Source organism: Flavobacterium sp. (assembly GCF_041911335.1).
In the GTDB taxonomy this organism is placed as follows: Bacteria; Bacteroidota; Bacteroidia; order Flavobacteriales; family Flavobacteriaceae; genus Flavobacterium.
This window is the reverse complement of the sequence record NZ_JAYRPD010000030.1, coordinates 57,672-115,342: the sequence shown is the minus strand read 5'-3', so window position 1 is coordinate 115,342 and position 57,671 is coordinate 57,672. Positions and strand designations below refer to the sequence as shown.

Sequence of the window (57,671 nt, the reverse complement as noted above, 5' to 3'; positions counted from 1 at the left end):
ATGCGGTTTCATTTATCAAACAATATGATTACAACGGAAAATTAGTTCGCGATATTCAATTGCCAGGCGTGGGAACTGCTGGAGGTTTTGGTGGAAAAGAAAAAGAAACTACTTTATATTTTTCGTTTACGAATTACGTAACCCCTGGAACTACTTATGCTTTTGATCCAAAAACAGGAAAATCAACAATCTATCAAAAACCTAAAGTTGATTTTAATTCGGCAGATTACGAATCAAAACAAGTGTTTTATACTTCAAAAGATGGCACAAAAGTTCCAATGATTATTACGTATAAAAAAGGAACAAAATTAAACGGTCAAAATCCAACAATATTATATGGTTACGGAGGATTTAATGTGAGTTTAACTCCGGCTTTCAGTATTGCTAACGCTGTTTGGTTAGAAAATGGCGGAGTTTATGCCGTTGCGAATTTACGCGGTGGTGGAGAATATGGTAAAAAATGGCACGATGCGGGAACACAAATGAAAAAACAAAACGTTTTTGACGATTTCATTGCCGCAGCTGAATATTTAATTAAAGAAAACTACACTTCATCTGATTATTTAGCAATCAAAGGAGGTTCAAATGGCGGTTTATTAGTAGGTGCTGTAATGACACAGCGTCCAGATTTAGTAAAAGTAGCATTACCAGCTGTTGGTGTTTTAGATATGTTACGTTATCATACATTTACCGCTGGAGCAGGTTGGGCTTACGATTACGGAACTTCTGAACAAAGCAAGGAAATGTTTGAATACATTAAAGGGTATTCACCAGTTCATAATGTAAAAGCAGGTGTGAAATATCCAGCAACTATGGTAACTACAGGCGATCATGACGACCGTGTAGTTCCAGCACACAGTTTCAAATTTGCTGCAGAATTACAAGCCAAACAAGCGGGAGATAATCCAGTTTTAATTCGTATAGATGTAAATGCGGGTCACGGAGCTGGAAAATCGGTTGCGGCTACGATTCAAGAAAATGTAGATATGCAAGTCTTTACACTTTACAATATGGGTGTTAAAGAATTAAAATAGAAAAGTTAAAAAACTGATAAAAGAGTCTTCGGGCTCTTTTTTTATGCAATAAAACTTCAAAAAATGGGTTTTCTAATTATGAGAATTCTAGTTTTTATATCCATCGTTATTGCTTCTGTCGGATTACAAAGTTGTAATTCAACCGTAAAAAGTGTGTATCGTGATGATTTTAGAAGTGCTTCCAAAACCGAAATTAAAAACATTCAAGAAGAAGTTGGGGCAACGAGTTCAAGTAAAAGCATCTTGATACTGACGCAAACTTACAAGGGAGAAAAAATCATCATTTCGCAAAACGGAAAAGTCATTTTTTCTGAATATCCAATTACCAATTTAAAAAGTAGAATTGCGAATTATTTCAGTGTAAAAAATAATTTGGATGTTCTTGTGAAAGATATAAGCACCAAAAAAGAAATCATGATTCCAGCTTCTAAAATTGGCAAACACAAGTATATTTACTTAATGAAAAAAATTAACAAAGGAAAATTTCAATACGTTATCACCTATAGTAATACCCTTCGCCCCTTAAAATAAAATCCCGATTTTCATCGGGATTTCTATTATTAAAATCGGTTATCGCCGTCAAGCATTCGACCTAAACCTCCAAGTAAGCTTCCTTCTTCTCTGCTTCCGCCGTTTTGAGGAGCGCTTGCATAAATTCTACCTGCTAATCTACTAAATGGTAACGACTGAATATAAACCGTCCCAGGTCCGCGAAGTGTTGCAAAGAACACACCTTCTCCACCAAAAATGGTATTTTTAATTCCACCAACGAACTCAATATCGTAATCTACATCTTTTGTAAAACCTACTAAACATCCAGTATCCACGCGAAGTAATTCACCAGGTTGTAATTCTTTTTTAGCTAAAGTTCCTCCTGAATGTACAAATGCCATTCCGTCACCTTCAACTTTTTGCATGATAAAACCTTCACCACCAAATAATCCGGTTCCGATTTTTTTAGTGAATTCGATTCCAACTGAAACGCCTTTTGCTGCGCATAAAAATGAATCTTTTTGACAGATGAATTTTCCACCTAATTGTTGCAAATCAATTGGAACAATTTTTCCTGGATATGGAGAAGCGAATGATACTTTTCTTTTTCCAAAATCTTGGTTTTGATAAGCTGTCATGAATAAACTTTCACCAGTTAAAACACGTTTTCCAGCTGATAAGAGTTTTCCAAAAACACCTTGTTGTTGATCTTGACTTCCATCGCCAAAAATAGTTTCCATTTTGATGCCGTTTTCCATCATCATAAAACTTCCGGCTTCGGCAATAACTACTTCTTGCGGATCTAACTCTATTTCTACATATTGCATTTCTTCACCATAAATATGGTAATCTATTTCGTGTGCTCTCATAATTTTTAATTTTTCTATATTAGTCGAAGTGATAATCGAAATGTTACGAAAAAGAAAAACCGAAAACAAAATCGCTTTCGGTTTGCATTATTTTTTATTTGGTTGCAATTAGTAATCCAATTTCACATAACCAATTTCTCTGCTGATTTTAGCTTTTCTTCTATTAATGTAAGAAGAAGAATTAGACGCTTTGTATTTTCTTGGATTTGGTAAAATTGCGGCAATTCCGGCAGCTTCATAACGGGTTAAACTAGCGGCATCTTTTCTGTACCAATGTTTTGCTGCTGCTTCGGCTCCGTAAACACCATCGCCCATTTCTATACTATTTAAATAGACTTCCATAATACGTTTTTTACCCCAAATTAGTTCAATTAAAACCGTATAATAAGCTTCTAAACCTTTACGAACATAACTTCTACCTTGCCACAGGAAAACATTTTTTGCCGTTTGTTGCGAAATGGTGCTTCCACCTTTTAAACGTTTTCCTTTCTGATTATTCTTGAACGCTTTTTGCATCGCTTCAAAATCAAAGCCCCAATGCTCTAAAAAACGACCATCTTCGCTAGCAATAACCGCTTTTTGAAGGTTTAATGAAATTTCGTCAATTGGAACCCATTCATGACTGCATGTCATTTCTTTCCCTGCTTCATTATGTTCTAAAGCGCGCATACCCATTAAAGGTGTAAAAGGAACTGGAACAAATTTGAAAAGTAAAACAATCGAAAAACTAATGATATTGAACCATAAAAACAGCAACCAAAAGAAACGTAATATCTTTTGTCCTGTAGTTCTTTTTTTTGCTGGTGATTTTGGTGATTTATTTTTTGTAGTTGTAGTTTTTTTTGCCATAGATAAAAGCTTTGCTTTTTTGTTTCAGGTTTCAAGTCTCAAGTTAAAAACTCTAAAAAATTATAATAAATCTGCTAATTCTTGTCCGACTAAACTACCTATGGCAACTCCCATTCCACCCATGCGTACTCCGCAGTAGACATTATTTGAAAGTTGTTCTACTATAGGTTTTTTATGTGTGCCCACACCCATAGTGCCGCTCCATCGGTGTTCAATTTCGAACGTTTGATGTGGCAAAATTACTGTTTTTAATAAGGCTACCAAACGATTTTGAATCAATTCTGTGGTATCATGAGAAGTGGTGGTTTCGCCTTCGAAATCTAAGTTTCTTCCGCCACCAAAAAGAATTCTATCGTTTATATTTCTAAAATAAAAATAACCTTTGTCTAAATGAAAAGTGCCTTTAATATCTAAATTCGGAATTGGTTTTGTAATCAAAACTTGAGCACGAGCCGGCTTAACTTGATTATTAGTTAATTGCGATGCAAAACCGTTTGTGGTGAACAACAATTTATTAGTTTTAAATGTAATTCCATTGGTTTCAACCTTAACACCATCATTTACTTCTTGAAAACTCGTTACCGTTTGACTGTTTAAAATCAAGATATCGTTTTGATGTGCTTTTTTTAGTAACGCTTGCATCATATTTCCGGTATCAATTTGCGCTTCAAACGGATTGAAAATCAAATTTTCAAATATTCCACCAAAATTGAATCGATCGACTTCTTTTGAAAAAACATCGGTCTTGAAAAGCGGTTTGATGATGTCGTTAATGAACGGAATCTTCTGAATGCATTCATTATAAAACAATTCGTCTTCTTTTAGAAATAATTCATAACCACCATAAGGTTTTAAATCAATTACCGAATCGCCGAGGTTTTTTCGAAGTAATTGTAACCCTGCATATCGTTTTTGAATTAGTTGGATTACTTCTTCTTCGGTATGTGTTTTTAAATCGTCTATGATTTCAGAAATGCTTCCAAAGCAAGCAAAACCAGCATTTTTGGTACTGGCACCTTGTGGTAAAATGCCTTTTTCGAGAATTAAAATTTTTGCTGAAGGGAATCTTTCGCGTAACGCTAATCCAGTATGCAAACCTACAATTCCACTACCAACGATAGTGAAATCGACATTTGAAAACCAATTTTTTATTTCCCAATAACTGAGTTGCATTGTTCTTCTTTATTTGCAGAATTTTTCTTTGCTTTAATTGCTTTCATTATCAATGGAAATGAAGTTACGGCGATTAAAATTAAGATAATGGTTTCAATATGTTTCTTCAAATCGATGCCAAATTCTTCATTGAAGAATCCGTATAAATAATGGCCTGCAAAAACTAAGGTAAACGACCAAAGCAGAGAACTTAAAACATTGTAAAACATAAACTTACTTTTCTGCATATGTACAATTCCTGCAATAATTGGCACGAATGTTCTAACAATTGGTAAAAAACGAGCAAAAATGATGGCTTTTCCACCATGTTTTTCGAAGAAAGCTTGAGATTCATATAAGTATTTCTTCTTGAAAAAGAAACTATCTTCTTTGTTGTATAAAAATTGACCGCTTTTGGCACCAAACCAATATCCGAAGATATTTCCTAAAGTTGCTGCTGATGCAATTAACAAAGCCAGAATGGTAACGTTAGACAAATCGCTTGGAATCATGAAAAAAGTTTCTACCAATTCACGACTATAAATTCCTGACAAAAACAAAAGACTGTCGCCAGGAAGAAAAAACCCAGCAAACAAACCTGTTTCAGCAAAAACTATGAATAAAACCATGTAAATTCCTATAGGAATTCCTCCGACTTCCATAGTAATATAGAACTCGGGATTGAAAAGTTTGGTCCAATGGAAATCGTTCATACTAAGCTAGTTTATTTACAGATTTTGCTACAATCATAGAAACGGCTGCATCGCCTGTGACATTAACAGTAGTTCTACACATATCTAAAGGTCGGTCAATGGCGAAAATTAAAGCTAAACCAGCTTCTGGAATTCCAGCTTGCGCTAGCACAATTACCAACATTACCATCCCCGCACCAGGAACAGCTGCACTTCCGATAGAAGCTAAAGTTGCGGTTACAATAATTCCTAATTGAGTAGCCAAAGATAAATCCATCCCAAAAGATTGTGCAATAAAAACCGCTGCAACGGCTTGATATAAACTGGTTCCATCCATATTAATTGTGGCACCAATAGGCAAAACAAAACTTGCTACTTCATCATCAACTCCTAAATTATCTACGGTTCTTTCCATAGTAACGGGTAAAGTTGCCGCACTTGAACTAGTTGAAAAAGCTAATAATTGTGCTGGAGAAATTCCGTTGAAAAAGAATTTCGGACTCTTTTTAGCCAATACTTTTACCAAAACAAGATAAACACAAATCACCAAAAACAATCCGATTAAAACGGTTAAACCATACATACCAAGCGCTTTGAACAAATCTAAACTTGGTGATTCAGCGACGATTGCTGCTAATAATGCAAAAACTCCGAACGGAGAAAACAACATGATTAAATCAATCATTTTTAAAATTACTTCGTTAAAACTATCGAAAAAGTCTTTAACGGGTTTTGATTTTTCTTCAGGTATTAAAATCATGGCGATTCCAAAAATCACTGCGAAGAAAATCACTTGTAACATATTACCATTATCAGATGAAGCTTTGATAATATTGTCTGGAACAATATCGATTAAGGATTGTAATGGCCCAACTTCACTTTGCTTAGCAGCAGCTTCAATTTTAGAGTTAGCATCAGCGGTATAACTTGAGACCAATTCGGTTCTAGTTTTTTCAGAAATATAACTTCCAGGTTTAATGATATTAACAATTACTAAACCAATTGAAACCGCTAAAATTGTAGTCATCACATACAATCCGATGGTTCTACCTCCCATTTTAGACAACTTCGAAATATCTTTTAAATCAGAAATTCCCTTAATCAAAGAGGCTAAAATTAAAGGAACAGCAATTAACTTTAATAAGTTAATGAAAATAGTTCCAAATGGTTTAACCCAATCCACAATTAAGTCTTTTCCCCAAGTAAATTGAATCAATATAAAAGCAAATAATACTCCGAAAACCATTCCAAGTAATATTTGCCAATGTAATGCTAGTTTTTTCATTATCAAGTTCGCTTTTAAGATTGTGAAAATAGGGATATTTTTTGAAAAAATTGCTACATTTAGCTTCGTTTTAAAAATAACAGATATGAAAAATTACATTTTTCTCATTTTCAGCATGATAAGCATGAGTACATTAGCACAGCAAAACCTAACTCCCGAAACCTTATGGCAATTAGGAAGAGTTACTCCTTTAGGAATTTCAAAAGATGGAAAACTATTAGTTTACAAAGTGGGAACACCTTCTGTTGAAGAAAATAAAATCAATTCAAAATATTACACGATTCCAGTTCAAGGAGGAAATGCTACCTTGGTGGAGGATTATAAATCATTTTTAGCCGACAAAAATGTTTCTCCTGATGGAAAATTATTGCTGTTTTCTAAAGAAGTTAAGGTGGAAAAATTATTGGGAAAAGACCTTTATCCAGAATTATCAAAAACCACAGCTCAAGTTTATACTGGCTTGGATTACCGTCATTGGGATACTTGGAACGACGGAACACACAATCATGTTTTCTATTCAGAGAATAAAAAAGATGCGGTTGGAATTGACATTATGCCAAACGAACCTTATGATGCACCTCAAAAACCTTTTGGTGGTGATGAAGATTACATTTGGTCGCCTGACGGAACCAAAATCATCTATGTTTGTAAAAAGAAAGCCGGAACAGCTTATGCAACCAGTACCAACACCGATTTATACGAATACGATTTAGCTACAAAAACAACAAAAAATCTTACTGAAAGCAATTTAGGTTACGATACGCATCCGATATTTTCTCCGAAAGGCGATTTGTCTTGGTTACAAATGAAACGCGATGGTTATGAAGCCGATAAAAACGATATTATCGTTCGTCATAGAGGATTAGACATCAATTTAACTGCTGGTTGGGACGAAACAGTTGATAGTTTTACTTGGAGTACCGATGGAAAAAAAGTATATTTCATTGCTCCAATTAAAGGAACGAAACAACTTTTTGAAGTTAATTTTCCTGGTTTAACAAAAATTGCGGTTCGTGTAACTCAATTAACTGATGGCGATTTTGATGTGAATGCGATTGTAGGTTTTTCAGGAACTTCGGTTTTAGTAACTCGAAATGATATGAATCATGCTCCAGAAGTCTATTCGTATGATTTAGCTAAGAAAACTTGGAAACAAATTACCAAAGTAAATGATGAAGCTTATGCTAAAATTGCTTCTTGTAAAACAGAAAAACGTTGGGTTACGACTACCGATGGCAAAAAGATGTTGGTTTGGGTAATTTTACCTCCAAATTTCGATAAAACTAAAAAATATCCAGCGCTTTTATACTGCCAAGGTGGACCACAAAGTGCGTTGACTCAATCGTATTCTTTCCGTTGGAATTTCCAATTAATGGCTTCGCAAGGTTATGTAATTGTGGCACCAAACCGAAGAGGAATGCCAGGACACGGAACGGCTTGGAACGAACAAATTTCAGGTGATTGGGGCGGACAAGTAATGGATGATTATTTAGCAGCAATTGACGATGTAGCAAAAGAATCGTACGTAGACAAAACGCGTTTAGGTGCTGTTGGGGCGAGTTACGGAGGTTATTCCGTGTTTCAATTAGCTGGAATTCACAAAAATCGTTTCAAAACATTTATTTCGCACTGTGGTATTTTCAATACAGAAAGTATGTATGGAACTACAGAAGAAGTGTTCTTTACGAATTGGGATTCAGGCGGCGCTTATTGGGAAAAAGACAATACTAAAGCACAAAAAACGTATAACGAATTCAATCCAATCAAGTTAATCAACAACTGGAATACACCAATTTTAATTATCCAAGGCGGAAAAGATTACCGTGTACCAATTGGACAAGGACAAGAAGCTTTTCAAGCGGCTCAATTAAAAGGAATTAAAAGTAAATTCTTATTGTTCCCTGATGAAAATCATTGGGTATTAAAACCTCAAAATGCCTTAGTTTGGCAAAGGGAATTTTTTGGCTGGTTAAAAGAAACACTTTAAAATTTCAAGGGCAAGAGCAAGTTCAATTTTCAAATTGTTCTTGTTCTTGAACTTGATTTTTGACCTTGAAAATGATGCCATTCGAAGACATAGAACTTACTATCAAAACCTTTCACAAGCATGATTTAGTGAAAGAAGCAGGTTTGTGGCTTTTAAAGATTTATGAAATGGAGCATCCTAATTTTGGAGGCTTTGAATTTAGAGACGAAATTCAACCCGATAGTATTTTAATGACAGCTGAAGGCATTATTGGCGGACCTCAAATCGTTAGAATTCCAAAAAACACGTTTTCATTTTCTTTGATTTTAGTTTTGAATTTATTGGCTCACGAAATGATGCACGTAAAACAAAAAGCACCAGGAGTTGCCATGCAAGACAAAAACGAGCGCGAATGGCAAGCGTATTACGAAATGTTGTTTCACAAAGAATTCCCATTAATTCCTCAAGCTTCAGTGCATCATCAAAAGTTTTTTGCAGAAAAAGCGATGATTTATTACAACCGTTCTGAAAAAGAAGCCAATCCGTTGCGATTGAAGTATGAAAATCAGAAAATAGAAATTGACGAATTAATTAAAAGTTTAGGATAAAAAAAGCGATTTCAATTTGAAATCGCTTTTTTGTTTTTATTCGTTTGGCTCATTCATTACAAATGATTCCATGAATTTTGTAGTATAATTTCCTGCCACATAATCTGGTTCGTCCATTAATTGTCTGTGGAATGGGATTGTTGTTTTGATTCCTTCGATTACGAACTCATCTAAAGCGCGCTTCATTTTGTTGATGGCTTCTTCTCTAGTTTGAGCAGTTGTAATCAACTTAGCAATCATAGAGTCATAATTTGGTGGAATTGTATATCCAGCGTAAACGTGAGTATCTAAACGCACTCCGTGTCCTCCTGGCGCATGTAAAACCGTAATTTTACCTGGCGAAGGGCGGAAATCGTTATAAGGATCCTCAGCATTAATACGACACTCAATTGAATGTAATTGTGGATAGTAGTTTTTACCAGAAATTGGAATTCCAGCCGCTACCATAATTTGCTCACGAATTAAATCGTAATCTACAACTTGTTCAGTAATTGGGTGTTCTACTTGGATACGAGTATTCATTTCCATGAAGTAGAAATTGCGGTGTTTGTCAACTAAAAACTCTACTGTTCCAGCACCTTCATATTTAATATATTCTGCTGCTTTAACAGCCGCTGTTCCCATTTTCTCACGTAATTCATCCGTCATAAATGGAGATGGCGTTTCTTCGGTTAATTTTTGGTGACGACGTTGAACCGAACAATCTCTTTCAGAAAGGTGACATGCTTTTCCATAAGAATCTCCTACTACTTGAATCTCGATATGACGAGGCTCTTCGATAAGTTTTTCCATGTACATACCATCGTTACCGAAAGCAGCAGCAGCTTCCATACGTGCACTTTCCCAAGCTTTTTCAAGCTCTTCTTCTTTCCAAATTGCACGCATTCCTTTTCCACCACCACCAGCAGTAGCTTTCATCATAACTGGATATCCAATTTCTTTTGCTACTTTTTTAGCTTGTTCAAAATCTTCTAAAATCCCCTCAGAACCAGGGACACATGGAACTCCAGCTTCAATCATTGTTGATTTCGCTGTAGCTTTATCTCCCATTTTTTCAATCATTTCTGGAGAAGCACCAATAAACTTGATACCGTGCTCTTGACAAATTTTTGAAAACTTTGCATTCTCAGATAAGAATCCGTATCCTGGGTGAATAGCGTCTGCATTTGTAATCTCGGCAGCAGCTATAATATTTGACATTTTTAAGTAAGAATCCTTACTTGGTGCAGGCCCAATACAAACCGCTTCATCAGCAAATTTTACGTGTAAACTTTCCGCATCAACAGTTGAATAAACCGCAACCGTTTTAATACCCATTTCTCTACAAGTTCTAATTACACGTAGTGCAATTTCACCTCTATTGGCAATTAATATTTTTTTAAACATGTTCTTTTAATTAGACAATTAGACCATTCTGAATTTAGAATTTAGAATTTAGAATTTAGAAAAACTGAAAACTTCTAATTTCAAATTTCTAACTTCTAACTTTATTATGATGGATCAACTAAGAATAATGGTTGATCAAATTCAACTGGAGATGAATCATCTACTAAAACTTTTACAATTTTACCAGAAACTTCAGATTCGATTTCGTTGAATAATTTCATTGCTTCAATCACACAAAGAACATCTCCTTTTCCAATAGTTGAACCTACTTCAACAAACATTGGTTTGTCTGGAGCTGGTTTTCTATAGAAAGTACCAATGATTGGCGATTTTACTGTAATATATTTTGCATTATCATCAGCTGCTGGAGTTGCTGCTGGAGCATCTGCAATAGCAGGAGCCGCTACTACTTGTGGAGCTGCCATTTGTGGCGCAGCTGCCATAGGCATTTGCTGAACATAAGTTGTAGTACTTTCTGTACCTTCAGCAGTTGTTTTTATGGTGATTTTAAAATCGTCCATTTCTAATTTTACTTCTGTAGCACCTGATTTTGCTACAAATTTGATTAGGTTTTGAATCTCTCTAATATCCATAATATTTGATTTAGTTTAGTTTGTTTTTATTTAGTATAAGCCCATTTTAAATAGATAGCACCCCATGTGAATCCGCCACCAAATGCTGCAAAGATAATATTATCTCCTTTTTTCAATTGGTTTTCGAAATCTGACAGTAATAAAGGTAGGGTTGCCGAAGTGGTATTTCCGTATTTTTGAATGTTGATTAAGACTTTAGATTCGTCTAATCCCATACGATTTGCAGTGGCATCGATAATTCTTCTGTTGGCTTGGTGTGCGACTAACCAATTGATGTCATCATGTGACAAATTGTTGCGTTCCATGATTTTTTCACTTACATCGGCCATTCCTGAAACAGCGTATTTGAAAACCGTTTTTCCGTCTTGGAAAACAAAATGTTGTTTGCTTTTAACTGTTTCTTCTGTTGGAGGCAAAATTGAACCACCTGCTTCGATTTTTAAAAATTCTCTTCCGATTCCATCACTTCTTAGTAATTCATCTTGAAGACCTAATCCATCAGTATTTGGTTCAAACAAAACAGCCCCTGCACCATCGCCAAAAATGATACAAGTGGCTCTATCTGTATAATCTATAATTGAAGACATTTTATCAGAACCTATCAATAAAACTTTTTTGTATTTTCCAGATGCGATATAAGCTGAAGCTGCAGACATTCCGTAAAGGAAACTCGAACAAGCAGCTTGCAAATCAAATGCAAATGCATTCGTTGCTCCAATTTGTGTAGCTACATAAACTCCTGTTGAAGCTACTGGCATATCTGGTGTCGCCGTTGCCATAATCACTAAATCAATATCTTTAGGATCTAAATTGGCTTTTTCTAATAAATTTTGAGCGGCTTTAATTGCCATGAAAGAAGTTCCTTGACCTTCTTCTTTTAACAATCTTCTTTCTTTAATTCCGGTACGACTGGTAATCCATTCATCATTCGTATCTACTAATGTTTCCAATACTTGATTCGACAGAACAAAGTCGGGAACATAAGAACCTACTGCCGTAATTGCTGCTGTTATTTTATTCATCTTCGATTAATTTTTCCTTCTGAATTTTTAAGATTCAAAAAGTGGTGGAAATTACAAAAAAAATTTCAAACGAATCCTATTCGAATTGCATTATTGCACACACGAATGGGTATTTAACAAAAAAACTCTCACGATGTGAGAGTTTTCTCTATTTTTTTGATATAATTAAGCTACAGCTTCGTTTTTATCAATTACAACTTGACCTCTGTAGTACATTTTACCTTCATGCCAGTAAGCTCTGTGGTATAAGTGAGCTTCACCAGTTACAGGACAAGTAGCAATTTGAGCAACTGTTGCTTTGTAATGCGTTCTTCTTTTATCTCTTCTTGTAGACGACTGTCTTCTCTTAGGATGTGCCATTGTTCTATTTTATTTATCCGTTAATAGTTTTTTTAAATTCTCCCATCTAGGGTCAATATCATTATTTTGTTGTTCTTCTTTTTTGTTTTCTTTTGGAGAAAGCGATTCTAATTTTTCAATTACATCAGATAGCGAGCCATCTTTAACACCAGGATGTATTCTTCGCAAAGGCACTGATAATATTATGGACTCATAAATATATTGTGCTACATTTACTTGAAATTCGCCATGAGGCAAAATGAGCAACTCCTCATTTTCATCATTAAAGGCATCTCCAAACTTAACTAAAAGTTTTAATTTTCCTTTAATTGGCAAATCAAACTCTTCACCCGACACATCACAAGGCACATTTACAGTTCCTTTGTGTTTAAAATCAAGTTCAAGCATAGTGCTTTTCTTCTCTAAAACAATATCAACTTTGACCGAAACGTCATTAAATTCGTCGTAATCAAAGTTTTTAAAGAACGTATTATCTATTTGATAATCAAACTGATGCTTCCCTATTTTTAACCCCACGAATGGAATTAAATATTCTTTTAAATTGTTCATAACAACAGTTTTACCTTTTTAAAAGGTGTGCAAAGATATAAAATATTTATAAATTCAAACTAGTTGTAAACATTTTTTTGTTTATAACTGCTTTTCTTTTGCTTTTAAAGGGTTTTTAATCAGCTCTTGATAGTCATTTCTTTTATTAAAAACATCAATTGCTAAATAAACAGCTTCTTTAAACGACTCGTGATTAGCTAATCCCTTTCCTGCAATTTCATAAGCAGTACCATGATCAGGAGACGTTCTAATTTTATTTAATCCTGCGGTATAATTCACACCATTCCCAAAAGACAATGTTTTAAAAGGAATCAACCCCTGATCGTGATACGTTGCAATCACCGCATCATATTTCTCATATTGAGCCGAACCAAAGAACCCGTCCGCTGAAAAAGGCCCGAAAACCATATTTCCTGCTTCAAATAATTTTTTCAAGGCTGGTTTGATAATTTTTTCCTCTTCTTGACCAATTACACCATTATCACCCGAATGTGGATTCAATCCTAAAACAGCCACTTTTGGTTTTTCAATTTCAAAATCTTGTTTTAACGTTTGAATGATGGTTTTGATTTTACTCGAAATTAATTTTTCGTTCAAATGCTTTGCCACTTCATTTACCGGAACATGATCAGTAAGTAATCCCACACGTAAATCATCGTGAACCATTAGCATTAAAGCATCACCTTCTAATTCTTTATTCAAATAATCGGTATGCCCTGGGAATTTGAATTCTTCTGATTGAATATTATACTTATTAATAGGAGCTGTTACCAAAACATCTACCAAACCTTCTTTTAGAGCTTTTGTTGCAGCAACGAAAGATTTTATAGCGTAACTTCCAACAACATCATCGTTTTTTCCCAACTCCAAGTTTACACCTTCGCGCCACACATTTAGTACATTGATTTTTCCAACAACAAATTGCTCTATTTTATCGATTCCGTGAATGGCAATATCGATATTCAATTCTTTTCTCAAAAAAGAAACAATCTTAGCATTTGCAAAAATTACTGGCGTACACAATTCTAACATTCGAGTATCTTCAAATGTTTTTAAAATTACTTCGCTTCCAATACCATTTAAATCTCCAATCGAAATTCCAACAATTATATTTTCTGCTTTTTTAACCATAACAAATGTGATTTATTGCTTACTTTTGATGTGCAAATTTAGTAAAATTAAATCAGTTATGTTTACCGGAATTATAGAAACCCTCGGAATTATAAAAGAAATCGAAAAAGATCAGGAAAACCTGCATGTAACGGTGGAATCCGACATTACTCATGAATTAAAAATTGACCAAAGTGTAGCACATAATGGTATTTGTTTAACAGTGGTAAAAATTGAAAACAAAAATTATACTGTAACCGCTATAAAAGAAACCATCGACAAAACTTCGATTGGAACTTGGAAAGTTGGAGATGTCATAAATTTAGAACGCGCTATGAAACTTGGCGACAGACTTGACGGACACATTGTTCAAGGACATGTTGACCAAACTGGAACGTGTACAAATATTAAAGAAGCTAATGGAAGTTGGGTTTTTACATTTGAATACGACGCTTCATTAAACAACATTACTATTGAAAAAGGTTCAATAACCGTAAATGGAACTAGCTTAACAGTTGTAAATTCAGGATTAAACACATTTAGTGTCACAATAATCCCTTATACTTTTGAACACACTAATTTTAATACTTTTAAAATTGGTACAAAAGTAAATTTAGAGTTTGATGTTATAGGAAAGTATGTAAGTCGATTAAATGAATTAAGAAAATAAAAAAAGGTTCTTATAAAGAGCCTTTTTTTGTAGATATATATTTCTTTGACAAATAATAACCTGACACTAACGCCAAAAAGAATAAAATAACCAATCCTCCATCAATAGGCAAACCAGGTGGTGGTGGTGGAGTTGGCGGCGGAGGTGTTGGATCTGCTGCTAAAACACCTTGAATACTAAAAAGTACTACTAAAATTGTTATAATTTTATTCATAATTGTTCTCATTGGGCGCAAAAGTATAATTTATATCATTCCCTTACTAATAAAAGAAATTATTTAATAATAAGTTAATATTCTGTAACACAAACTTATTTAGAAAACACGAAAATATAAATATTTTTATACTTTACAAGTTATTTTTTAAAAAAAAACTTAAAAAAAACTTAAAATAAGCTTTTCGTAAGAAATTACTCCTTAATTTAAAACAATAAAAGTGGTCCCACCTGGGCTCGAACCAGGGACCACCTGATTATGAGTCAGGTGCTCTAACCAACTGAGCTATAGGACCAGTATTGAAGTTGCAATATTAAGACTAATTTTTAAGGCAACCAAATCTTTTTTTAAACTTTATTTTATTTCTTGACAAAGCTCTATTAGCACGCCATTCGTGCCTTTAGGATGAAGAAATACAACCAATTTATTATCAGCTCCTTTTTTTGGAATTTCATTTAAGACAACAAAACCTTCTTTTTTTAAGCGCGAAATCTCTTCCAAAATATCTTCAACATCAAAAGCAATGTGATGAATACCTTCACCCTTCTTTTCTAAAAATTTTGCAATTGGACTTTCGGGATTTGTAGCTTCTAGTAATTCAATTTTGTTTGGCCCGTTCATAAAAAAAGAAGTTTTAACACCCTCACTGACTACTTCTTCCTCTTTATATGGAGGTTGGCCAAATAATTTTTCAAAAAGCAAATTTGATTCTTTCAAACTTTTTACCGCAATACCTATATGTTCAATTTTTCTCATAAATTTCGATTTTTAATGCGAACAAAGTTAACAAAAAACAACAAACGGTTATTCGAGGACATTCATATATAATACAAAAGAATACGCCTTGATAAATTTTTATGTATTTTTGCATCATGGAAACAAATAGACAAAAAAAAATAGGAGCACTTTTACAAAACGATTTGGTTTCGATTTTACAGGGTGAAATCCGTAAAAATAATATCAACAATTTAGTAATTTCGGTTTCAAAAGTAAATGTAACTTCGGATTTATCGATTGCAAAAGTTCATTTAAGTATATTTCCTACTGATAAAGCTGCTGAAATTTTAGCCGCTGTAAAAAGCAACGCACCTCTTATCAAACATGATTTAGCCCAACGTGTGAAAAATCAATTACGCAAAGTTCCAAATTTGATTTTCTACATTGATGATAGCTTAGATTACATCGAAAAAATTGATAAAGCATTAACTGGAGAAGAAAATCCAATTGAAAATCCAGATTTATTAGAAAAAAGAAAGAAATCGTAATTTGAACCTTTCCTTTTACATAGCCAAACGTTACGCTGTTAGTTTTAGCAGAAACAAAGCAATTAACATTATTACTGGAATTGCTTCTGTTGGAATTATAGCAAGCACTATGGCTCTTTTTGTTTTCTTGTCGGTTTTTAGTGGTTTGAAAGAATTTAGTTTGAATATTGCTAACGCTTCGGACCCAGATTTACGAATTGAAACCACATCAGGCAAAACCTTTTCGGTTAGTCCAAAACAAGAAGAATTACTTAAAAAAAGTAACTATATCGCTTCCTTTAGTAAAATTATTGAAGAGCGTGTTTATTTTATGTATGATAATAAAGAATTGGTGGCACATATAAAAGGAGTTGACAATCATTTTATACAAGTAACCGATTTTAAAAAACATCTATACGCAGGAGAATGGTTTGAAAATAATTCCGAAAGCGTAGTCATTGGAGCTGATATTAGCAGAAAATTAGGTTTAGGTTTATTTGATTACAATAATGCTTTAGAGGCTTATGTTCCAAAACCTGGAAAAGGTGATATTGAAAACGCAAACGAAGCTTTCAATAAATCTTTACTGTTCCCCTCTGGTATTTACTCTATTAATGAAGAATTAGATGGTAAATATGTTTTTTGTTCTATTGGGTTAGCCCAACATTTTCTTGACCTAAAAAACAACGAAATCACAAATATTGAAATCAAGTTAAAACCTAATATGGACGAAAATAAAGCTAGAAAAGAGCTTAATTCTATTTTAGGAAATGACATTAAAATAAAGAATAGAGCTCAATTGAACGATTCTCTTTATAAAATGTTACAATCTGAAAACCTATTCATTTATTTATTTAGCACTTTAGTTGTAATTCTTACCTTATTTTGCCTTGCTGGAGCTATTGTAATGATTATTATTGACAAAAGAGACAATCTTAAAACATTATATAACATTGGTGTTACACAAAAAGCTATTCGCAATATATTTTTCACACAAGGAATTATCATTACCTTATTTGGTTTGATTATAGGGTTAGGATTAGCTATAGGTATCATTCTACTTCAACAGCATTTTTCATTCATCATGATTACACCTACCATGCCTTATCCTGTACTTTTTGAATGGCAAAACATGGCGATTGTAATTATGACAATCATAATTCTTGGATTAATCTCTTCTTGGATTGCTTCTGGGACAGTAAATACAAAATTATTTAGATAAAAAGTCAAATAACAAAATATAGACATGTGTTTCATGCATTACTATTTAGTTATCTGTTCAACAACCATTCATTATGCCTAAAATAATCCCATTTAGCTTTAGCCATATCAAATTTTGGATCAATTAAACTTTTATATTCTTTTCTATTAATACTGTTTTTACAATCGATGTAAATAGCAATGGGTTTTCCTTTGTATTCCTCTTTGATGCGTTGACAGTATTGCCAAATGAAATCGGGTTTAGTGGCTAAATTTTGCGCTTGTTTATCAGTAAGGTTTTTTTGGTAATCGTAAATAGAAACATTTCCCGTTTTTAAATCCCTAATTTGAATTGTGATGTAGCCATTTCGTTCGCGTAGCATCATGCGCCAGCTTAATCGATGTCCTTCTTCTGTCCAAAGTACATCCCCTTCAATAAAATGATGACGAAGCGGAAGTAAAAGTTGTATAATTAAATAAGGAACCATCAAAACGTATACGATTCTTTTTCCGTAGAAGTTTTGATGTAAATTTTCAATTTCAATTTTAGGTTTCTTTTTAAGAAATATTTTTCTAATGGTTTCAGGTTCGTAAAAGAATAACGCAAAAGTTAGAGCAAAGAAAGGAAAAATACCAATTTCTAAGAATATAGCATTAAAGAGATGAAAAGTTAAGGATGCTAGTAAGGCTAACATTCTTGTTTTTTTAAATAAAAGTAATGGAACAATTAATAAATCGAAAATTATCCCCATGTAAGCAATGAATAGATAAAACCATTTTTGAAGAAATAGTTTTTTTAAAGCGCTGATTTCGGTAGAATTTGCTAATAAGTTTCTTGTGAAAGTGCCATCTAACCAATCAGGGTAAAGTTTTGCAATGGAAGCGTAAAAATACACAATAGCAACTTGAATAATAAATAAAAGATTAATCCAGTAAGGCATCGTTTTTTCTTCTTGGATTCTTTTTTGATTTACATCAAGTGAAGTATGTCGATTTGCAGGAAGAAAAATCATTAAAAAGCTTATTAAAAGTAATAAGTAATAATGATTGTTGTAAGCTGATTTCTGCATAAAATAAGCTCCAGTCCACAAAATAGTGTAAGAAATAATAGCTATTCGATATTGATAACCAAGCATAATTGCCAATCCGAAAACTCCCATTGCGATGAAATAAAAATACATTCCAAAGCCAGGCAAAGGCTGAAGCCATTCGAAACCGATAAAAGAAAAGGTAAATTGGGGTTCAATAAAAACGCGTTTAACCCATCCAGTAAGAATGGCGCCAAAACTTTCACAAGTAATTAAAAATCCGAAAAAGATTCGGAAAACGACTAATGGACTGTTATCGATTGCTTTGAAAAGAAATTTCATTTTAAATTTTGAATGTAGTTTAGTGAAAACAATTTGTCCTTTTCAAGTTGGGCTTGTAAATCTGAAAGCGAATTGAATTTTCGCTCGTCTCTAATATGTTCTAGGATTGATATTTTTAATTTTTCATTGTAGATATTTTCACTCATATCAAAATAATGAACTTCAATTGATTGTTCATTCTCACCAAGCGTCGGATTGTTCCCAATATTCATCATACCAAAATACAGAATATCGTTAATTTCACTAGACACTATGTAAACCCCATTTTTAGGCAACAATTTATAACTTTCGTTAATCTGAATATTAGCGGTTGGAAAACCTAAAGTTCTACCAATTTTTTTGCCCTCAATCACTTTTCCAGAAATAAAATAAGAATATCCTAAAAATTGATTGGCTAGTTGGATGTTTCCTTCCATCAAAGCTTTTCGTATTTTGGTAGAACTAATAGCTATTTCATCAATTTCATGAGCACTAATTTGTTCTACTTCGAAACCGTATTTTTTTCCGAATGAAATTAAATCACTAATGTCAGCTGTTCTATTTTTTCCAAAACGATGGTCGTGACCAATAATAATTTTGTGAATATTTAATCGATCAATCAGGATTTCTTTTACAAATTCCTCTGCAGATAAATTAGAAAATGCTGCATCAAAAGGATGAATGATAAGGTTATCGATGCCGAACTTATCCAGTAATTCTGCTTTTTCATCGATTGTATTTAACAACTTAATAGAGGTGTCTTGTTGCAAAACCATTCTTGGATGCGGAAAAAAAGTAAGTAATGAAGATTCGTAAGTGTTATTTTCCTTTGCTTCAACTACTTTTTTTAAAATAGATTGATGTCCCAAATGAACACCATCAAAAGTACCTAAGGTAAGAATGGTTTTCTTTTGTGAAGAAAAATTAAAAATTGAATCGTATGTTTTCAAAATTAAATATATAATATCTACAAAGATAAATTCTATAATCTTAAAACTAAGAAAGTTTATAAAAAAAATAACAATGTTGCGAATTTCATATTTTTTTTAATAAGTTTGTACATTAATCAATAATTTAACCAAAAATGAAAAAAACTTTACTACTAATTGTTTTTACTTTTTTGTCGATTAGTTTTGGCTATTCACAAACAGATAAAGCATGGAAGACCTTTAATGGTGGTGATGTTAAAGTAGCATTAACCGCAGAAAGACAATCTTTTCCACAAGATTATACTTTAATGCAATTAGATTTAACTGTATTAAAGTCTTCACTTAACAACGTTTCAGACAGAACTGCACTTAACAGAAATAATGTTGTTATTTCTATACCAAATGCAGATGGAAAATTGGAGCGTTTTCAAGTTTATGAAGCTTCAAATTTTGATGCTGAATTACAAGCTCAATTTCCCCAAATCCGTTCATATGTAGGAGCAGGAATTGATGATAAATATGCTATATTAAGAATGAGTTTAGACCCTAGAGGAGTTCAAACTATGGTTCTAAGAGCTGGTAAACCAGCAGAGTTTATGGAGCCTTATTCTCAAGACGGTAAAATTTACGCAGTATATAGTTCTTCAAGAAAAAGAGGCAAATTACCTTTTACTTGTTCTACACCTGAGCAAGTTTTAACAAATGATTTGGCTACACCAGAAGTTACTGCTCGTTCTAGTTCTGGATCACTTTTAACATTCAGATTAGCATTGTCTTGTAATGGTGAATATGCTAACCACTTCGGAGCTTCAAGTGCCGCTGATGTGGCTTTAGTTTTAGCTCAATTTAATGCAACTATGACTCGTGTAAATGGAGTTTTTGAAAAAGATTTTGCTATTCATATGAACATAGTTGCCTCGACTACAAATGTAATATTTTACGATCCTGCTTCAGATCCTTATACTACAATGGCTAATTGGAATACTCAATTACAAAAAACACTAAATACTACATTAACAGGTCCATCTACAACTCTTGCAGATAACAATGCAGCTTATGATGTAGGACATATGTTTGGTGAAACAGGTGGTGGCGGAAGTGCTGGCTGTATAGGATGTGTATGTGTAAATGGTGTTGCTTCAGGAACTGGTGCAACAAAAGGAAGAGGAATTACTTCTCCTGCAGACGGAGTTCCAATGGGAGACACATTTGATATTGACTATGTAGCACATGAGTTAGGGCATCAATTTGGTGCTAATCATACTTTCTCTCATGGTAATGAAGGATATGGTGTAAATAAAGAAGTAGGTGGGGGTGTAACTATTATGGGATATGCTGGTATTACTTCTTACAATACACACATGAATTCAATTGATATTTTCCATTCAGCAAGTATTGCACAAGTTCAGGCTAATATGGTTGGAAAAACTTGTCCTACTAGTACTCCAATTACTCATAGTGCTCCTGTTGTAAATGCAGGTGCAGATTACACTATCCCATTAAGTACTCCATTTGTTTTAACTGGTTCGGCTACTGATGCTGGTGGAGGATCTTTAACTTATGCTTGGGAACAGAATGACGATGGAGGAGCTAATACTGCTGCTGCAAGTGTGGCTAGTCCAACAAAAACAACTGGGCCAAATTTCGCTTGTTATCCAGCGTCTGCTAATTCATTTAGATATTTCCCAGCTTTTTCTTCTATTTTAAATGGAAGTACAACTACTGCAGGTGTAGGAGTAACCATGGAAGCATTAAGTTCTGTTGCAAGAACATTAAATTTTAGACTAACCGTTAGAGATAATGTTGTAGGTCAAGGGCAAACTAATTATGACGATGTTGTAGTAACAGTAGCAGATAAAACTGCACTTACTGTAACTATGGCTGCAGGCACTAGTTACCCTGTGGGTTCAACTCAAACTGTTGTTTGGACTGGAGCAACTGGAGCGAATGGTCATAATACAATAGCTGGAGGTGCAAATGTTGATATTTTGTTTTCATCTGATAACGGAGTTACATGGACTACTTTATTATCTGGAACACCAAATGATGGAACTCAGTCAGTAACTTTACCTGCTGGTGTTGCTGCTCCTTATTGTAGATTTATGGTTAAAGCAAGTGCTAATATTTTCTTTAATATTTCTCAACCATTTTCTGTAGGTTATACTATTACAAATGTTTGTAATACATACACAAATTCTAATGTTTTGGTAATACCTGACGGAACAGGTGCAAATGCTTATGGTTCTGTTGTTGCAAATACAATTAATGTGCCTACAAGTGTTACTATTACGGATGTAAACATTGGTTTAAATGTTTCGCATACTTATCCTCAAGATTTACAAATTGCTATTAATCACCCAGATGCTACCCAAGTTTTGGTTTGGAATAGAGCTTGTGCTGGCAATGATAATTTTAATATAACTTTAAGTGATGGCTCTCCTGCATTTTCTTGTGTTGCAAATATGACTGGAACTTTTGCACCTTCATCTTCTTTATCTGCTTTTAATGGTAAACCATCTAATGGTGTTTGGACTTTATTAGTAAGGGATGGTTATTTAGGTGATTTAGGTCAAATTAATTCATGGTCTATTGAGATTTGTTCACAAACGGTTACTCTCTCATCAGAATCATTTGGTTTAGATAATTTTACTTTGTATCCAAATCCTAACAACGGAAACTTTAATATTCAATTTACTTCTAATACAGGAAATGAAATTAAAGTAAACGTTCATGACATTAGAGGAAGAGAAATTTTTGCTAAATCATATAACAACAATGGTTTATTTAATGAAACATTACAATTAAATGGTGTTCAATCTGGAGTATATCTTGTAACAGTTCAAGATGGCGCTAGAAAAGAAGTAAAGAAAATTGTAGTTCAATAAATGGAATAATTTTATAAATACAAAAAAGGGAAGCTTTTAGCTTCCCTTTTTTATTTTCCATTATACGCATTCATCGTATTGTTTAAGCCTGCCAGAGCAAATGATTTTATTATTTCTGAACTTATTTCTAAACGCTCTTTTAGTTTTTCTTTTTCTTCTTCACTCCATTCGCCTAAAACATAATCAACTTGTTGCCCCTTTTTAAAAGCATCACTAATCCCAAATCTATATCTAGGATACTCTGTTGAGTTTAATAATAATTGAATGTTTTTAAGTCCGTTATGACCGCCGTCGCTTCCTTTGGTTTTAATTCGGATGGTTCCAAAGGCTAAATTCAAGTCGTCAGTAATGACCAACATGTTTTCTTTTTCAATATTTTCTTTTTCTAACCAGTATTTTACCGCTTTACCACTTAAATTCATGTAAGTATTTGGCTTTAGTAACAATAAAGTTCTTCCTTTTATTTTTAGTTCAGCAACTTCCCCCAATTTCACGGTTTGAAATGAAATACCCTCTTTTTGAGCTAAATAATCCAAAACTTTAAATCCGATATTGTGTCGTGTATTTGCATATTCTGAGCCAATATTTCCTAGCCCTACGATTAAGAATTTCTTCATGGGTAAATGCTCTTGTTTTTGTTTCTTAAATAGATTTGATAGCCAATTCATTTTGCAAAAGTAATGTAAAGTTTAGATACTGAAAAGCATAAAAAAAAGCACCAGTAAAAACTGATGCTTCTTTTGTATAGATTGAAAAGAAATTATTTTTTCTTTTTTGCTCCTTTTTCTGCTTTTGCTGCTTCTTGAGCTGCTTTCATTGCCGCACGAGAAATTCTCACTTGACAAACTACAGTATTATCTGGGTGCATTAATTTAAAATTGTTAGTTTCAATTTTAGTAACGTATAATTTGTTACCCATTTGTAATTCTGAAATGTTAGCTTCAACGAAGTCAGGTAAGAATTTAGGTAAAGCTTTTACTTTTAAACGACGTTGGTTTAAACGTAAAACACCTCCTAATAATACCCCTGGAGAAGTTCCTGTAACTTTAACTGGTACTTCCATGATGATTTCTTTGTCATCACTTAATTGGAAGAAGTCAATGTGTAAAATTTTGTCAGAAACTGGGTGAAACTGAATGTCTTGCATAATTACATTGTAAGACGTTCCGTTTAACTCAACTACAACTGTGTGTGCGTTTGGAGTGTAAACCAAATCTTTAAATGCTCTTTCGTCTGCAACAAAATGAACTGGCTGATTTCCTCCGTAGATAACGCAAGGAACCATTCCAGCATCACGTACGGCTTTAGTTGCCTTTTTACCTACGTTTTCTCTTTCTGATCCTTTAATCGTAATTGATTTCATTGTAAAATATATATAATTAATAAATTCTTGTTAAAGTGGTTATTTGATTACATCAAAAATTTACCACTGATAGAGTTGTTATTTTGTACCATATGCATTACTTCTGCAAATAATGGCGCACAACTTACGACTCTTATCTTTTTTGATTCTTTTCTTAATGGAATAGAATCGGTAACAATTAACTCTAATAATTTAGAATTTTCTATTTTTTCGTACGCTTCACCAGATAAAATCGGGTGTGTACAGATTGCTCTCACACTTAAAGCTCCTTTTTCCATCATTACATCAGCTGCTTTTGCTAATGTTCCTCCGGTGTCAATCATGTCGTCAACTAAGATAACATTTCGACCTTTTACTTCACCAATAAGCTCCATTGTGTCAATTACATTCGCTTTTTTTCTTTGCTTGTAACAAACCACAACGTCAGATTCTAAAAATTTAGAATACGCATAAGCTCTTTTTGAACCTCCCATGTCTGGAGATGCGATAGTTAAATTTTCTAAATTTAAACTTCTTACATAAGGTAAAAAGATTGTAGAAGCAAACAAGTGATCTACTGGTTTTTCAAAGAACCCTTGAATTTGATCGGCATGTAAATCCATAGTCATAATTCGGGTTGCTCCAGCAGTTTCTAAAAGTTTTGCAACTAATTTTGCTCCAATTGGCACTCTTGGCTTGTCTTTTCTGTCTTGTCTTGCCCAACCGAAGTAAGGAATAACCGCTGTAATATGACGTGCCGATGCTCTTTTTGCTGCATCAATCATCAATAATAATTCCATTAAATTGTCTGCACTTGGAAATGTAGAACAAACTAGGAATACGCGCAATCCTCTTATCGATTCTTCAAAAGAAGGCTGAAATTCGCCATCACTATATTTAGAGAACGTAATCTTACCTAGCGGAACGCCATACTTTTCAGCAATTTGTTCGGCTAAATACACACTCTGAGAACATGCAAAAATTTTTGCTTCTGGTTCTTGATACAGCATGTTAATTTATTGTTTAGTAGTTAGTTAGTGTTGTGTCGTGTAAACGAGGTGCAAATTTAGAAATAAAATCGAACTCTGAAAGGATATTTTTAACTATTTTTTTATGAATTGCAGAAATATTTTTTACATTTGCACCCACTTAATGATACAAATATCATTTTCCATTGCCCGGATGGCGGAATTGGTAGACGCGCACGACTCAAACTCGTGTACTTAGGTGTGTGGGTTCGATTCCCACTCCGGGTACTTTCACGGAAAAGCTGTCAGAAATGACAGCTTTTTTATTTTCAATATCTTCTGAACCCCTATTATTCCTAGTTAATATTCGTATCACCTCGTTGATTTCTGTGGTTCGACACACTTCATTTCCCAAAATTAGTTTTTCAGTGAATAAAGAACCAAGTATCATTTTTTTTCCTTGATTATCGGTTTTATAGAACATTTGGTCAAGGTTTTCAAGTAACATTAGTCCAGCTTCAACGCTTTCATAAACGTTATCATTAACTTGTTCTAAAACCTCAATTTCTAGTTCTAACTGCATTTTTTCAGCATTATACCTTTCTATTATGGCATTGTATCTATCAAAAGGTATTTTGCCAGTTAACATCAGTTCATCAGCATTTGCCAGTTGAATTTGAATTTCATCAAATCTGTTCTTTTTTAATTTCAATTCATTTACTTTATTAATATTTAATTCGTTTAATGATTCTTTTAATACTTCTTTAAATAATGACTTTATATTAGAATTTATTCTAATATTATTCAATAATTGAGCAACAGTATTTTCTGCTTTTTCTTTTCGTACTCTAGTTTTACATTGATGTCTACCATGATAATATCCATACCTTGCGTTTCTTCCTCTTGAATAACTAGCGGTTAAGTTTTGACCACAGCATTCACAAACAATAAAGTTTCGCAAAGGAAATTCATCATCTTTTTCTGGTTTACGCAGATATTTCCATTTTTTGTTTTGAAAAATATCTTGAACTTTTAGAAAAGTATCTAAATCAGTTAGAGGCGTGTGTACACCATCAACAAGTTTTGCGGATTCTTTTTTGAATTCAGGCACTTCTATTTTGCCAGCATAAACGATATTTTTTAGCATCAAATTAAATGAGCTTTTGCCTAATTCCATTCCTTTTTTGTTAAGCCTTTTTCGCACAACTTCTGCTGGTTCAATACCTAACGATACAGCTTTGAATGCTTCTGTTACAAAATGTGCATTTTCATTAGGAAACAATTTTGTTCTCTTTACTTGTTGCCCATTTCTATTTGTTCTATTGCCTTCTTGCTTACTTGAATATCCGTAAGGAGCTCGATGTGCATAGTAACCCTCACATTTAGCTTGGTATGTACCTAATGCTGTTCTTTGTGAAATTTTATCTCTTTCAACTTCTCCAGCAGTTAAATAAATTGATAATACCATTTTATTGTCACTATTCTCCCTATCAAGATATTGTTCTGAGGAGTTTTTTTCAATTCCAGCAGAATCAAACTCTCTAATTTGTTTTAGCGCTTGCTCAACATTTCTTGAAAATCTATCCCATCTAGTTACCAAGACCATGTTGACTATTTTTTTATTTGTTTTTACAAAAGTTTTCAATTTTTCCCATTCTGGACGGTTGAAATTTTTGGCAGAATGGTCTTCTCGGAAAACCTTAATAACATTGTAACCTTTGTATTTACAATAATTTACTAATGAATCTTCTTGATAATTTAAACTGAATCCTTTTTCAGCTTGCTCATCTGTACTAACTCGGCAGTACAAAATCACATTGATTTTTTGGTTTATTATTGTTTTCATTTTAATTCTTTTAAATTTTTGTTATTTATTTTATGACATTCATTTGCCAAAATGTATAGTACTCTTCTTATAGTTTCGACCTCTTTGTCGTCAAAGTGTACAGCGTTTCTGTTTAGTTTTTTCTTGCATTCAGTTATGGATAACATTTTTTAATCTGTCGCCTATCTTCATTTTTTTACTATGGCGGAAGAATTATTTTCAGTCAACTATGACCATTCCGAAACGCATTAGTCAAGCGATTCAGATACAGATAATACCTAATATAAATCTAAATAATTGGCTTAATGCTTAAATAAAATTGCTGAAACCACTTTTTGAAAACAAAGTGGAATTTGGTTATACGTCTTAGCAATAAAATGCCCTCATGCGAGTTTTTGAGTAAAAAGATATTCAGGAGCTACATCGGAGTAATTTTAACCCTAAATATCAATCTAAAACAAATGTACTAACCAGTTTTGATAGATGCCAACATTTTTGTAGCACTTTTTTTTTAAAATAAAGTATAGAAATCTGACACAATATTTCAAAAACAACGTTTCACTTTTATCCTCTGTAAAGCTTCCCATTAACAAAAACCATTTCAACACCCATTTCCGCTTTTATCATTTCAACTTCTATACTTGATAGCTTATCTGGATTCAAGACCATAAAATGATACTGTGTCTTCTCTAAATTTTGTGTTATCGTAATTCTTGTCTTTTTCATTTTTCTTAGTTTAAGCTAAATTCAAAACCGTAATCCACTGTATGCATTTTTTGTCTAAAAATTATGCATATCATAATTTTTCCATCCTCAACTTCAACAAAGTATTGGTCAACAAATCGGATGTGCCTTCTTAAAAACATTTTCAACTTTGGCACATCAACTGGAATCCTCTCATCGTAGTAATAAGTAATCAATGTTTGAGAAGGTTTGTAATCCGTTTCATCCATCACGCTTATAACATCAAAAGTTGCAACATTGAATCTTGAAATCATTTCCAAATAAATTCTAGATAGGTTTATATAATTCATACTTCCAACATTTTACGGTTAACCATTACTTTCTTTACCTTACATACAGTAGCACTGGATGCTCCTGTAATTTCCGATATATCTCTAATACTTAATCCCTTTTGGAGCTTTTTAGCTATTGATTGGTGGCGTTGCAACAATTTTTCATCACTTTGAACAGCTCCAACCTTTCTACCTTGAAACTTACCTAGAGCCTGAGCTACCTTGATTCCTTCCATAGCTCTGGTCTTAATTTGATTTCTATTCATCTCAGCTATCGAACCCATACAGGATATGACTAGTTGAGCCATTGGATTAACATCACCGTTATCTAATAAGGTAGTGAAGCCCTCTTTGATGGATTTCAAGTTGATTTTGTTTTTGGTGAACAAGTCAATAGTGCGAAGTATATCTATGAGATTTCTTCCAAGGCGGTCTATACTATCCACTACCACTGTACAACGTTCAGATTGGTTGGTAATGGTATCAAACATTTTAACAGCTTCTGGTCTTTCCATAAATGGAATGTTCCCTTGGATGCGTTCAACAAATAAATTGTTGGGATTAAAACCTTCATGAGATTTAAATGTCTCAATTTGTCTTGCACTATTCTGAAGAACAGTTGACGTTCTGGAATAAAAATAGTATACCATAGAATTTGTAGTTTAAAGGTTAGAATCGTTTTAATTTTAGAGTCTAAATTATTTTAAAACACTTTGACCTATTTTATTGGGTTGGTCATTTTTAATAATGTTTTAATAATTAACTATAGTCTAAATCTAAACCGTCACAAAGATTCCAGGCATTTTTTTAATATGCAAATTTTCGAACTACTTTCCTGGTTTTCAATTAAATAAAATGTTTTTTCCCTTTTTTTGGTGATATTTATTTCTAAAAGAAATAAATGAAACATGAAACTATAAAACTTGAAAGCGGATATGAATTAACTGTTAAAGCAATCCAAGTAAAAGAAACATATCCAGATATTTTAGTGGGTAAATATCTTTTTGTGGATAATTATAGAATTTATGAGAATTTGTCATGCCCAAAAGATTGGGGTGTTGCGAAATGCATTTTAAGGATGGATGATTTTATTTTATTAAAAACCTTTAGACCATATACCGTGTGGGTATGGATGCAAGCTGATAAACCTGTAAATGATAAAAAAGGCAAATTCGACTATAGCGAACTTGCCCTAATTTTTACTGTTGATTCTATTTTTGATTTTTCAGTTGAAAAAAATGTGAAAGATGTTTTAAAAGAGATTAACTGGGAGGATTATGCGGTTAATCTGAGATTTTAAATTTTACTTACTTAACCTATCATAAACCTTTTTCAACATATAGCTTCTGACCTCATCACCAAACTCTTTATCATCCATCATTTTGGTGAAAATATCTTGGTTCTGTTCCATTCTGGATATAAATTTATCCAATAGCATTTCTTCAAAACCAAATTTAAAATTATCAATGGTATTCGATTTTGCTTGCAATGCAAGTTTCTCATCCATTACCATTTCCTCTTCAATCTGGTCAAATAATAGTTTATCTGCTGTGTTAAATTCTGTATGGAACTTTTTATTTAAAACATTTATAATTTCTGATAAATTAGCTTCTTCCTCTTTGGTTAATCGTATTCCAGCTTGTCCACCACCTTCTAATTCATAAACACTTTGACTTTCCATTAGAATGCTTTGTTCAGCAACTTTTTGAAGTCTGTAGTATTCTAACGATACTTCATCACCTAATTTGAATTTATCATTTTGTGATGTTCTTGGTAATTTCTTCAATAAGAATCTTCCATAAGTGAAAAGCTTCTCCAAATCAACATCTGAAAAAGGCATAATTTGGGTCAAGAATGAATACGTTCTAGTAAATGTCTGCAAAGTGTTCTTAAAATCATCTTGATTAGTAATTGTTCCCATTGCATCATCTTTTTCAGTAGGTAATGCCTTGAACCTCTCCACTGCTGGGTCAACATACGAGTTTAATTTTCCTTGGTCAGATGCACTTAAAGATTTGCTCGATTTGAAAAATATGTTGCAAAAATTATTGACTTCAGATTCCCAAATTACATTGGCTTTTTCCAACTCTGATTTTAAATCATACAAATGATTAGGGTCTGAGTTCTCACCAATTGAAGTTAATTCATAATAAGGTTGGAAGGAATCCAATATATCCTGTGTTTCGTTTGCGAAGTCTAACACAAATGTGTCCTCCTTTCCAGCACACATCCTGTTTAATCGAGATAGCGTTTGAACCGCTTTCACTCCAGATAATTTCTTATCCACATACATGGTATGCAACAAGGGTTGGTCAAATCCTGTTTGATACTTATCCGCTACCAACAACAATTGATATTCATCGGTTGCAAATTTTCTTGGTAATTCCTTTTCAGCAAAACCATTCATTTCAACTTCTGTAACACCTTCTGGAGCATTATCATATATAACTTTACCCGAAAAGGCTACTATGGTTTTAATATCATTATATCCCTTTTCTTTGATGTATTTGTCAAACTCTTCTTTGTATCTAACAGCATGAAGCCTTGAACTGGTTACTACCATAGCTTTTGCTTTGCCTCCGATTTTCTTTGAAACTATTTGGCGAAAATGTTCCACCATGACTTCAGTTTTCTGAGCAAGGTTATGCGGATGCAATGACATAAAACGACCTATGGCTCTGGATGCTTTTTTCTTATTGACTTTTGGGTCGTCTTCAATCTGTTTTGATAGTTTAAAGTATGTCTTATAGGTTGTATAGCTCTTTAGTACATCGAGAATGAATCCTTCTTCGATGGCTTGTTTCATAGAATACAAATGAAAAGGTTCTGGCTTGCCATTTTTTCCTATCGTTCCGAAAACTTCTACTGTTTTCGGTTTTGGTGTCGCTGTGAAAGCAAAGAAACTAAGGTTGTTCTGCTTGCCTCTGGCTTGCATTGACTTTCTGATTTCGTCTTCAGCATCCTCTTCCAATCCAGTGTAAGCTTCATCTCTTTCTGCATCTTCTAATGATTTTGCAGAAAGTACCTCTTTCATTTTTTTGGTTGCCTCACCACCTTGGGAACTATGAGCCTCATCAATGATTACAGCATATTTTCTAGCTGGTATTTCACCAATTTTATCCAAAATAAATGGAAACTTTTGAAGTGTGGTAATAATGATGTGTGACCCAGCGGTGATGGCATTTGCCAATTGAGTTGAATCCTTATCAATTTTTTGAACTACACCATCTTTGTGCTCGAATTGGTATATGGTATTTTGTAACTGGGAATCCAACACCTTACGGTCGGTAATTACAATCACTGAATCAAAAACTCTGTTGTTTTGGTCATCATGCAAGCTCGAAAGTCTGTAGGATAGCCATGCAATTGAATTGGATTTTCCTGAACCAGCACTGTGTTGAATGAGATAGTTTTTACCAGCTCCACTGATACGTGCATCAGCTGTAACAGTTCTTACTACTTGCATCTGGTGAAAACGTGGGAAAATAATGGTTTCTTTCTTCTTTTTCACTCCATTCATTTCAAATTCTTCCACACTTAGGTGAAGGAATTTACCAATGATGTCCATAAAACTGTCTTTTGTCCAAACCTGTTCCCATAAATATGATGTTCTGTATCCGTATGGGTTTGGTGGGTTTCCAGCACCATTGTTGTAACCTAAATTAAACGGCAAATAACGGGTGTTCTTTCCATCCAGCTTTGTGGTCATGAAAGCTTCATCAGTATCCACTGCAAAATGAACTAAAGCTCTTTTCTTGAACAAGAAAATAGGTTCGTTTGGCTCACGGTCATACACATACTGTTTTTTGGCATTTTCTACAGATTGCCCAGAAAATTGGTTTTTAAGCTCTATGGTAGCAATAGGAAGACCGTTCAGTGACAATACCATATCCAATGAGTTCTTACCTACACGCTCGTAATACAGCTGTCTGGTTACAGATAAATGATTGCTTTTATACAATTCATCAGCTTCTGGATTTAATGAGCTTTCTGGCTTAAAATATGCCATTTGGAACTTAACTCCATAATCAGTAAATCCTTTTCTTAAAATATGCAAAACACCATTTTGGTCAATCTCTTTTACCAAGCGTTGAATGACCTTTTTCTCCACCTCATCTTTGTGGATGTTGGCTATTTTATCCCAAGCTTTAGGTTGAGATTGCTTTAAAAAGTTGGTGATGTAACTTGGGAATAAACCCAATTGTACATCAAATTCTGTTGAACTACCTTTTACATAGCCACCGTGTTCCAATAAGTTGGATTCAATTGCTTCTTCAAAAGTTTGTTCTGTATGTATTCCTTTTGCCATAATATCTAAAAAATGTCTAAAAAAATGTCTAAAAAATATCTACTATGATTACTTAGAAATTTTCCAAATCTTTCCTTCAACCTTTATATTTCCTTGGTTCTTCATTGATTGAAGAATGTTTTTAATTTTATTTTTCTTTTGAGAAATGTCTAAAATCTCTGGAAGTTTGTCTAAAAGTATTTTTTCAAAATCAATCATCTTTTTCTTGGTCGTTTTCTTAGTCATTACTTGGTCACTCAATTTTAATTAGTACAGATTTTCCAAAGTCGGTAGCGACATATTTTTGGTTTCTATCTTTTAAATTTTCTTTAATCGTATAATCAATGTACCCCCCCTCAATCAAAGGCTGCACATTCCTCTTGAAGTTCATGCTATGGTTTTTTAACCCCAAAAAATTCAAAATTTCTTGTCTTGATTTTGGACTTGAACAATATTTAATAATCGAAATTACTTGGTCACTTACTTGGTCACTTACTTGGTCACTCACTTGATTGTTACCTTGCTCAATAAATTTAGGATGAATTGGTATTTCAACAATAAAATGGAGACGCTCGGGTTCATTTGCATCGAAAATTGGTACAGGAGAACCATTGTCGGCTAGCGACTTAACAATAGTCGGAATTCCAGTTCCTCTACCTTCAGTAAGTCTAAGTTCTTTCAGAAATTCACCAATTCTTCTATTTCTATACCTTCTGGCTCTTACTCTTCCTTTGTCAAAATCAGTTTGTTTGAGTGATGGGTCAGCTCCATTATAACTTATAATTTCGATAGCTTCGGGTAGAATTCGAATTTCAATTGGGTCTTGTAATTCATAATTACGATGAAAAACAGCATTAGCTATGGCTTCTTCTATAGCATCGTAAGGATAATTAAAGAAACGGTCTGACTTTTCTCGGTCTGTATATTTAATCACCTTTGTTTTAATCACATTCGTCTTTATGTATGCTAGAACGTCAATTAATTGCTTTTGAATCGTACCTTCAAACTGCTTTTCAGTATATGGATTCTCTAAACCATTTGGGAACTCAACCAACTCAATTACTGCTCCTTTAAAGTATTCTTGTGATTTTCTAGAAAACATCAACAAACCAACGTTTTTCGGAAATAAATGCTCCTTTGCACCCTGCGATAAATTCATTTTTTCAGCAAGTTCCTCCAAAGGCATTTCTTCGCTTTCTTCATAGAGTTTGCTATTTGTTTCTTGGAGGTGTTCTCTCATTAAAGACTTACTCAAATCGGTAACTGAAGCAAAGGTATTCACACGGTCGTCAAAGGGGATTTTTGCTGTTAACTGAATGAGTTCAGTGGTTTGCTCGTCATTGGGTATAATACTATTGGAACGAAAACGAATGCGATAATTATAAGACTTATGTTTAGCTGTGACATCATCTGGAACTTTGTAAGGTCTATTTGCTCCAGCTGGACACCAAATAACCAACACATGCTTTCCATCTACAGCCTCAAGGGATAAACGAGGAAAATAAGACGGTTGAATGAGGTTGCAATAACCAACTAGTTCTTTTTCTACACGCTCAAGATTAGTAGGGTTAAAACCTTCAAATGGTCGAATGGGCTTGCCGTCCACTTCATCCACACCAACAATAATGTAACCACTTCCTTCATTCTCGAAATCATTGGCAAACGCACAAATAGAACGCATAATTGGAACGGGATTCCATCCTTTCTTAAACTCCATACGAGTTCCCTCCACAATGGAGCCAGACAATAGGTCTTCTATGTTGATTAATATGCTCATCTCAACTCAATTTTTCTTCCCTAACATCCACCTTACCCGTAACCACCTCACTTATTAATGCAGTTTTGTATTCTTTTAATAACTCGATTTCCTGTTGGGTTTTATACTTTAAAAATTCGAATTTCTCCAAATAGTTTTCAATAAAAAGAACAATTTCTAATTGCTCTTTTTTATTTGGTAGGGCAATTTTAGTAGATTTTATAATATCTGTATTTAAATTAGGTTGACCGTAACCAGATACCTCATCTCTATATATTTTTGTATGTGTTATAAAGAAGTAATACAGGTAATCTCTTTCAATTTGTAAATTGAAAAATGCCACAGAACCGTCATTAATTCCCCCTTTGATTTTTGTGATTCTTGGAACACCAAGCGTTGCTCCACTGTTTGATAATAATAATGTTTCTGGCTCGATTATTCGGGTATTTTTAGAACCTTGCTCAGTCAAATAAGTTTCAGTAGATACAATAAATTTACCTTCGGCATTTGTAACTTCTTTTACTGTAATCCACGGTAAAAAATCACCATTAAATAGAAGTGGGTCACCAGCTGGTCTTGGTGAAGCACCTCTCACAACTTTTGCAACATGACCAATTCTTTTCACCTCCCAATGCGCTGGAATCTCTCCCAGCCATTCAATACCCGAATCCTTCATGGGAACAGTTGGGTCAAGACCTTTGGTCACCGCTTGGTTGATGATAGCGGTGCGTTCTTCTTCTAGTAACTGAATCAAACGCTCCTTTTTGGCAATTAAAATATCTATTTCAGTGGTTTTTTGGTCGAGATAGTTGGCAATGGTAGTTTGTTCTTCGATTGGTGGGATAACAATTTTAATATTTCTAAAAACATTTCTGCCAATTATTTTTCTTGTTGTTCCTTGACCATTAGAAGAAAATTGATTTAATACTTGATAATTGTTTGTAAGATATTTTTTGAATCCATGAGCCAGTTCTCTTGTAAAATTGAGTCGAATAACATGATAAGAAAATGAAACGTTTTCCATCTCTTCATTAACGATTGCAGATTTACCCAAATCCTCATATGTTTCAGAACTTGGCAAAAAGATTAAGTCACCTTTTACTACTGAATGCTCAACTTTTTTATTAGGAGTTGTACTAACAATCATGTAATCAATACTACTATCTAAAACTCCGTTAGGATTCTTATAGATATCGGTGAAGTTTATGATTTTAACTAATTCCTCATCGGGGTTAATTTTCTTATCAATACCACTTGACGAAAAATTTCCCAAAGAACATAATCTTACAGAATCCCAATGACTTGGAATCTCTCCAATCCATTCAATACCCGAATCCTTGTAGCTATCGTACCTTTTCATTATCCGATAACATTTTTCAATAAACCATCTGTTTCTTGCTCAATAGCCATTATATCCTTTCTAATTTCCTCTAATGAGCGTAATGGCTTGTATTGGTAGAAATACTTGGTAAAGTTGATTTCGTAACCCACATTGGTTTTGCTGTGGTCAATCCAAGCATCGGGAACGTGAGGTAACACTTCTTTTTCCATGTATTCCTCTACATCCATCAGCAAAGGAATGTTTTCTGTATCACGTAAAGATGAATCGGGTTTTGGGTTGCCTTTTTTGTCGGTTACCACTTGTCCCTTATCGTTGCGTTCTGGTCGTTCTACCGTTACTTTAGCATAACCAAAAGCCTTGTTTTCAAATATCTTTGAGTGTTCGCCTTCTTTGAACTCACCATAAATTTTGGTGATTTCCCCAATGTGGTCATCTGATAACTCATTACGTTTATCTCCAAGAGATTTACTCATTTTCTTGAAGAAATCAACTCCGTTAATCAATTGTACTTTTCCTTTTCTGTTAGTTGGTTTGTGATTCGATATCACCCAGATATACGTTGAAATACCTGTGTTATAAAACAACTGGTTTGGCAACGCAATTACAACCTCTAAGAAGTCGTTTTCTATTATCCACTGACGGATTGTACTCTCGTTCTTAGTTTTGCTCGGAGAACCCGAAAAAAGTGGCGAACCGTTGAATACAATTGCAAGTCTCGAACCACCTTGGTCAGCTGGCTTCATTTTGCTCATCAAATGCATTAAGAACAGGAACGAACCATCACTTACTGATGGTAATCCAGCACCAAATCGACCACCATGACCCAACTGTTCATGTTCCTCTTTAACTTTTTTAGCGAACTTTTCCCATTTCACCCCAAATGGTGGATTGGTAATCAAGTAATCGAATTTTTCGTTGGATAATTGGTCTTCTGAGATACTATTTCCTTTTTTGATGTTGGATGCGTTTTGCCCCTTAATCATTAAATCCGATTTACAGATAGCATAGGATTCTGGATTCAGTTCTTGTCCAAATACTTCCAAACGTGCATCTGGATTTAATTCATGCAAGTATTCTTCCGCTACTGAAAGCATCCCTCCAGTTCCAGCACAACAGTCAAAAATGGTTTTGGTAATACCTTTTTTGGTCAATATCTCTCGGTCATTCAAGAATAGGATGTTTACCATCAACTTGATAACTTCTCTAGGTGTAAAGTGTTCTCCAGCGGTTTCATTGGATATCTCAGCAAATTTTCGAATCAGTTCCTCAAACATGTATCCCATTTCCATACTAGAGATATGGTCTGGATGCAAATCGATTTCTTGGAAACGTTTCACAATCATAAACAACAAGTTGGCATCATCCATCTTATTGATTTGGTTCTCAAATTCGAACTGTTCTATAATCTCTCTAGCATCCTCAGAGAATCCGTTGATATAATTGCGAAGGTTTGATGCAATATTGTTCGGGTCTGCAATTAGCTTGTTGAAATCAAATGGGCTTCTGTTATGAAAATTGTAACCAGCCACCTTGTTCAAAATCGGGTCGAGATTTTGAATGTTGGTAGATTTCATTTGCTCGTATTTTTTAAGCACTTCTGCTTTTGTTCCTTCCAAAACACAATCCAATCTTCTCAAAACTGTTAATGGAAGAATTACTTTTCCATAGTCACTTTGTTTGTAATCACCTCGAAGTAAGTCTGCAATAGACCAGATAAAATTTGCTGATTCTTTAACGTTTTTCATGAATTGTTTGAAATAAAATTGGTCACAATTTACTAAAAATTACCCTTACAAGAATACGGTTTTACGCATTTTAGCTGATTTTTATGTAAATTAAAGCGAACGCATTGATATGTATGGGGTTATGAATATAAATTGACACCTAAACGCTATGAAGGCTTTAGCAATGAAAAAGAAAATAATTTTAGTAAGTATATTAAGTACAATGTTTTTTGTGTCTTGTAAAAAAGATGAAGAAGTTAAACCTACTGAAGAAGCACAACAAACTGCCCAACCTTTTTCAGGTGAAGAATGGCTAAAGCAAAGAGTTGGTGGACAAGGACAACCTGTTCAGCAGCCAGTTCAACAACAAGTGCAAGCGCAGTCACAATCTCAAACGCAAACTACTCCAGGAATGAATCCACCACATGGTCAAGAAGGACATCGATGTGACATTGCAGTTGGATCACCACTACCTAAATCATAAAACAATAAATCCCGATTTACATCGGGATTTAATTTATTTACTCATTTCTGTGAAATACTTGTAGAATAATGGAATGGTTTCGATTCCTTTCAAATAGTTGAAAACTCCAAAATGTTCGTTTGGAGAGTGAATAGCGTCGCTATCCAACCCGAAGCCCATTAAAATGGTTTTACTCTTTAATTCCTTTTCAAATAAAGCCACAATAGGAATGCTTCCACCAGAACGAACCGGAATTGCAGGAACTCCAAACGTCTCGGTATAGGCTTTGTTAGCGGCTTGATATCCAACACTATCAATTGGAGTAACATAACCTTGTCCGCCATGATGCGGTTTCACCACCACCTTCACTGATTTAGGCGCGATACTTTCGAAATGTTTTTTGAATAATTCGGTAATTTCTTCCCAGTCTTGATTAGGCACTAAACGCATCGAAATTTTTGCATAAGCTTTACTTGCGATTACCGTTTTAGCTCCTTCTCCAGTATAGCCACCCCAAATTCCATTCACATCTAAAGTTGGACGAATCGAATTTCTTTCATTGGTCACATAACCAGCTTCTCCGTGAACATCTTCAATATCTAAAGCTTTTTTATATTTTTCTAAAGAGAAAGGTGCTTTTGCCATTTCGGCTCTTTCATCAGCTGATAATTCTTCTACTTTATCGTAAAAACCTGGAATGGTAATATGATTGTTTTCATCATGCAACGAAGCAATCATTTTGGTTAATACATTAATTGGATTCGCAACAGCTCCTCCGTATAAGCCTGAGTGTAAATCTCTGTTTGGTCCTGTAACTTCTACCTCAACATAACTCAAGCCTCTTAATCCAGTCGTGATTGACGGTTGTTGGTTAGAAATCATTCCTGTATCAGAAATCAAAATCACATCATTAGCTAATTTTTCTTGATTGCGTTCTACAAACCATCCTAAACTTTTTGAGCCTACTTCTTCTTCCCCTTCAATCATGAATTTCACATTACATGGCAAGCAATTGTTTTGAATCATGTATTCAAACGCTTTCACATGCATGTACATTTGCCCTTTATCGTCACATGCACCACGAGCAAAAATAGCTCCTTCTGGGTGAATTTCTGTCGTTTTAATTACAGGTTCAAAAGGTGGTGACGTCCATAACTCCATTGGATCTGGTGGTTGCACATCGTAATGCCCGTAAACCAAAACCGTTGGTAAATTTTTATCGATGATTTTTTCTCCGTAAACAATTGGATAACCAGGCGTTTCGCAAAGTTCTACGAAATCGCAACCTGCTTTTTCTAAACTTGCTTTAACTGCTTCGGCTGTTAATACTACATCGTGAGCATAAGCGCTATCAGCACTTACTGATGGTATTTTTAAAAGTTCTATTAATTCGTTTAAAAAACGTTCTTTATTTTCTTGAACGTATTGTTTTATATTGTCCATTGTGATTGTTTGATAAAGTTCAAAAATACAAAATTGATTTCAAATGAAATAAAAAAAGCCCAATCTTTAACGATTGAGCTTTTAAAACATATACAGTTATAGACTAAAAAATCAATTTCTTAGAAACTTTTTTACCATTTTCAAGGGTAACTTGAATAATTAAAGGAGCATTATTTTTTTGAAGCGTATTAATCTCAAATGACTCTGAACTAATATTCTTCTCATTTACCAATAACTGTCCTAAAACATTATGAATTTGAACACTTTGAATTATTTCATTAGTTGCCAAGATAGATATTACATCTGAAGAAGCAATTAAGACATTAAAATCATTATCAAAGTCTTCATTTCCTAGAGTTTCATTTGTATATCGTAAAACAAATCTATCATTTAAAATTCCAGAATTTACTGAAAATGAATACGGATTTTGTCTTAAATCATGAATAACTCCTAAAACTTTGTCTTCAAGATAAATATTCTGATTCCCTGCAAAAAGTCCATCTACTGCACCAATAGCAATTTTATAAACACCATTTGAAGGTGTTTTAATTCCTAAAGGCACTCTGTCGTCTTGTACAAAAGGCAATCCTTTTCCTTGAATTGTCATCACTTGATCTGCAATTAAAGAATAGAAGTTTTGCGCACTTTTATAATCCGTTAATGCATCAAACATTCTGTCTTTTCCTGCTGTTGCGCCGTCTACATAAGCTACTAAAGTTCTGGTTGTTTCATTAGTAGGACTCACTAAGTCTAACCAAATTCTATGACGCTCAATATCGCCACCTGGAGCTGTCGTTAATACGTTTGAATTTCTAAAGAACTGACTATTGGAATATCCTTTATCGCGCATTGAATTATTAAATGTAGCAGTAGACGTAGTTGCAGTTCCAGGATTCATTAAAACAAAGAACCCTTGTCCTCCTCCAATTACACTTAATGTACCAGGACCACTAGTTGCCCCAGCACCATTTATCGCAATATAATCTGACGCTGTATAATTGTAGACAAAATTGTTATAGAACGGATCAACTGTATACGTTGGTAAATTTCCGTGCGTCCACAATCTTACAAAACCATCTAAATCAGGGTTAGCTAATAAAAATGAATTAATACTAATTGATGATGGATATGGATTTCCTAATAAATTCCAGTTATCATCTGTTACTGTTCTCATAACACCATTTGGACCAGGAGTACCCGCATTTAAATCGTTTCCACGAGCAATTGAAGGTGAATAAACCCCATTATTAGCAACACCATTGTTAAAAGTAGCAGTCCAGTTTTGATCAACAGTATTGCTAAATCCATTTGGAGCTCTTACAATATAACCTTTACCTCCTAACATTGTTGTAGATGCATTTACCCAATTCCCTTCTCCTCCATTTGGATTTAAAATTGTTGGATTCCATTCCCAATGATAATATGCAGGAGTTGCTGGCGAAATACTATTTACATCGAAACCACTAACGGGTGAAGACCAATACACATAATCCTGAAGTTTTGCTGACGCAATACGTTGGTAAGAAATATTTCCTGTATTAATTCCTGCATCACTTATTTGAACTAATGAACCATTATTTAAAACATTCAAAGTTCCATTAACCGTTAAATCGTTTTGAATTTCAACATAATCATTAGCTCTGATATCTAAAACAAAAGAAGCATTTACAATCAAACTACAACAAGAGAAATTTCCGTTTGCAGTTGTATCATAGTTACCGTTGATAATTGCTAATTTAGTTAATGTTGGAACTCCATTTGACCAACTAGTTCCATCCCAAATTGTTGCTCCTTCTTTTACAATTGCCGCCTCTGTTGCCGTATAGCAAGTAGCATCGTTTTCTCTAATTTGACAATAGTATTGATAGTTATTCAAACCACTAGTTGAAGAAATATTTAAAGTAGTAGTAGTTGCACCGCTGTAAACTCCTCCATTTGCAACTGCTGTCCAACCTGCATTCCCAGGTACATTTACATACCATTGATAAGCTAAACTGGCACCACCAGCTACACCTTCAGTTCCTGCTACACTTAACGTAGCCGTTGATGAAGAACAACTAGCATTTACATCTATAGGATTAAGCGTAACTGCAGGGCTATCTCCAGTTCCTGAAGGCGGTACTAATCCTGCGCTTGGGATACATTGACCAGCAACTAATGGTGTTGTACTCCAATCAGCAGCCACAAATGTAGTTCTTGCACTTAAAGCTCCCGCATTTCTAACCATATAATATCCTGGACCAGGAATGTATGCATGCACATCGTCAATTACAACTGTACCCGCTGCATTTCTTAATTGAATTTGATCATTTTCATTAAATCCAGCATTTAAATCACCATTAGTTGCATTTCCACAACTAGCAGCATCAACTGTAACTACTCCTAAAGCTCCTGGAGCAATCGACCCAGTTAAAGTAGCATAATTAGATATCGCAGCGCCATAATCCCCAGCTCTATAAATTCTATAATTTGATAGATTTACTGTGGCTGCTGTACCATTATATAAAGTTATAAATCCACCATCACCAGTAAACTCATCATGTAATTCATATATTATTAAATCAGTTGTTACTGGAGCGCCTTCACAAGAAGAAACATCTTTAGTAATTACAGTAAATGAAGAATAGGATAGATTACAACTTCCAGCATCTTGTATGACAATATTACCTGTTGTTGCTCCAGTTGGAACAATAACTTCAATTACTGTATTCGAAATAATATTAAAACTTGCAACTACACTTCCAAAAGAAACCGAAGTTGCAGTAGTAAAACCAGAGCCATTAATAGTTACAACAGTTCCAACTGGACCAGAAGTTGGGAAAATTGAACTCACAGAAGTTGTAGGAACACATGCATTGATTACCTGAACTGTATAATCTTCCGTTGAGCCATACGTAAATGTTCCACAAGGAGAAATTGTTCCTGCTGCACCAGCTTCTTCTTGTACAATTCTCATTCTATAATTTCCAATTGGTTGACCTGCTGGAACATTAATTGTAAAGTTTTGAATTACATTGGTATCTGTTAACGTCATTGCTAAATCAACAGTTCCGATTGTTTCATTCGCATCAAGAAAATCGCCATCGTTATTCCAATCAATCCAAAACCACCAGCTCCATCATATTGATTTCCACCATTACAATCTCCAAACTCAACTGTTAGCGTATAAGTTCCACCAACTTGTAAATCAGCACTCATAGCAGTATAATTGTTTACACCTGTAGTACAAACATTTGTTGTATTGTTTGAAATTGTTGTTGAGTAACCAATTAAAGTTACATTTTCAATTTCTGAATCTGTAGCATTTGTTGCACCAGAAGCGCAATATGTTAAAACTGGCGTACAACTTACTTCTACACCATTACTCCAATTTAAATCGTTTCTAGTAAAAATTTTAAATCTGTATGTTGATCCATTAGTCAATCCGGTCACTGTTACAGATGTACCCGTTCCTTTAAAAACAGTAAACCCTCCATCGAAAGCTGTTCCTGAACCAAAAACAGCATTATCTGTATAAGCACCGCCATTCCCTGTTGGAATTGCAGCTGTGAATGTTCCGCTTGTTGCAAACACTAATACATTATCCCTACAACCTGCAGGAGCTGTCCAACTAATTGTTGCAGTACCATTTTCACAAACAGATGTCACAGCACCTGTAACATTGTTTGGAATAGCGCTTTGTATGGTGTGCGTTCCACTAGCAAAAGCTGTTCCTGATTTATTTCCAGCCACAAAAGTTAAATCTGCAGTTGTAATAGCGTCGACAATAATTGTATGTCCAGCTGTTGCTGTGCATGGAATATCTGTGGTAATAAAGAAGTATCCTGTACTACCGTTTGTAATTAATCTTGTAAAACCTGTAAAAGTATGTGAACCCGCACCTAGTGTAGCGGTTTCATTATCTAAAAAAGTATCGGTTGCACTATTGAAAGTAGCATCTGTTGAATACCACAATTTAAAGTTTGTAATACTTGAAGCTGCGTAAGTTCCTGAAGTGTTAAAAACTACATTATTTAGAGTGGCATTAAAAGTGGTTACAGCCAAGTCAAAAGCATAAATGACATGGTTATTTACTGACTGAACAATAGTACTCGATGCTACAGCAGGATTTGCTGAACTTAATACTATGTCAGGTGTATCAGTACCCGTACCTCTTATATCAAAGTTGTAAGGATTCTCATTACTATCATCGTTAGCAATTGAAATAGTTGCATTTTTTACACCAGCGGTTGTTGGGTTAAAAGTTATTTGAAAAGTAGTACTTCCAGATACTGCTATTGGAGATAATGGAATAGTTGTTAATGAAAAATCAGCTGCATCTGGTCCTGAAATCACAACGTAAGGACTTGGGTCTGTTAAACTCAAAATACCTCCATTAGGTGAAAATGAAGTGTTCTGAATTGTAAATGTTTTTACAATTGTTCCTGAGGTAATATTAACAGAGCCAAAATCAGTATCATCAGTTAATGAAGGTGTATTATCTCCGTCTAAAATATCTACCGCATTTCCTCTAACATTTATTTCACGTGTAGTACCTCTACCTTGTACGCTGAAATTATAAGGATTTTCATTACTATCATTATTCGCAATTGTCAATACAGCATCTCTTATTCCCAGTGCACTTGGATTAAAAGTAATTTGAAAAGTAGTACTTCCAGAAGATGCAATAGGTGTTGAAGGGATTGCAGTTAAAGTAAAATCAGCTGCATGAGTTCCGCTTATCGCAACAAGCGGGGTTCCAGTTAAGTTTAAAACACCTAATCCTAAATTTTCAATAGTAAATGTTTTGACAATTGTGCCAGTAGAAATATCTGTAGAACCAAAATCAGTATTATCACCTATTGCAGATGACAAGTCGTTATCGTTTATAGTGGTACCACTTGACAGAACATTAATTTCTGGAACAGTATTAACCGTTAATGTAGCTGAGTTTGAAATAACTGATGCACAAGGAACCACACCGCTTACAACACATCTATACAAATAACCATTCATTGCTAAAGTAGCTCCAGTTATTGTCATTGTTGCGGTTGTAACATTACTATATGGCGCACCATTAGCTAAATCTACAAAACCACTTCCAGTATCTACTTGCCATTGATAAGTTGGAGTAGTTCCAGTTGCTGTAACAGAAAAAGTGGTATTACTTCCATCGCCTATTGATTGATTTGTAGGTTGAACTGAAATATTAATTGGCGTATTAATTGTAATAACACCTGTATTTATAGAATTTGTACTCCAACAACTTCCATTATATGAACGAACATAAATTGTTCCTGTTGCATTTAAAATATAATTTGACGAAGTTGGATTGGTTATGCTTGTTCCAGAAGCAGTAGTTTGCCAATAGAAACCTGCTGGATAAGATAAAGTTGCTGGGCCACACGATGGATTAGCAGAAATCGTGATGCTACCGGTTGGATCTGCTGGAATTGGATTTACATTAACCGCACCCGAAACATTACTAGTAACCGAAGCTCCACAAGCTGCCGAAACTACACAATAATAATATAATGTACCTGTTGCTGTTGTAACTGGTGTATAAGACGCACTACTTGTTCCAACTGGAGTTCCGCCAGAAGTTGTAGCTGTTGTATTACTATACCATTGATAAGACAATGTTGTACCTGTAGCTGTCACCGACAAAGCAGCCGCACCAACTCCCTGACACATGGTCTGAGTAGAAGTTGAAGGTTGTGCTGTAATTGCTGCTGAATTCTGAACTGTTAAGTTAACCGTATTATCCGAACCTAAAACCGTAGGATTATTAGAAACTACTCTAATTCTATACCCTGTTCCCGCCGTTGTTCCAGCTGGTATTGTTGCATTAATAATCCCTGAAGGATCATCACCATTTAATGATAATGTTCCGATATTAATTGGTGTACCAAAACCACCTCCAGAATTAGATAATTGTGCTGTAAAAGTATTACCGGCATTAAAAGTACCCACACTTGTAAAAGGTACCGAAACCGAAGCTCCCGTTGATGCACTTACGCAAAATGGACTACCTGTTATAGCCGTATCTGTTGTGATGGTGTTTGAGGAAGCTGGACTTGAAGTAACATTAATTTCATCAACTCCAAATTGAGGTCTAACTCCTGTTGCTGGACCAATATAGTAAAATCTCCAAAGTAATTGAACTACTGCTTGATTTTCTACAACAGTAGGTAAAGTTATAACGGGCATAACTTGTGAACTACTAGCTGCACCACCAGTATATAAAATATTTGTTACCGTACCATTTGCATCTGTCCAAGCTCCTGATGTACCAACTCTATATTGTAATCTTATTCCGTACTGACGTGGTCCAACAGCAATAGTTCTTCCTGTCCACGCAACTTGTACAGCAGTTCTGTTAGTTGTATTAATCGCTAAAACAGCCGAACCAATTCCAACACCACCAGTATTATCAAAATAAAACCCAGAAGTTCCATTTCCAACTACTTTTCCATTACCTACTGTATAATTTGAAGTAATATTAGCGCTTTCAGCAGTTCCAATTGCAGCGTCTCCAGTTCCATTTTTCCAAAACATCATATTTCCGCTTCCAACTCCTGCAACAACTCCTGTTGTATTGTCAGAACCAATAGCTCCATTTCCTGGATAAGAACCAGCTGGTACATTAGAATTCCAACCTGTTAATGTCCAACTTCCTGTAGAAAGGTCAAAAGCAGTAGGATTAGTCTGTCCCCACCCTAAAACCGAGCAAAATAACGCAACAATAAGTAATTTTAATTTCATAACTTTGAATGAAAAATATTAGATTTGGTTAAGTTTTACTTCTTTGATTAAAAAAAAGCCTACAAAGGTAAAACATAATTTTTTGATTATGAAATATTTATTGCATTATTAAATTGTTAACGAATTGAAAACTAATAAACCCCCTTTTTCCTTGAAAGAAATCTATTCTAAGATGGAATATTACTGCGCGTATCAAGAGCGTTGTTATAAAGAAGTAGAGGAAAAATTGTTTTCGTTTTCGGTTAATCAATCTGAAAAAGAGGAAATTCTGACCTATCTTATCGAAAATAATTTCATCAACGAAGAACGTTTTGCCCAGAGTTTTGTTCGTGGCAAACACAACTATAAATTTTGGGGTAAAAACCGCATTGTAAACGAATTGAAGTTTCGAAATATTTCGTCTCACATCATCACAATTGCCTTAAAAGAAATTCCAGAGGAAACGTATTTAGAAAATTTTCATCAATTAGCCGAAAAACATTGGAACAACATCACCGAACGAAAAGGTCCAAAAAAGAACAAAAAGTTCGTCGATTTCTTACTTCGTAAAGGCTATGAAACGAGTTTGATTTATGAGAAGTTGAAAGAGTTGGAAGCTGGGGGTTAGGAGTTGGGAGTTATTACACAGAGATTCACAGAGTAACATAGAGACACACTGAGGTTTAAAAAAAATATAAAGTTCTTTGTAAAACTTAACGAAACTTTAAACCGCAGATTCGCAGATTTAAAAATTTACTTTGCGTGACTTTGCGAAAAAACTTTGCGTGGCTTTGCGTTAAAATATTTGTGTGCCCTTTAAACCGCAGATTCGCAGATTTTAAAAATTTACTTTGCGTGACTTTGCGTTAAAACATTTGTATCACAATAAAATCGTACTTTTGCAAAAAAAATAATCCATGTTAGAAAATAAAGACCAATCAAGAACCAGTTTATCGCAATTAGGCGAATTTGGCTTAATTGAACACTTAACTAAAAACTTTACTATTAGTCAAGAATCAACACTAAAAGGCATTGGTGACGATGCTGCGGTATTGAATTTTGGCGATAAAAAAGCGGTAATTTCAACTGATTTATTAGTAGAAGGTGTTCATTTTGATTTGGCTTACATGCCGTTAAAACATTTAGGATACAAAGCTATTGTTGCCAATGTATCTGATATTTGCGCGATGAACGCAACTCCAACTCAAATTACAGTTTCTGTAGCTGTTTCGAATCGTTTTCCTTTGGAAGCTTTGGAAGAATTATTTGAAGGAATTACGTTAGCCTCAAAAATTTACAATGTCGATGTTATTGGTGGCGATACGACTTCTTCTCAAAAAGGATTGATTATTAGCATTACTGCAATTGGTGAAGCGAATTTAGAAGATATCGTTTACAGAAACGGCGCAAAAGAAAACGATTTATTAGTAGTTTCGGGTGATATTGGTGCGGCTTATATGGGATTGCAAGTTTTGGAACGCGAAAAACAAGTGTTTCAAGTGAATCCAAATAACCAACCGGTTTTAGATGACTACACATATTTAATAGAACGTCAATTAAAACCAGAAGCGAGAACTGATATCAAAGAACTTTTAGAAAAATTAGAAGTAAAACCAACCGCTATGATTGATATTTCGGATGGTTTGTCATCGGAGATTTTGCATTTGTGCAAACAAAGTAATGTAGGTTGTAATTTATACGAAGAGAAAATTCCAGTGGATCCGCAATTGATTAATGTGTGTGAAGAATTTAATTTGGACATCACAACCGTAGCGTTAAGCGGTGGTGAAGATTACGAATTGCTTTTCACCATTAAGATGGAAGATTTTGATAAAATCAAAGGGAATCCAAATTTCACCGTAATCGGACACATGGTGGCGGCTACTGAAGGAAATCATTTAATCACCAGAGCGAATACAAAGATTGCATTGAAAGCTAGAGGTTGGAATGCTTTGATTGATTAGTTTACAGTCGCAGTATTCAGTCGCAGTTTAAAAAGCCTTAGAGATAAAAACCCCGAATTTCAAATGAAATTCGGGGTTTACTTTATACTTTGAGCTTTTTTCTTTTTACTTCTCAACTACATTTTCATCAACCAGTTTCTCATGGAAACTTCGTTGTTGATGATATCGCGTAATTCTGAAATTTTAACTCTATCTTGTTGCATAGAATCTCTGTGACGGATGGTTACGGTTTCATCTTCTAATGTTTGATGATCTACTGTGATACAAAATGGTGTTCCTAAAGCATCCTGTCTTCTATAACGTCTTCCTACGGCGTCTTTTTCATCATACGCTACGTTGAAATCCCATTTTAAATCATCGATAATTTTACGTGCTACTTCTGGCAAACCATCTTTTTTAACTAATGGTAAAACGGCAGCTTTTGTTGGTGCTAATACAGAAGGTAAACGTAAAACTGTTCTTGTAGAACCGTCTTCCAACACTTCTTCTTGTAATGATTTTGAGAACACTGCTAAGAACATTCTATCTAATCCTACTGAAGTTTCTACTACATATGGCACATAGTTTTTGTTTTCTTCGGTATCGAAATATTGTAATTTTTTACCTGAGAATTGTTCGTGTGCTTTTAAATCGAAATCGGTTCTCGAGTGAATTCCTTCTAATTCTTTGAATCCGAATGGGAAATTAAATTCGATATCCGCAGCAGCATTAGCGTAATGTGCTAATTTCTCGTGATCGTGGAAACGATAGTTTTCTTTTCCTAAACCAAGCGATTGATGCCAAGCTAAACGTGTCGTTTTCCAGTATTCGTACCATTTCATTTCTTCACCTGGCTTAACGAAAAACTGCATTTCCATTTGTTCAAATTCACGCATACGGAAAATGAATTGTCGCGCCACGATTTCGTTTCTAAACGCTTTACCCGTTTGAGCAATTCCAAAAGGAATTTTCATACGACCTGTTTTTTGAACGTTTAAGAAGTTTACGAAAATACCTTGAGCCGTTTCTGGACGAAGATATAAATCCATTGCGTTTTCAGCAGAAGCGCCTAATTTAGTTCCGAACATTAAGTTGAATTGCTTCACATCCGTCCAGTTTTTTGAACCACTTTCTGGACAAGCAATTTCTAATTCTTCGATTAAGGCTTTTACATCGGCAAGGTTTTCTGTCTCTAAAGAACGAGCCATTCTTTCTAGAATTTCCTTCTTTTTAGACAAATATTCCATCACACGAGGATTCGTTGTTTTGTATTGCTCTTCATCAAATGAAGCCCCAAAACGCTCACGTGCTTTGTCGATTTCTTTTTGTGCTTTTTGATTTAATTTTTCGGCATAATCCTCAATTAAAACATCGGCACGATATCTTTTTTTAGAATCTTTATTGTCGATTAATGGATCGTTAAACGCATCAACGTGTCCAGAAGCTTTCCAAGTGGTTGGATGCATTAAAATTGCAGCGTCTAATCCTACAATATTTTCGTGCATTTGCACCATTGATTGCCACCAGTATTCACGGATGTTCTTTTTTAACTCCACACCATTTTGTGCATAGTCATAAACCGCACTTAAACCATCGTAAATTTCGCTGGACGGAAATATAAATCCGTACTCTTTTGCATGCGAAACTACATTTTTGAAAATATCATCTTGTTTTGCCATAGTGCAAAAGTAAAAATAGGAATGAAATAAAGAAAAGAAATTAAGGAATAAAAATAAGAATTATTAATATTCGAAAATTGTAGTACCAATTTTAACAAAATCGTGGTAAATATTGATTTTGTATTTCCCTTTAATTGTTTTATCTTTTTCTAAATCGACATAAGTACAAACATCGGTATCTTGTTTTTGGTAATTAGCGTTTACTGAAGCACTATATTGCAATTTGACATTATCTTTTGATTCGACTGAAGTATTGCCTGCTGAAATAATTTGATTTTTCGGATTAACCACCTGAATATAAACAGTCTTATTGCCAGAGTGAACCAATTGATTTTCTTCTAAAGTAAAGCAAACTCGCAATTGTTGAATTTTAGCTTCACTCATATTGTAAGCATCAGAGTAAATTTTAACTCCTTTGGCATTTATGTTTAATGCAGAAAGGTTATTTGTTTTAGAGTTGTTCTTTTTGGTTTCAGCTAAATTAGATACAGTAAGATTACGTTTCTCTTTTTTTGCTTTTTGCAATTCTTTTGCATAAAAAACAATGGAATCTTGTACAAGACTACTTTTAGAAGATTTATCTACAATAGCGTTAGGTTTGATTACTTGATCAAATTTAATACTGTCGATTTTATTCTTAGCGCTAACTGAATCGTATTTGTGAAGAATTTCAGTTAACTGACTTTCAAGAACTTTGTTCTCTAAATCAGAGCTTTCTACATAGGCATTAAATTCATCTAAAACTTTATAATATTTGACACCTAAAAATAACGACAACAGCATCAATATTAAGATGCTAATTTTTGTTATTTTGTTTTTTCTGCGTGCCATTTTATAAACTTTTTTATAAATTTATTTAAAAATGTTAATGTTGATATAATTAATCGATAAAATGGTAAAATATCTGTTAAACTTACTTTTTCCAAAACTTTGTATGGGATGTGACTCATTACTACTTCAAAATGAAAAAATCATTTGTACGAATTGTAATCATCACTTGCCTTATACCAACCATCATATTTTGGCCGGCAATGATACAACAAAAAAATTTTATGGCATAATTCCCGTTGAATTTAGTGCCGCCATGTTGTATTTTCATCATAAAGGAATTGTTCGCAACTTAATCCATAATTTAAAATATAAAAATCATCAAGAAATAGGTTCTTTACTAGGAAAATGGTATTCCAAAGATTTAAAAACTGTGAGCCAAATAAAAACTGTCTCCGAAATTATTCCTGTTCCATTACACAAAAAAAGATTAGAAGAACGAGGTTATAATCAAGTTACTACTTTTTGCGAAGCTTTGTCAAAAGAACTTGAAATACCTTACAATCCGAACTTATTATATAGAAGTCGCTATTCGAAAACACAAACCAAAAAAGACAAAGAAAACAGAAAAGATATTGCCAACTCCTTATTTGATGTAAATTTCAACGAAGCTGACCACAACAAACATTTCTTACTTGTTGACGACGTAATGACATCGGGCGCTACACTTGAAGCTTGTGCAAAAGCTTTACTAAAAATTCCAAACTGCAAAATTAGCATTGTAACTATTGCCTACACGCTATCATAAAAATTACTAAAAATTGTATGTTTGTACTAATTATAGTCGTTATTTTGCAACACCATTATTTAAGAAAATGATAAAATTTAAACACATAGCCTTTTTATTGGCAAGCCTTTTATTGTTAACCAATTGCGCTAAAAGAGGCACTATTACTGGTGGCGATAAAGATACTATTGCACCTAAGATTATATATAGTTCTCCTGATAATTTTTCCACTAATTTTAAAGGAAACGAAATCAAAATCAATTTTGATGAATTAATTAAAATAAAAGACATCAATAAACAATTGATTATTTCACCTCCAATGAAAAAACAACCTATTATTGTACCTCAAGGAAGTGCTAGTAAATTTATTTCGATTAAAATTTTAGATACTTTAGCGCCAAACACTACTTATAGTTTCAACTTTGGTCAAAGTATTACCGATAACAATGAAGGAAATCCTTATTCACAATTCAAATACGTTTTATCTACCGGAAGCTATGTTGACTCTCTAACCGTTGTAGGAAAAGTTAAAGACGCATATGAGCAAAAACCAGATAGTTTTATTAGTGTTATGCTTTATGATGCTAAAACATTTACTGATTCAACCGTATACAAAGAAACTCCTCTTTACGTTACTAATACCTTAGATAGTTTAAAAGTATTTTCACTTGAGAACTTAAAAGAAGGTTCCTATAGAATTATTGCCTTAAAAGACATAGGCAACAACAACAAATTTAATCCTGAAACCGATAAAATTGGTTTTATAGATTTTCCAATTACTACACCAACTAAAGATCTATTTGAATTAGAATTATTTAAAGAAGAAAAAGTATTCAAAGTTGAAAAACCAACTCAAGAAAGTAATAATAAGCTATATTTAGGTTACCAAGGCAAATTTAAAAACACCAAAATAAAAGCTTCCTATAACAATAAAGAAATTCCAATCCGAATTGCAAAATTTCCAACGGCTGATAAAGATTCTGTTCAGATTTTTTATCCCGATATCAAAATGGATTCCATTCAAATTGATGTCTCAAATGGAACTTATTCTAAAAGCTTTACTACTAAACTTAAAAACCTAAAAGAAGCTGATACTCTAAATATAGAAAGCAAAACAGGTGGAATTTTGGCTTTTACTAATCCTTATGTTTTAAAATCAAACACTCCAATTGTTTCTATTGATGAATCTAAAATAATACTTCGAAATAAAGATTCAATCAATGTGAAATTTTCATCTAAATTTGTCGAATTTGATCAAGAAATAACTTTTGATTTTATAAAAGAAGAAAATGAAAAATATACGCTAGAATTATTACCTGGTGCAATCAAAGATTTTTATGACACTACAAATGATTCTCTAAAATATAATTTTTCAACGAAGCAACTTTCCGATTATGGTAACCTAAGAATCAATTTAACGAATGCAAAACGTTTTCCGATTATAGTAGAACTACTAGATAAAGAAAATGTTCTATACAGAATGTCTTCTTCCGATAAAACAAGTTTTTTCTTTGAAACCATTGAACCAAAGCTTTACACTGTTAGAATTATTTATGATGATAACGCAAATGACGAATGGGATACTGGAAATTACTTAGCCAAAAAACAAGCCGAAGAAATCATTTATTTCCCTAAGCTCATTGATGTAAGGGCCAATTGGGATGTAGAACAAGATTTTATATTGGATTAGCGGATTTCAAAATCATCTCTATCATTCAGAAAATTGAATTTAGCTCTGGCTTCATTTTGGGACGTTTTATCCAGTTCAAAGATAAAAACACCTAGTTCATCTTCACAATCTACAATAGTTTTTCCTAAATAATCAAATGCTTGAGAATGTCCAGGATATTCTAAATGATTGGCGTCTTCTCCTATTCTGTTTACGCCAATGGTGTAACACATATTTTCTATAGCACGAGCTTTAAGTAGCGCATCCCAAGCGTTAATTCGAGGTTTTGGCCAATTGGCTACGTACAATAACAAATCGTAATTCTCCTTATTTCTAGCGAAAACTGGAAAACGTAAATCGTAGCAAATTTGCAAACAAATATTCCAATTGTTATAGTTCACAATTACTTTTTCAGTTCCTTTTGTATAGACTTTTTCTTCTCCAGCCAAAGTAAATAAATGTCTTTTATTGTAAAATTGTACTTCACCAGAAGGAAAAACAAAGACCATTCGGTTATAATAATTATTGTCTTCTTTTATTACTAAACTTCCTGTAATAGCGCAGGTTTTCTTTTTAGCTAAATCTTTTAACCAAGTCATTGTTTCGCCTTCCATGGTTTCCGCAACAGCCGATGGATTCATGGTAAAACCAGAAGTAAACATTTCAGGCAAGACGAATAAATCAAACGATTCGTCTTCATTCAAGAAATATTCTTCAATGAATTTCCGATTTACTTGTGGATTTTCCCAAGCTAATTTGGTTTGAAAAAGTGCGATTTTCATTAGATAAAATTTTCATTAAAAATACAAAAAAACGCATCCAAATAAATGAATGCGTTTTATTATTTTGAAGTTTCTAATGAATTATTTCAAAGAAGCTTTTAAGTATTCTCTGTTCATACGAGCGATGTTTTCTAACGAAATTCCTTTTGGACATTCTATTTCACATGCTCCCGTATTCGTACAATTTCCGAATCCTTCTTCGTCCATTTGACGTACCATGTTTAAAACACGTTGTGTAGCTTCAACTTTACCTTGTGGCAATAAAGCATATTGCGATACTTTAGCTCCAACGAATAACATAGCAGAACCGTTTTTACATGTTGCTACACATGCTCCACATCCAATACAAGCCGCAGCTTCAAACGCTTTGTCTGCATCGTCTTTAGGAACTGGAATTGAGTTTGCGTCAATCGTATTTCCTGAAGTATTTACCGATACGAAACCACCCGCTTGTTGAATTCTATCAAAAGCACTTCTGTCAACAACTAAGTCTTTAATTACTGGAAACGCTTTACTTCTCCATGGTTCGATGTAGATAGTATCACCATCATTAAACATTCTCATGTGTAACTGACAAGTAGTAATTCCTGTATCAGGTCCGTGAGCACGTCCGTTGATGTATAAAGAACACATACCGCAAATACCTTCACGACAATCGTGATCAAAAGCAACTGGCTCTTTTCTTTCGTTAATTAATTGCTCGTTTAATTGGTCTAACATTTCCAAAAACGAACTTGCAGTAGAAACATTATCTAATTTATAAGTTTCCATGCTACCTTTTGAACTTGCGTTCTTTTGACGCCAAATTTTAAGGTTTATGTTTATATTTTTTGCTGCACTCATAATCTATTATTTGTAATTTCTAGCTGCAATTTTAATTTCCTCGTATTTCAATTCTTCTTTGTGAAGTTCTTCTTTACTGATGTCATCTCCTTTGTATTCCCAAGCTCCAACAAATTTGAAGTTTTCGTCATCACGTAATGTTTCACCTTCAGCATCTTGGTATTCTTCACGGAAGTGACCACCACAAGACTCTTTACGTTGCAAAGCATCCATTGCCATTAATTGACCTAATTCGATGAAGTCTGCCACTCTTAAAGCTTTTTCTAACTCTGGATTTAATTCGTCTGCACTTCCAGGAACATATACATCTTTGTAGAAATCTTCTTTTAATTGAGCGATTTCAGCAATAGCTTCTGTTAATCCTTTTTCGTTACGAGCCATACCTACTTTATTCCACATAATTAAACCTAATTTTTTGTGGAAATAATCAACTGACTTAGTACCGTTGTTGTTTAAGAATTTACTAATTGAATCTTTAACTCTAGCTTCTGCTTCAGCAAATTCTGGCGATTCAGTAGAAATTTTACCTGTTCTGATTTCGTCCGCTAAATAGTTAGAAATTGTGTAAGGTAATACAAAATATCCATCCGCTAAACCTTGCATTAAAGCCGAAGCTCCTAAACGGTTAGCTCCGTGGTCAGAGAAGTTAGCCTCTCCTGCTACGAAACAACCTGGGATTGTAGATTGTAAGTTATAATCAACCCAAACACCACCCATAGTATAGTGAACTGCTGGATAAATTTTCATTGGCGTTTCGTAAGGATTCTCATCGGTGATTTTTTGATACATCGTAAACAAGTTACCATATTTCTCTTCTAACCACTGTTTTCCTAAAGCTGTAATTTCTTCTGGAGTTGGATTATGATTTCCTTTCGCGTAAGCTGCTTGACGTCCTTTAGTTTGAATTTCCGTAGAGAAATCTAAGTAAACTCCTTCATTAGTATCGTTAGCTTCGATTCCGTAACCAGCATCACAACGTTCTTTTGCAGCTCTTGAAGCTACGTCACGTGGTACTAAATTACCGAAAGCTGGATATCTTCTTTCTAAGTAATAATCTCTATCTTCTTCTGCAATTTGTGTTGGTTTTAATTTCCCAGCTCTGATTGCTTCTGCATCTTCTTTTTTCTTTGGTACCCAAATACGTCCTGAGTTACGTAACGATTCAGACATCAACGTTAATTTTGACTGATTTGTTCCGTGAACTGGAATACATGTTGGGTGAATTTGTACATAACATGGATTTGCAAATAACGCTCCTTGCTTGTGGATTTTCCATCCAGCTGTTACGTTACTTCCCATTGCATTTGTAGAAAGGAAATATACGTTTCCGTAACCTCCAGAAGCGATAACAACTGCGTGAGCTGAATGTCTTTCGATTTCTCCTGTGATTAAGTTACGAGCGATAATTCCACGCGCTTTTCCATCCACTTTAACTAAATCTAACATTTCGTGACGGTTGTACATTTTTACACGACCTAACCCGATTTGTCTTGATAAAGCTGAATATGCTCCTAATAACAATTGTTGTCCTGTTTGTCCAGCAGCATAGAAAGTACGTTGTACTTGCGTACCACCAAACGAACGGTTGTCTAACATTCCCCCATATTCGCGAGCAAAAGGAACACCTTGCGCCACACATTGGTCAATAATATTTCCAGAAACTTCAGCTAAACGGTGAACGTTTGCTTCACGCGCACGGTAGTCACCACCTTTGATAGTATCATAGAAAAGACGGTAAACACTATCACCATCATTTTGATAATTTTTTGCTGCATTGATACCTCCTTGAGCGGCAATTGAGTGTGCGCGACGAGGAGAATCTTGAAAACAGAATGCTTTTACATTATACCCCATTTCTCCAAGAGAAGCAGCAGCAGAAGCACCTGCTAAACCAGTTCCAACCACAATAATATCGATTTTTGGTCTATTATTTGGAGCAACTAATTTCAAGTGATTTTTATGATCAGTCCATTTGTCTTTTAATGGACCCGCTGGTATTTTAGAATCTAACTTCATAATATATACTGATGTTGATTATTTTTTAAAGTGTAAGAAAATAGGAATGATTGCAAATAACAATGGAACTATAATTGCAAATGCATTTCCAACAAACTTGATAACAGGTGTAAATTTAGAGCTGTTAACCCCTAGAGATTGAAAAGCACTTTGGAAACCATGCCATAAGTGAAAAGCTAAAGCTAACATTGACAAAACGTAGAAAATAGTAAAAGCAAGACCATATTTAGGATCTTTGAAGAAATCAACTGTTAATTTGTGTAAATCTTTGTAAAGGTTTGCAATTTTAATATCAGCAGCAGCATAATATAGCTCCGTGCCATTTTTAACTATATATTGTTGAGGCAACATTGTTTTTTGTTTTTTTTCATTCTCAAATGCCACCTGTTCAACAAGAAAAAACTGACCTGATTGGGTTCCAATATAAAAATTTTGTATAGCCCCTTGAATATTAACAGTTTTCTTTGCTAATGGCATATCTTTGTCAAAATGCATTTTAGCCCAAAAATTCACCATGTGAGTAGCGATAAAAACTAAAATAACAGTTCCTAAAACCGCCATATTTCTTGAAGCTAAACTACTAGAAGAACCATTTGTTTTTGCATAACCAATTGGCCTTGCTTTTTTGTTTTGGATTGTCAACATAATTCCATCGATTGCATGGAATATAATTGAAATGTAAGTAAGGTAAGAAAGTAACTTAACTGCAGGATTGGTGGTCATGAATAAAGCATATTCATTAAATTGTTGACTTGTTCCGAAAATCAATTGAAGATTCCCAGCCAAATGACCCGCCAAAAACAAGCATAAAAATAAACCTGTAAGAGCCATCCAATATTTTTTTACAATAGACGACTTCAATAGTGCTGATTTTGCCATAATTTTTATTTGATTGTACTAGTTTAATAAAAAAATCAAGCAAAAATACGGCTATTTGAAATTAACTACAACCTTTTAGCGCTAATTTATAATGATTTTAAAATGAATTTAACTATCGTTGAATATCAGTGTTTTAGACTACATTCAACATGTAATATATACTATTTTAGCAAAAAATAAATAGGAAACCGTAAGCTACATGAAAAAAAGAGGCTCAAGTTTAACAAATCCGTGAGAAAAGGTTACTTTTTTGGACTTAAAATCTCAAATGATTTACTTTCGGAGAACTTATCTCTACTAATGGTTAATTTGTACTTACCAACTGCTAAATAAAACTTCTTGTTTTCCGCTTCTTTGATTTTAATTTTTTTGTCTTTTTTATTCCAATTATCCGCTACATTTTTTGGCATCGAATAATCGAAATTAAACGAATTCAATCCTTTTTTAGCATCTACTTTTTGAGTATGAACTATCATTCCCGATTCATTCGCAATCGAAACATTCACGATTCCATCAACATTTGTATAAAACCAAATTTCTTGTGATGGCTCACTTGGTTTTCCCCAAGCGTAATTTTGAGTTCCCCAACGATCAGATTTTGTTCTATCATTCACTTTAAACAAATGCAGATTTTTAGCTAAAACTTCCTTAGTTAATTCTTGAACTCTAGAAATATCTATTTTATATAGTGAACGACCGTGAGTTCCCACGATTAATTCTTTTACTTTCGTTTGAATAACGGCATCATGAACCGCTACTTTTGGCATTCCGTTTGAGAAATCTTGCCAAGTAATACCTTTATCTAATGAAATAAATAAACCATTATCAGTTCCTACATATAAAATATTTTCGTTAGCCGAATCTTCAACAATAACATTAACAGCCTCAGTTAATCCATTCGAAATCGGATTCCAAGTCGCACCAAAATCTTCTGAAACAAAAGCATAACTTTCAAAA

Annotated in this window: 51 protein-coding genes and 2 tRNA genes (2 of these 53 cut by a window edge); 15 read left to right on the top strand and 38 right to left on the bottom strand. The window is 34.0% G+C overall.

What is annotated here, in order from left to right:
• Both ACE3PD_RS04140 and ACE3PD_RS04135 read left to right on the top strand, forming a co-directional pair.
• A protein-coding gene (locus tag ACE3PD_RS04140) for a prolyl oligopeptidase family protein (protein WP_374399798.1) crosses the window boundary here: on the top strand, window positions 1–1,034 show its 3' portion. It extends 1,069 nt beyond the left edge of the window; only the last 1,034 of its 2,103 coding nucleotides appear in the window; the start codon falls outside the window, past its left edge; it ends in the stop codon at window positions 1,032–1,034.
• 78 nt (window positions 1,035–1,112) lie between these two features.
• Window positions 1,113–1,565: a hypothetical protein gene (locus tag ACE3PD_RS04135; RefSeq protein ID WP_374399796.1), complete on the top strand. Its 453-nt coding sequence runs from the start codon at window positions 1,113–1,115 to the stop codon at window positions 1,563–1,565.
• 29 nt (window positions 1,566–1,594) lie between these two features.
• Here ACE3PD_RS04135 and ACE3PD_RS04130 read toward each other — a convergent pair whose 3' ends face one another.
• The 5 genes from ACE3PD_RS04130 to ACE3PD_RS04110 all read right to left on the bottom strand — a co-directional run bounded on the left by ACE3PD_RS04130 (window position 1,595) and on the right by ACE3PD_RS04110 (window position 6,373).
• Window positions 1,595–2,395 (bottom strand): TIGR00266 family protein, encoded by an 801-nt coding sequence (locus ACE3PD_RS04130; protein ID WP_374399794.1) that lies wholly within the window; start codon window positions 2,393–2,395, stop codon window positions 1,595–1,597.
• Window positions 2,396–2,503: 108 nt separating this feature from the next.
• On the bottom strand, window positions 2,504–3,244 hold the full coding sequence (gene mtgA, locus ACE3PD_RS04125; protein ID WP_374399792.1) for a monofunctional biosynthetic peptidoglycan transglycosylase: 741 nt from the start codon (window positions 3,242–3,244) through the stop codon (window positions 2,504–2,506).
• Between the two features lie 60 nt (window positions 3,245–3,304).
• Window positions 3,305–4,417, bottom strand: coding sequence for an NAD(P)/FAD-dependent oxidoreductase (locus ACE3PD_RS04120; protein ID WP_374399790.1), 1,113 nt, complete (start codon window positions 4,415–4,417; stop codon window positions 3,305–3,307).
• Entirely contained in the window at window positions 4,393–5,109 is a 717-nt protein-coding gene (locus tag ACE3PD_RS04115; RefSeq protein ID WP_374399788.1) for a DedA family protein, read from the bottom strand. Before ACE3PD_RS04115 ends, ACE3PD_RS04120 begins: the two co-directional genes overlap by 25 nt.
• Before the next feature lies 1 nt (window position 5,110).
• Window positions 5,111–6,373 carry a dicarboxylate/amino acid:cation symporter gene (locus ACE3PD_RS04110; RefSeq protein ID WP_374399786.1) on the bottom strand — a complete coding sequence of 421 codons (1,263 nt, stop codon included), beginning with the start codon at window positions 6,371–6,373 and terminating at the stop codon, window positions 5,111–5,113.
• An 85-nt stretch (window positions 6,374–6,458) separates the two neighbouring features.
• On the opposite strand from ACE3PD_RS04110, the gene ACE3PD_RS04105 reads away from it, so the two are divergent.
• Together ACE3PD_RS04105 and ACE3PD_RS04100 are read left to right on the top strand one after the other, a co-directional pair.
• A complete protein-coding gene (locus ACE3PD_RS04105; RefSeq protein ID WP_374399784.1) occupies window positions 6,459–8,360 on the top strand; it encodes an alpha/beta fold hydrolase in 1,902 nt (633 codons plus the stop codon).
• A 71-nt stretch (window positions 8,361–8,431) separates the two neighbouring features.
• A complete protein-coding gene (locus ACE3PD_RS04100; RefSeq protein WP_374399782.1) occupies window positions 8,432–8,947 on the top strand; it encodes a hypothetical protein in 516 nt (171 codons plus the stop codon).
• Window positions 8,948–8,983: 36 nt separating this feature from the next.
• On the opposite strand, the gene accC is transcribed toward ACE3PD_RS04100, so the two are convergent.
• The 6 genes from accC to pdxA all read right to left on the bottom strand — a co-directional run bounded on the left by accC (window position 8,984) and on the right by pdxA (window position 13,988).
• Window positions 8,984–10,333 carry an acetyl-CoA carboxylase biotin carboxylase subunit gene (gene accC / locus ACE3PD_RS04095; protein ID WP_374399780.1) on the bottom strand — a complete coding sequence of 450 codons (1,350 nt, stop codon included), beginning with the start codon at window positions 10,331–10,333 and terminating at the stop codon, window positions 8,984–8,986.
• Window positions 10,334–10,437: 104 nt separating this feature from the next.
• Window positions 10,438–10,926: an acetyl-CoA carboxylase biotin carboxyl carrier protein gene (gene accB / locus ACE3PD_RS04090; protein ID WP_374399778.1), complete on the bottom strand. Its 489-nt coding sequence runs from the start codon at window positions 10,924–10,926 to the stop codon at window positions 10,438–10,440.
• A gap of 26 nt (window positions 10,927–10,952) precedes the next feature.
• Window positions 10,953–11,948 (bottom strand): beta-ketoacyl-ACP synthase III, encoded by a 996-nt coding sequence (locus tag ACE3PD_RS04085; protein WP_374399777.1) that lies wholly within the window; start codon window positions 11,946–11,948, stop codon window positions 10,953–10,955.
• Window positions 11,949–12,113: 165 nt separating this feature from the next.
• A complete protein-coding gene (rpmF, locus tag ACE3PD_RS04080; RefSeq protein WP_250582110.1) occupies window positions 12,114–12,308 on the bottom strand; it encodes a 50S ribosomal protein L32 in 195 nt (64 codons plus the stop codon).
• 9 nt (window positions 12,309–12,317) lie between these two features.
• Window positions 12,318–12,857, bottom strand: coding sequence for a DUF177 domain-containing protein (locus ACE3PD_RS04075; protein WP_291253001.1), 540 nt, complete (start codon window positions 12,855–12,857; stop codon window positions 12,318–12,320).
• Between the two features lie 81 nt (window positions 12,858–12,938).
• The gene (gene pdxA / locus ACE3PD_RS04070; protein ID WP_374399774.1) at window positions 12,939–13,988 is read right to left on the bottom strand and encodes a 4-hydroxythreonine-4-phosphate dehydrogenase PdxA; all 1,050 of its coding nucleotides are present in this window, start codon (window positions 13,986–13,988) and stop codon (window positions 12,939–12,941) included.
• Window positions 13,989–14,046: 58 nt separating this feature from the next.
• Between pdxA and ACE3PD_RS04065 the strand changes: the two genes are divergently transcribed.
• Window positions 14,047–14,637 carry a riboflavin synthase gene (locus ACE3PD_RS04065; RefSeq protein WP_374399772.1) on the top strand — a complete coding sequence of 197 codons (591 nt, stop codon included), beginning with the start codon at window positions 14,047–14,049 and terminating at the stop codon, window positions 14,635–14,637.
• Window positions 14,638–14,647: 10 nt separating this feature from the next.
• On the opposite strand, the gene ACE3PD_RS04060 is transcribed toward ACE3PD_RS04065, so the two are convergent.
• The 3 genes from ACE3PD_RS04060 to mce form a co-directional block, all read right to left on the bottom strand.
• Window positions 14,648–14,851: a hypothetical protein gene (locus tag ACE3PD_RS04060; RefSeq protein WP_374399770.1), complete on the bottom strand. Its 204-nt coding sequence runs from the start codon at window positions 14,849–14,851 to the stop codon at window positions 14,648–14,650.
• 221 nt (window positions 14,852–15,072) lie between these two features.
• A tRNA-Ile gene (locus tag ACE3PD_RS04055) sits at window positions 15,073–15,146 on the bottom strand.
• Window positions 15,147–15,205: 59 nt separating this feature from the next.
• Entirely contained in the window at window positions 15,206–15,607 is a 402-nt protein-coding gene (gene mce / locus ACE3PD_RS04050) for a methylmalonyl-CoA epimerase (RefSeq protein WP_374399768.1), read from the bottom strand.
• 116 nt (window positions 15,608–15,723) lie between these two features.
• Here mce and rbfA point away from each other — a divergent pair, with 116 nt between their 5' ends.
• Window positions 15,724–16,116, top strand: coding sequence for a 30S ribosome-binding factor RbfA (gene rbfA / locus ACE3PD_RS04045; RefSeq protein WP_374399766.1), 393 nt, complete (start codon window positions 15,724–15,726; stop codon window positions 16,114–16,116).
• A gap of 1 nt (window position 16,117) precedes the next feature.
• Window positions 16,118–17,317 carry an ABC transporter permease gene (locus tag ACE3PD_RS04040; RefSeq protein WP_374399764.1) on the top strand — a complete coding sequence of 400 codons (1,200 nt, stop codon included), beginning with the start codon at window positions 16,118–16,120 and terminating at the stop codon, window positions 17,315–17,317.
• Between the two features lie 49 nt (window positions 17,318–17,366).
• On the opposite strand, the gene ACE3PD_RS04035 is transcribed toward ACE3PD_RS04040, so the two are convergent.
• Both ACE3PD_RS04035 and ACE3PD_RS04030 read right to left on the bottom strand, forming a co-directional pair.
• Window positions 17,367–18,665 (bottom strand): HTTM domain-containing protein, encoded by a 1,299-nt coding sequence (locus ACE3PD_RS04035; RefSeq protein ID WP_374399762.1) that lies wholly within the window; start codon window positions 18,663–18,665, stop codon window positions 17,367–17,369.
• On the bottom strand, window positions 18,662–19,594 hold the full coding sequence (locus ACE3PD_RS04030; RefSeq protein ID WP_374399759.1) for a bifunctional riboflavin kinase/FAD synthetase: 933 nt from the start codon (window positions 19,592–19,594) through the stop codon (window positions 18,662–18,664). The genes ACE3PD_RS04035 and ACE3PD_RS04030 overlap by 4 nt, the downstream gene beginning before the upstream one ends.
• A 134-nt stretch (window positions 19,595–19,728) precedes the next feature.
• Here ACE3PD_RS04030 and ACE3PD_RS04025 point away from each other — a divergent pair, with 134 nt between their 5' ends.
• Complete coding sequence (locus ACE3PD_RS04025; protein ID WP_374399757.1) at window positions 19,729–22,458, top strand: reprolysin-like metallopeptidase; 2,730 nt, start codon at window positions 19,729–19,731, stop codon at window positions 22,456–22,458.
• A 50-nt stretch (window positions 22,459–22,508) separates the two neighbouring features.
• Here the strand turns inward: ACE3PD_RS04025 and pth are convergent, their stop codons facing one another.
• The 3 genes from pth to ACE3PD_RS04010 all read right to left on the bottom strand — a co-directional run bounded on the left by pth (window position 22,509) and on the right by ACE3PD_RS04010 (window position 24,810).
• Window positions 22,509–23,126 (bottom strand): aminoacyl-tRNA hydrolase, encoded by a 618-nt coding sequence (gene pth / locus ACE3PD_RS04020; protein ID WP_374399755.1) that lies wholly within the window; start codon window positions 23,124–23,126, stop codon window positions 22,509–22,511.
• Window positions 23,127–23,218: 92 nt separating this feature from the next.
• Window positions 23,219–23,821: a 50S ribosomal protein L25/general stress protein Ctc gene (locus ACE3PD_RS04015; protein ID WP_073581921.1), complete on the bottom strand. Its 603-nt coding sequence runs from the start codon at window positions 23,819–23,821 to the stop codon at window positions 23,219–23,221.
• Between the two features lie 47 nt (window positions 23,822–23,868).
• A complete protein-coding gene (locus tag ACE3PD_RS04010; RefSeq protein ID WP_374399753.1) occupies window positions 23,869–24,810 on the bottom strand; it encodes a ribose-phosphate pyrophosphokinase in 942 nt (313 codons plus the stop codon).
• Between the two features lie 166 nt (window positions 24,811–24,976).
• On the opposite strand from ACE3PD_RS04010, the gene ACE3PD_RS04005 reads away from it, so the two are divergent.
• Window positions 24,977–25,056: transfer RNA gene (locus ACE3PD_RS04005), tRNA-Leu, on the top strand.
• Here the strand turns inward: ACE3PD_RS04005 and ACE3PD_RS04000 are convergent.
• From ACE3PD_RS04000 to ACE3PD_RS03985, 4 genes are all read right to left on the bottom strand, one after another.
• Window positions 25,010–26,614, bottom strand: coding sequence for a recombinase family protein (locus ACE3PD_RS04000; protein WP_374399811.1), 1,605 nt, complete (start codon window positions 26,612–26,614; stop codon window positions 25,010–25,012). The genes ACE3PD_RS04005 and ACE3PD_RS04000 overlap by 47 nt on opposite strands.
• A 543-nt stretch (window positions 26,615–27,157) precedes the next feature.
• Window positions 27,158–27,319: a hypothetical protein gene (locus ACE3PD_RS03995; protein WP_374399751.1), complete on the bottom strand. Its 162-nt coding sequence runs from the start codon at window positions 27,317–27,319 to the stop codon at window positions 27,158–27,160.
• Between the two features lie 5 nt (window positions 27,320–27,324).
• A complete protein-coding gene (locus tag ACE3PD_RS03990; protein ID WP_374399749.1) occupies window positions 27,325–27,591 on the bottom strand; it encodes a hypothetical protein in 267 nt (88 codons plus the stop codon).
• A gap of 32 nt (window positions 27,592–27,623) precedes the next feature.
• Complete coding sequence (locus ACE3PD_RS03985; protein WP_374399747.1) at window positions 27,624–28,259, bottom strand: recombinase family protein; 636 nt, start codon at window positions 28,257–28,259, stop codon at window positions 27,624–27,626.
• 251 nt (window positions 28,260–28,510) lie between these two features.
• Between ACE3PD_RS03985 and ACE3PD_RS03980 the strand changes: the two genes are divergently transcribed.
• Window positions 28,511–28,909, top strand: a complete 399-nt coding sequence (locus tag ACE3PD_RS03980) for a hypothetical protein (protein ID WP_374399745.1) — start codon at window positions 28,511–28,513, stop codon at window positions 28,907–28,909.
• Between the two features lie 3 nt (window positions 28,910–28,912).
• Here ACE3PD_RS03980 and ACE3PD_RS03975 read toward each other — a convergent pair whose 3' ends face one another.
• From ACE3PD_RS03975 to ACE3PD_RS03955, 5 genes are read right to left on the bottom strand one after another with little or no spacing between them, the layout of a single operon-like run.
• The gene (locus ACE3PD_RS03975; protein ID WP_374399743.1) at window positions 28,913–31,918 is read right to left on the bottom strand and encodes a type I restriction endonuclease subunit R; all 3,006 of its coding nucleotides are present in this window, start codon (window positions 31,916–31,918) and stop codon (window positions 28,913–28,915) included.
• A 48-nt stretch (window positions 31,919–31,966) separates the two neighbouring features.
• Window positions 31,967–32,158 (bottom strand): hypothetical protein, encoded by a 192-nt coding sequence (locus ACE3PD_RS03970; RefSeq protein WP_374399741.1) that lies wholly within the window; start codon window positions 32,156–32,158, stop codon window positions 31,967–31,969.
• Window positions 32,151–33,674 (bottom strand): RNA-binding domain-containing protein, encoded by a 1,524-nt coding sequence (locus ACE3PD_RS03965; protein WP_374399739.1) that lies wholly within the window; start codon window positions 33,672–33,674, stop codon window positions 32,151–32,153. Before ACE3PD_RS03965 ends, ACE3PD_RS03970 begins: the two co-directional genes overlap by 8 nt.
• Before the next feature lies 1 nt (window position 33,675).
• Window positions 33,676–35,013, bottom strand: a complete 1,338-nt coding sequence (locus ACE3PD_RS03960; RefSeq protein ID WP_374399737.1) for a restriction endonuclease subunit S — start codon at window positions 35,011–35,013, stop codon at window positions 33,676–33,678.
• Complete coding sequence (locus tag ACE3PD_RS03955; protein ID WP_374399736.1) at window positions 35,013–36,740, bottom strand: N-6 DNA methylase; 1,728 nt, start codon at window positions 36,738–36,740, stop codon at window positions 35,013–35,015. Before ACE3PD_RS03955 ends, ACE3PD_RS03960 begins: the two co-directional genes overlap by 1 nt.
• A 148-nt stretch (window positions 36,741–36,888) precedes the next feature.
• On the opposite strand from ACE3PD_RS03955, the gene ACE3PD_RS03950 reads away from it, so the two are divergent.
• Window positions 36,889–37,203, top strand: coding sequence for a hypothetical protein (locus tag ACE3PD_RS03950; protein ID WP_374399734.1), 315 nt, complete (start codon window positions 36,889–36,891; stop codon window positions 37,201–37,203).
• 33 nt (window positions 37,204–37,236) lie between these two features.
• Here ACE3PD_RS03950 and ACE3PD_RS03945 read toward each other — a convergent pair whose 3' ends face one another.
• The 3 genes from ACE3PD_RS03945 to ACE3PD_RS03935 all read right to left on the bottom strand — a co-directional run bounded on the left by ACE3PD_RS03945 (window position 37,237) and on the right by ACE3PD_RS03935 (window position 45,369).
• A complete protein-coding gene (locus ACE3PD_RS03945; RefSeq protein ID WP_374399732.1) occupies window positions 37,237–38,625 on the bottom strand; it encodes a dipeptidase in 1,389 nt (462 codons plus the stop codon).
• 103 nt (window positions 38,626–38,728) lie between these two features.
• Window positions 38,729–41,680 carry a GEVED domain-containing protein gene (locus ACE3PD_RS03940; RefSeq protein WP_374399809.1) on the bottom strand — a complete coding sequence of 984 codons (2,952 nt, stop codon included), beginning with the start codon at window positions 41,678–41,680 and terminating at the stop codon, window positions 38,729–38,731.
• On the bottom strand, window positions 41,662–45,369 hold the full coding sequence (locus ACE3PD_RS03935) for a beta strand repeat-containing protein (RefSeq protein WP_374399730.1): 3,708 nt from the start codon (window positions 45,367–45,369) through the stop codon (window positions 41,662–41,664). Before ACE3PD_RS03935 ends, ACE3PD_RS03940 begins: the two co-directional genes overlap by 19 nt.
• Before the next feature lie 172 nt (window positions 45,370–45,541).
• Here ACE3PD_RS03935 and ACE3PD_RS03930 point away from each other — a divergent pair, with 172 nt between their 5' ends.
• Window positions 45,542–45,976, top strand: a complete 435-nt coding sequence (locus ACE3PD_RS03930; protein WP_374399728.1) for a regulatory protein RecX — start codon at window positions 45,542–45,544, stop codon at window positions 45,974–45,976.
• Window positions 45,977–46,265: 289 nt separating this feature from the next.
• Window positions 46,266–47,312: a thiamine-phosphate kinase gene (thiL, locus tag ACE3PD_RS03925; protein WP_374399726.1), complete on the top strand. Its 1,047-nt coding sequence runs from the start codon at window positions 46,266–46,268 to the stop codon at window positions 47,310–47,312.
• A gap of 116 nt (window positions 47,313–47,428) precedes the next feature.
• Here thiL and ACE3PD_RS03920 read toward each other — a convergent pair whose 3' ends face one another.
• Window positions 47,429–48,970, bottom strand: a complete 1,542-nt coding sequence (locus ACE3PD_RS03920) for a glycine--tRNA ligase (protein WP_374399724.1) — start codon at window positions 48,968–48,970, stop codon at window positions 47,429–47,431.
• A 63-nt stretch (window positions 48,971–49,033) separates the two neighbouring features.
• Entirely contained in the window at window positions 49,034–49,801 is a 768-nt protein-coding gene (locus ACE3PD_RS03915) for a hypothetical protein (RefSeq protein WP_374399722.1), read from the bottom strand.
• A 61-nt stretch (window positions 49,802–49,862) separates the two neighbouring features.
• Here ACE3PD_RS03915 and ACE3PD_RS03910 point away from each other — a divergent pair, with 61 nt between their 5' ends.
• Together ACE3PD_RS03910 and ACE3PD_RS03905 are read left to right on the top strand one after the other, a co-directional pair.
• On the top strand, window positions 49,863–50,546 hold the full coding sequence (locus tag ACE3PD_RS03910) for a ComF family protein (RefSeq protein ID WP_374399720.1): 684 nt from the start codon (window positions 49,863–49,865) through the stop codon (window positions 50,544–50,546).
• 67 nt (window positions 50,547–50,613) lie between these two features.
• Window positions 50,614–52,215, top strand: coding sequence for an Ig-like domain-containing protein (locus tag ACE3PD_RS03905; protein ID WP_374399718.1), 1,602 nt, complete (start codon window positions 50,614–50,616; stop codon window positions 52,213–52,215).
• Here ACE3PD_RS03905 and ACE3PD_RS03900 read toward each other — a convergent pair.
• The 5 genes from ACE3PD_RS03900 to ACE3PD_RS03880 form a co-directional block, all read right to left on the bottom strand.
• Window positions 52,212–52,976 carry a nitrilase family protein gene (locus ACE3PD_RS03900; RefSeq protein WP_374399716.1) on the bottom strand — a complete coding sequence of 255 codons (765 nt, stop codon included), beginning with the start codon at window positions 52,974–52,976 and terminating at the stop codon, window positions 52,212–52,214. The genes ACE3PD_RS03905 and ACE3PD_RS03900 overlap by 4 nt on opposite strands.
• A gap of 81 nt (window positions 52,977–53,057) precedes the next feature.
• Window positions 53,058–53,819 carry a succinate dehydrogenase/fumarate reductase iron-sulfur subunit gene (locus tag ACE3PD_RS03895; protein WP_374399714.1) on the bottom strand — a complete coding sequence of 254 codons (762 nt, stop codon included), beginning with the start codon at window positions 53,817–53,819 and terminating at the stop codon, window positions 53,058–53,060.
• A 6-nt stretch (window positions 53,820–53,825) separates the two neighbouring features.
• Window positions 53,826–55,835, bottom strand: a complete 2,010-nt coding sequence (locus tag ACE3PD_RS03890) for a fumarate reductase/succinate dehydrogenase flavoprotein subunit (RefSeq protein ID WP_374399712.1) — start codon at window positions 55,833–55,835, stop codon at window positions 53,826–53,828.
• An 18-nt stretch (window positions 55,836–55,853) separates the two neighbouring features.
• Window positions 55,854–56,714, bottom strand: coding sequence for a succinate dehydrogenase cytochrome b subunit (locus ACE3PD_RS03885; protein WP_374399710.1), 861 nt, complete (start codon window positions 56,712–56,714; stop codon window positions 55,854–55,856).
• 242 nt (window positions 56,715–56,956) lie between these two features.
• Window positions 56,957–57,671 carry the final stretch of a glycosyl hydrolase gene (locus ACE3PD_RS03880; protein WP_374399708.1) on the bottom strand. 2,063 nt of this gene lie beyond the right edge of the window, so 715 of the gene's 2,778 nt are visible here — the last part of the coding sequence; its start codon lies beyond the right edge, outside the window — the gene reads right to left on this strand; the stop codon is at window positions 56,957–56,959.

Excerpts from the sequence above, each read along its gene's own strand:
- ACE3PD_RS04135 (WP_374399796.1), top strand. The coding sequence starts at position 1,113 with ATGAGAATTCTAGTTTTTATATCCATCGTTATTGCTTCTGTCGGATTA.
- ACE3PD_RS04130 (WP_374399794.1), bottom strand. The coding sequence starts at position 2,395 with ATGAGAGCACACGAAATAGATTACCATATTTATGGTGAAGAAATGCAA.
- mtgA (WP_374399792.1), bottom strand. The coding sequence starts at position 3,244 with ATGGCAAAAAAAACTACAACTACAAAAAATAAATCACCAAAATCACCA.
- ACE3PD_RS04120 (WP_374399790.1), bottom strand. The coding sequence starts at position 4,417 with ATGCAACTCAGTTATTGGGAAATAAAAAATTGGTTTTCAAATGTCGAT.
- ACE3PD_RS04115 (WP_374399788.1), bottom strand. The coding sequence starts at position 5,109 with ATGAACGATTTCCATTGGACCAAACTTTTCAATCCCGAGTTCTATATT.
- ACE3PD_RS04110 (WP_374399786.1), bottom strand. The coding sequence starts at position 6,373 with ATGAAAAAACTAGCATTACATTGGCAAATATTACTTGGAATGGTTTTC.
- ACE3PD_RS04105 (WP_374399784.1), top strand. The coding sequence starts at position 6,459 with ATGAAAAATTACATTTTTCTCATTTTCAGCATGATAAGCATGAGTACA.
- ACE3PD_RS04100 (WP_374399782.1), top strand. The coding sequence starts at position 8,432 with ATGATGCCATTCGAAGACATAGAACTTACTATCAAAACCTTTCACAAG.
- accC (WP_374399780.1), bottom strand. The coding sequence starts at position 10,333 with ATGTTTAAAAAAATATTAATTGCCAATAGAGGTGAAATTGCACTACGT.
- accB (WP_374399778.1), bottom strand. The coding sequence starts at position 10,926 with ATGGATATTAGAGAGATTCAAAACCTAATCAAATTTGTAGCAAAATCA.
- ACE3PD_RS04085 (WP_374399777.1), bottom strand. The coding sequence starts at position 11,948 with ATGAATAAAATAACAGCAGCAATTACGGCAGTAGGTTCTTATGTTCCC.
- rpmF (WP_250582110.1), bottom strand. The coding sequence starts at position 12,308 with ATGGCACATCCTAAGAGAAGACAGTCGTCTACAAGAAGAGATAAAAGA.
- ACE3PD_RS04075 (WP_291253001.1), bottom strand. The coding sequence starts at position 12,857 with ATGAACAATTTAAAAGAATATTTAATTCCATTCGTGGGGTTAAAAATA.
- pdxA (WP_374399774.1), bottom strand. The coding sequence starts at position 13,988 with ATGGTTAAAAAAGCAGAAAATATAATTGTTGGAATTTCGATTGGAGAT.
- ACE3PD_RS04065 (WP_374399772.1), top strand. The coding sequence starts at position 14,047 with ATGTTTACCGGAATTATAGAAACCCTCGGAATTATAAAAGAAATCGAA.
- ACE3PD_RS04060 (WP_374399770.1), bottom strand. The coding sequence starts at position 14,851 with ATGAATAAAATTATAACAATTTTAGTAGTACTTTTTAGTATTCAAGGT.
- mce (WP_374399768.1), bottom strand. The coding sequence starts at position 15,607 with ATGAGAAAAATTGAACATATAGGTATTGCGGTAAAAAGTTTGAAAGAA.
- rbfA (WP_374399766.1), top strand. The coding sequence starts at position 15,724 with ATGGAAACAAATAGACAAAAAAAAATAGGAGCACTTTTACAAAACGAT.
- ACE3PD_RS04035 (WP_374399762.1), bottom strand. The coding sequence starts at position 18,665 with ATGAAATTTCTTTTCAAAGCAATCGATAACAGTCCATTAGTCGTTTTC.
- ACE3PD_RS04025 (WP_374399757.1), top strand. The coding sequence starts at position 19,729 with ATGAAAAAAACTTTACTACTAATTGTTTTTACTTTTTTGTCGATTAGT.
- pth (WP_374399755.1), bottom strand. The coding sequence starts at position 23,126 with ATGAATTGGCTATCAAATCTATTTAAGAAACAAAAACAAGAGCATTTA.
- ACE3PD_RS04015 (WP_073581921.1), bottom strand. The coding sequence starts at position 23,821 with ATGAAATCAATTACGATTAAAGGATCAGAAAGAGAAAACGTAGGTAAA.
- ACE3PD_RS04010 (WP_374399753.1), bottom strand. The coding sequence starts at position 24,810 with ATGCTGTATCAAGAACCAGAAGCAAAAATTTTTGCATGTTCTCAGAGT.
- ACE3PD_RS04000 (WP_374399811.1), bottom strand. The coding sequence starts at position 26,614 with ATGAAAACAATAATAAACCAAAAAATCAATGTGATTTTGTACTGCCGA.
- ACE3PD_RS03995 (WP_374399751.1), bottom strand. The coding sequence starts at position 27,319 with ATGAAAAAGACAAGAATTACGATAACACAAAATTTAGAGAAGACACAG.
- ACE3PD_RS03990 (WP_374399749.1), bottom strand. The coding sequence starts at position 27,591 with ATGATTTCAAGATTCAATGTTGCAACTTTTGATGTTATAAGCGTGATG.
- ACE3PD_RS03985 (WP_374399747.1), bottom strand. The coding sequence starts at position 28,259 with ATGGTATACTATTTTTATTCCAGAACGTCAACTGTTCTTCAGAATAGT.
- ACE3PD_RS03980 (WP_374399745.1), top strand. The coding sequence starts at position 28,511 with ATGAAACATGAAACTATAAAACTTGAAAGCGGATATGAATTAACTGTT.
- ACE3PD_RS03975 (WP_374399743.1), bottom strand. The coding sequence starts at position 31,918 with ATGGCAAAAGGAATACATACAGAACAAACTTTTGAAGAAGCAATTGAA.
- ACE3PD_RS03965 (WP_374399739.1), bottom strand. The coding sequence starts at position 33,674 with ATGAGCATATTAATCAACATAGAAGACCTATTGTCTGGCTCCATTGTG.
- ACE3PD_RS03960 (WP_374399737.1), bottom strand. The coding sequence starts at position 35,013 with ATGAAAAGGTACGATAGCTACAAGGATTCGGGTATTGAATGGATTGGA.
- ACE3PD_RS03955 (WP_374399736.1), bottom strand. The coding sequence starts at position 36,740 with ATGAAAAACGTTAAAGAATCAGCAAATTTTATCTGGTCTATTGCAGAC.
- ACE3PD_RS03950 (WP_374399734.1), top strand. The coding sequence starts at position 36,889 with ATGAAGGCTTTAGCAATGAAAAAGAAAATAATTTTAGTAAGTATATTA.
- ACE3PD_RS03945 (WP_374399732.1), bottom strand. The coding sequence starts at position 38,625 with ATGGACAATATAAAACAATACGTTCAAGAAAATAAAGAACGTTTTTTA.
- ACE3PD_RS03935 (WP_374399730.1), bottom strand. The coding sequence starts at position 45,369 with ATGAAATTAAAATTACTTATTGTTGCGTTATTTTGCTCGGTTTTAGGG.
- ACE3PD_RS03930 (WP_374399728.1), top strand. The coding sequence starts at position 45,542 with ATGGAATATTACTGCGCGTATCAAGAGCGTTGTTATAAAGAAGTAGAG.
- thiL (WP_374399726.1), top strand. The coding sequence starts at position 46,266 with ATGTTAGAAAATAAAGACCAATCAAGAACCAGTTTATCGCAATTAGGC.
- ACE3PD_RS03920 (WP_374399724.1), bottom strand. The coding sequence starts at position 48,970 with ATGGCAAAACAAGATGATATTTTCAAAAATGTAGTTTCGCATGCAAAA.
- ACE3PD_RS03915 (WP_374399722.1), bottom strand. The coding sequence starts at position 49,801 with ATGGCACGCAGAAAAAACAAAATAACAAAAATTAGCATCTTAATATTG.
- ACE3PD_RS03910 (WP_374399720.1), top strand. The coding sequence starts at position 49,863 with ATGGTAAAATATCTGTTAAACTTACTTTTTCCAAAACTTTGTATGGGA.
- ACE3PD_RS03905 (WP_374399718.1), top strand. The coding sequence starts at position 50,614 with ATGATAAAATTTAAACACATAGCCTTTTTATTGGCAAGCCTTTTATTG.
- ACE3PD_RS03900 (WP_374399716.1), bottom strand. The coding sequence starts at position 52,976 with ATGAAAATCGCACTTTTTCAAACCAAATTAGCTTGGGAAAATCCACAA.
- ACE3PD_RS03895 (WP_374399714.1), bottom strand. The coding sequence starts at position 53,819 with ATGAGTGCAGCAAAAAATATAAACATAAACCTTAAAATTTGGCGTCAA.
- ACE3PD_RS03890 (WP_374399712.1), bottom strand. The coding sequence starts at position 55,835 with ATGAAGTTAGATTCTAAAATACCAGCGGGTCCATTAAAAGACAAATGG.
- ACE3PD_RS03885 (WP_374399710.1), bottom strand. The coding sequence starts at position 56,714 with ATGGCAAAATCAGCACTATTGAAGTCGTCTATTGTAAAAAAATATTGG.